Below are 57,671 nucleotides of genomic sequence, written 5' to 3'. Positions count from 1 at the left end.
ATGGGTTGAAGAAAATCACGCTGCGATACAAAGCTACAACGATTTTGTCGAACAACATGGATGCTTCGGCGACGAATTCAGGGAGTTTTGATGGCTCAGTTTGATGTATACCCCAACCCGAGCAAAACCAGCAAAGCACACTACCCTTACTTTGTCGATGTTCAAAGCAGCCTGCTTAGTGAACTTGCCACCCGCATCGTAATCCCTTTGGGCAAACGCTCCGCCTTCGGAGGCGAAACCATGCAGGGACTAATGCCGGAAATCAGCTTTGGAGACGAGGAGCTGCTACTGCTAACCCCGCAAATCTCCTCTGTTTCTGAAAAGTACCTCAAAAACCCGGTTGGTTCTCTATCGCACTTCAGAGACCAGATTGTTGGAGCTCTGGATATGGCTATCTCGGGAGTTTAATGCTCATGTTCAACGGAGCAGCATCCGGTGCATGGCCTGGTTAGCTATCGATCTTCATGCAAGCGACCTTCAACACACTCATTTTAGACCTCCCAAATTCAAGCACATGAATTTGTTGACCCGGATACTGTTCCTGATTCTGTGTTATCTCTCGATAAGTACCGTTATCGCCGGTCAACCCGGGACAACGATTGTCCAGGGTACCTGCTTGACGTGGGGAGTCATTACCAACGCTCAAAGCCGCTACGCGGTAAGCGTCGGCTGGCTTTGCTTGTTATGCAAACCTTTAAGAAACTCTGGAGCCAGATCTGCTCCATTTGGCCAAACAACAGTCTCAAGCTCTGGATCAACCGATACCTTTCTGAAAACAGTGATTTCCTTCAGAGGTTCAAATACAGGCCCATTTAGCACTCCATCCAGATCGATTTCACCAGACGTACCATCATCAAAAGCTACCCATATTTTGTAATCAGCTACGTATTTTGCAGATTTAATATGCAACATAATTTACTCCAGCGGTGCAATGTAATTAAGAGGTTCACCTGCTTGGGCTCGACGCCAATTTTCTTCCAATTCTGTTTTGTGTATACCTATCCATTCCTGAACAAAGGAAGTTGCTCGTTTGGGCAACTCCCCTTCCAATATGGTTCCATCAAATGCAAATAGTGCTTCGTAACCAGAATATTTTGCATGAAAATGCGGTGGATTATGATCATTAAAATACATTGCAATCAAAATCCCGTAAAAGCGACTAATAACTGGCATTTACCTATCCCTCGAAAAATATAGATCTATCATATTGCATCGGGGCTGACAGTCAAATCTGGCATAACAGTCCATTAATGGGGTCTTTGACCTCATAACATATATTATGAAGATATACCTTTTAAACGTGGCGTTGATTAATGGTTATTTTTAGTGCATTGATATTAAATGCTATTTATGAATTATCTCTTCGGTATCAACCCTAAAAAGGCAATCAATCCAAAAGGTAATCATCGAGCGAACCCTGTGAGTAAGGTGTGTCTGCGGCAGGCTTACACCTCCCCCATTCAACAGCTGAATGCCGGGAGGCGTGTGGTGTGGATTACCCCTTGGCGGTACGTTTGGTTTTTTCCGGATCATCAAACGGCAGGGTGTGGGCGATGGCGGCAGTGTTGAGCTGACCTTTCACCTCCAGTGGGGTGCCTTGTTCGGCGTAGCCGGGTTCCAGGCGGGCGATGGCCATGGATTTGCCGGTGAGGCGTGAGTACATGGCGCAGGTGATGACGCCGACCTGACGGCCATCGGCCCAGAGGGTGTCGCCCTCGCCTGCGGCTTCTTGGCTATCGACCAGCACACCGAAGATTTTGAAGCGTTCTTTGCCTTGCAGGCGGGCATGTTCATGGCCGCCACGGAACTCGGTCTTGGTGGGCGATACGGTGAAGTCCAGGCCCAGTTCCCAGAGGGTGTCGCCTGCCGGTTCGTTGTCGAAGGGGTATTTTTCTGAGTTGTCATAGGGGAAGAACAGCAGGTAGCTTTCCACTCGGAGCCAGTCGAGGGTGGTGAAGGCGCAGGGTACGATGCCCATGGCTGCGCCCTGCTCCAGGATGCTGTCCCAGATGAGCGGTGCATCGGCGGCTTTGCAGAAGATTTCATAGCCACGCTCGCCGGTGTAGCCGGTGCGGGAGATCATCACCGGGCAGCCGAAGAGTCGGGTTTGCAGGTGGTGAAAATAGGCCAGCTCGCGGATGCCGTCGACATGCTGTTCCAGAAAGTCTACCGCCAGTGGTCCTTGCAGTGACAGGTCGTGCAGGTCGTCGTCGAAGAGGATGGCGACCTGACGGCCCTGTGCTGAACGTACCAGCATTTCATAGCCGTTACCGGCACCGTGCACGACCATGAAGGCGTTGGGTCCGGTACGGTAAATGACGCAATCATCGACAAACTTGCCCGCTTCATTGAGGAAAGTGGCGTATACGGATTTGCCCGGATAGACCTTGGAGATGTCGCGGGAGGTGGCGTAGTCGAGCAGGGATTCGGCATGGGGGCCGACATAGTGGACTTTTTTCAGTCCGGACACGTCCATGAGTCCGGCACGGGTACGGATCGCTTCATGGGCATCGGCCAGGTCTGTTGCATAGGTCCAGGCGGTGCCCATGCCATTCCAGTCTTCCAGGTTTGAGCCCAGGGCCCGGTGACGTTCTGCCAGTGCGCTCTGGCGCCAAGAGTTTGCCATAGTCTATTCTCCTGTGGCTCCGTTCGGAGCCGGTTATGCGAGTGATAAGTCGGTGTGTGTCAGGCGCTGCAGGCGGCCATTTCAGGATCAAACTGGCGTAGCCATTCCACTACTAGCGGGCGGTATTGGCTCAATCCCTTGTAGTCCGCCAGTTCGTCCGGCAGGTCGCGCAGCACCCGGTGCAGGCGACAGGCCCATTGGGGCTGGGTGACCAGTTCTTCCAGGCTGATCAGATAGGTGCGGATGCTGAACATCAGGGCATTGCTGCGTGGCAGACGGGCCAGAAACTGCAATTCAACGCGCAGGTGGACCAACTTTGCGAGGTTTTCAGCGGTAACGCTGCTACGCTCATGGCCCCATTCATGGAAGGTTTCGGAGGAGGTATCCAGTCTGGGATTGATGGTCATGGTCCAGTTGAGCCGCCGTACCGGGTGGTCTACCTGTATGTTCATCAGGTATTTCAGTGCCCGGTCAAAGACGCCCATCTGGTGTGCCATGGGCACCGGTGCATGCCATTCGGTAAAGCTCATGCCTGCATCAAATTTCAGTGACCAGTCTGCCGGACCTGTGACCATCCCGGCATCCATCCACAGATTGTTTTCGCGTTGATCCAGCAGGGCAAAGTCCCCCTGAATCTGGCGGGTGATATATTCCAGCGGTTCATAGGGCAGGCTGCTGGCATCGCCAAAGGTAAAGGCCTGTTGCAGATCCAGAGCGCGGTTTATCCACAGCCACTGGTCACCGTCTCGCTGCAGCGAAAACCACTGCGGATAATCCTGAGAAAGGTGCGTCATCAGCATTTCCAGTGTGTCCCAGGCCGCCTGTTGCATGTGTGGCATCACCAGACAGCGATCCGGATCACGTGACAGCACCTGGGCGCGTTCGGCTACTTCGGAACGGTAGTGTTCGTCGATGTCGAACCAGTGTTCATAGACAGAGCCTGGCGCACCTGGTGTGGCCGGTTCGATATTCACGGAATACATGTACTGGTCTTCCGGAAAGGGAAATGGGAAGCGCTTGATCGCTTCAGGGCTGTTACGAAAGCTGAAGTCGTTGCGGTAGCTTTCTATCGGTTTGAGTGTCGTAGGCATGGGGTTCTCCTAAAGGTCCAGCACCAGGGTGCTGTTGCAGGCACCTCGGGATACACAGGGCATCAGTGCGCGGGATTGATCGGATGGCGGCAGGTAGTTGTCACGGTGTTCAACCTGGCCGGACAAATAGGGGGTGACACATTGACCACACACACCACCACGGCACAGGTTCGGCAGATCGATTTCAGAGGCTTCCAGTGCTTCCAGCAGGCTTTCATCGGCGCCGACTGCCAGGGTTTTGTCTTGCCTGGCCAGGTGTACCTGAAAGGGCTGTCCGGGTTCCGGTGCGGCAAAGGCTTCCCAGTGCAGGCGCGCTTCCGGCCACCCCAAGTCGGCGGCCGTTTGCTGTACCGCCTGTAATAAGCGTTCCGGTCCGCAGATATATACCTGTGCTCCCAGGGGTTGTCCGCTCAGGATCTGCTCAATACTCATGCGTTCGCCACGGCGACTGTCGTAGGTTGTGACCTGCCCGTTCGGGGCTGGCTGCAGTGCTTCGACATAGGCGTGGGTCAATCCACCGGTGTAGGCATAGTGCAGTTCGTGGGAGATGCCCTGGCGCAGCATCTCGGTGCGATAGGCCATAAAGGGTGTGATGCCGATGCCACCAGCGATCAGGATATGGTGCTGTGCTCTGGAGCTGGGCGCGAAGAGGTTCGCCGGTGGTGTGATCTGCAGATGATCCCCTTCCCTGACCCTTTCATGCAGATAGCGGGAGCCGCCACGGGAGCTTTCCTGCAGGCGTACCGCGATGCGGTAGCAGGACAGGTCGGCGGGATCACTGAGCAGCGAGTAGGCATTTTTCAAGGTGCGACTGGGGGTCGGCAGCTGCAGTTGGATATGGCTGCCGGGTGAAAAGCCTGGCAGCGCACGGTCTTGTGCGGTCAGGGTAAATTCCTTGATCACCGGGGTCAGCGATTCAATCCGGCTGACGGTGACCTGAATGGGTGACGGACTCATTTCAGCGCTCTCCATAGGGTTGGTCGGCATTCAGGCATACGCCCATATAGGCGCCGAGGCGTTTTGAAAAATGTTCACGGATGGTGAGCTGGACACCGCAATGCTGGCAGGTGACTTCATCATCCTGGGAGATGGGTTGCAGCTGACTACAGTGAACACAGTAGGCCTGGCGCCCGTCAGCGGCCTTGATCAATGACATTTCAGCATCCAGCAGTCCGGCGGCCTGGGCCTGATTACGACAGTTCCAGATAAAGGTTTCATCGCCACTGATACACAGGTGTGTGCCCGGGTGGCAGGCTTGCAGCAGGGTGTTCAACTGACTGACGTCTGCTGCGGCTTCTTCTGGCTGCCAGAGTCGGGTTTCATATGGCAGGCGCTGCAGTAACTGTCTGGCAACCTCGGTGTCACCGGACTGGAGTGCCAACAGGTAACGCGGAGCCTTGGGAATCTCGGCCAGCGTGGTATAGCGTGGGGTACTGGGGATTGCATGTGACATGGTGAATACTCCTGTGACGGTTTACGCCCGTACTCGGGTTTTTTCGGGGTCGTAAAAAATTGGGGCACAGACGTCTGCGAGGATGCGCTTTTGTTGTCCATCCAGCTTGCCAATTTCGAGTGAGAGTCCGGGGGTGGCATAGCGCACATCAATACGACACAGCGCGATACAGCGGCCCAGTAAGGGTGAGTGTGTGGCGCTGGTGATGACGCCGACCTGTGCCCTGCCCTGATAGACCGGGTCGCCGTGGTGTGCCGGTTCATTGCCCTGTAGCAGCAAGCCCACCAGTTTTTGCTGTGGATGATCACGACGTTCAAGCAGCGCCTCGCGACCAATGAAGTCGCCCTGCTTGCTCTTCAGTGGAACACAAAAGCCGATGCCTGCAGTGAAGGGGTCGGTTTGATCACAGAACTCATAACCGGCGAAAATCAGCCCGGCTTCAATGCGCAGTGTATCCAGCGCGTCGAGTCCCAGCGGGGTCAGTCCCATGGGCTCACCGAGTTCCCAGAGACGCTGCCAGAGTTGTGCGGCATCGTCCGGGTGGCACCAGATCTCATAGCCCAGCTCACCGGTATAGCCGGTACGGGAGACCATCAGCGGACAACCGTTGTAATCATCCAGGCGGCCCTGGGTAAAGCGGAACCAACTGAGGCTTTCCAGACTGGGCTGATTGGCCGGTGTCCAGATAAGCTGTTTGAGCAGTTCCCGGCTTAGCGGGCCCTGTACGGCCAGGTTATGGATCTGATCCGAGGCAGATTTAATCCACACTTTCATACCCAGGCGTTCAGCCTGCTCACGCAGCCAGATACCGGCGTAGTCTTCACCGCCAATCCAGCGGAAGTTGTCCTGGCCCAGGCGTAGCAGCGTGCCGTCATCCAGCATGCCACCATGTGGATAACAGAGCGCGCTGTAGACCACCTGACCTATGGCCAGTTTGCGGATGTCCCGGGTCAGGCAGTAGTCCAGCAGCGCTTCGGCATCCGGGCCGATGACCTCGAATTTACGCAATGCACTCAGGTCCATCACAGCGACCTTTTCACGGCACGCCAGGTATTCCTGAGTACGCCCGGCCTGATTAAATTGTGTCGGCAACCACCAACCTCGATAGTCGGTGAACTGTTGCGTCATCTGGGACAGCATTGGGTAAAAGCCGCTCTGGCGGGTGAGTACCGGCTCGGCATCGGCAGTGATTCGTGTGGTCATGGCGTGACTGAAATGCTCCTTGGCTGAGTAGGTGCGGATATGAATATCAGTAGGCTGCCAGCCATTGGCTGGATCGATATCATCCGGACAGGCGGTGCTGACACAGACCAGATCCTGAAGGGCGCGCAACAGCACATAATCCCCGGGCCGGGACCAGGGTTCATCGACCTGAAGCTGCTGGTGTGCATCAATACTGGTGTTGAAAAAGAAATTGATTGCGGGCCAGCCGGGACGTGCGGCGACACCATAGGGCTGCAAGGCCCGGCTGATATTGTCGCTGCAGTTGTCATGACCAAAATAGCCCTGGCTTTCGTAGTAACGCGCGGTGCAGGCCAGTGCAAAGGTGTCATGCCGTCCAACGGTGTCCTGCACCACCTCCAACATCGGTTGCATCTGCTGATCATAAAACTTGCTGAACAGGCCGGGGCCCGGGTAGGCCAGACTGCTGAGAGTGCGTGTGACTGTCGGATCGAGTTCGACACATTGCCCCTGAGCCAGCGCCTGGTGGCTGAACGCGACAAAGTCGGAACATTGACGCCCGGCGACATCGGCCACCTGAATATAGTCACCGGCTTTAACCACATAGGCTCTGGCGGTGCCCGGATGCAGGGTGAACTCATCGATCACCTCTGCCAGCGGTACGGGCAGGCGGGTGGATGGATCTGCCGGTTGGGCAGGCGTATGCCATACGCAGAGTTCGCTGGCGCGCTGTTGCTGATGCACCGATGTTTTACCACCGGGTGCCGCCAGTAACACCGTGACGGGTTGATGGCAGATCAGGCTACGGCTGTGGCCTGCCGGCGTGCTGTCCGACCACAGCCGGGCGGCGTCGGGAAAGTCGACCGGGTAGTGTCGCTGCTGTGCTATAAACGTCCCTTGTGGATCGCTTTCCAGCGCCAGTGCCGCCAGCGCAGGGTTTCCGTCACTGTCCAGGGCCATGAGCTCAGCGGGCTGACAGCCTTCGGTGTCGATCACCTGCAACTGATCCCCTGCCCCCAGTTGCAGTGTCAGAATCGCGCCCGGAGCAACCCGGTAGCGCTGGCGCGTCGGGTTACGCGCATAGAGTGCCGGTTCGGCGGGTGACGAGACTCTGGGCGTCATGGGTGCTATCTCTGTCGGCATCCTGGTCATGAGAAAATTCCTGAAACCACGTGGTTAAATCACACAGCTGACTTGAGCCGGGGTGTTTCCTGAAGATAGGCTTCAAGAGAGTCATCCAGTGCATCAAGCCAGGGGGTGTGGTGCGGTGTCGCCAGAGTGCCTGTCATTAATGAGCGGTAACATTTGTTGCGGTAGCCCATAATGTCTTCGTACTTGTCATGCTTCCAGGCAAGAAAGGTTTCGTTGACCGCCTGAATGTCGAAGCTGGGGTAGTCCGTCGCGTCGATCAGGTGCTGGATATAGCTGCCCTGAAACTCGAACATCTCCTGAGCTGTCTGTAATTTTTCTTCGCGCTCACGCCAGGCCTGATTTTCTGCCTGCATTTCGGCTTTGCCGGGGAGGCTGATACGCCCCAGGATCACATCACGTGCATACCAGGCCTGGGCATCGAACATGTTGAAGGAGTACCACTGGTCCTGCATGCCCAGATAGAGGAATTTGGGGTTATCTTCCCAGAAAATACCTTTGTAGAGCTTGAGCGGCCATAGACGGTTCTCGGTGATCAGGCGCAGCGAGTCCGGCAGGAAGGGAAAGTGGTGCTGGTAGCCGGTACACAGAATAATGGCATCGATACGCTTATGACTGCCGTCGGCAAACCAGGCGGTATCACTGTCGACGCGTTGCAGCAGTGGCTTCTCTTCCCAGTTTTGCGGCCACTGATAGCCCATGGGCGCACTGCGATAGCAACTGGTAATGGAACGTGCACCGTATTTGTAGCACTGGGAGCCGATATCTTCAGCGGAGTAGCTGCTGCCTACAACGAGAATGTCCTTGTCCTTGAATTCCAGTGCATCGCGGAAGTCGTGTGCATGCAAAACCCGTCCACCGAAACGCTCAAACCCTTCAAAGTAGGGTGTGTTGGGTGTGGAAAAATGGCCGCAGGCGTTGACGACATAATCAAAGGTTTCGGTATAGACGCGGTTGTTGCTGTGATCCTGAACGGTCACGCTGAACAGCCCACTGGTTTCATCATAACTGACCTGGCGTACCGCGGTGTTGAAGCGAATATAGTCACGCACACCAGCTTTTTCGACCCGCCCCTTGATGTAATCCCACAGCACTTCACGGGGAGGATAGGAGCCGATCGGGCGGCCAAAGTGCTCATCAAAGGTGTAGTCTGCAAACTCCAGACACTCCTTGGGACCATTGGACCAGAGGTAACGGTACATGCTGCCATGCACAGGTTCACCATGTTCATCCACACCGGTACGCCAGGTGTAGTTCCACATCCCGCCCCAGTCGCTTTGCTTTTCAAAACAGACCAGTTCGGGAATCGCTGCACCCTTGGCAGCGGCTGACTGGAAGGCGCGCAGTTGAGCCAGCCCGCAGGGTCCAGCTCCGATAATGGCAACACGTGTATTCATGTGTCGATCTCCTCTGTTCGAGTCTCTATCGGTCAATTCAGTGATGACCCGATGCTAGCGCAGCGCTCTGCAGCTGAAACTCTCCTGTTGTGGATACCCCATTGGGGATATACCGCGCCTGACGAGGCCTGTGGCACTATCAAGCAGCAGTCGACGCCTGAGTTGCATTGAAATGGTGCGGCGGATTGAGGCGTTCAGCGGGCCTTATCATTTTTACCTTAAGGAAATATATATTCTTAAAGGTTTTATTTTTTGCGCAGGTTTGCATCCTGTTTTGCGGATAAAGGCACAAAAATTGCTGGGTTGATGTATTGATCGACTAACAGAGTGAGGTGCGGATGCCACTTCAAATGCTTGCAAAAAGCGGTATGCAACTGTGGCGCTGGGTGGGTTGGAGCCGTACAGCCGAGAAACCGGCGCAACACCAGTGGCTTGTTGAACTGCCTTTGGTTCTGTTGCGGCAACCTGATCTGGATGAGGCGTTGCGTGACTGGTTACAACGTCTGGAGTTGCAGCTGTTATCCAGTGGGGCAACCCTGATTCTGCATACCCCGACAGGGTTGCATAAGGTTGGACGCGAAGGGTTGTGCAGTCGCCATCAAAGTTGTCCCTGGGTGGCTGCAGCAGAGCGTTGCCCGGCAGTCGGACAGTTGAACACCTGTATTCAGTGTTTACGGGTTGGCAGGCACCGGGTGGTGTGTGGTGTTCAGGATGGGCATGGCAGCGTGGGTATTTTAATGCTGGAGTTTCCCCGCCCTCCTCGTCCACACCAGCAGCGCCAGTTGCGTGAGGTGGCGCAGGTGTTGAGCGAAACACTGGCACTGGTGCTGAATGAACGCCAGCAACGGCGTCGGGATCTGGCCGCCGAGCGTGCGGTACTGTCGCGGGAACTGCACGATTCCGTTGCCCAGGAACTCAGCTATCTACAGATCCGTGTCAGTCGTATGGCGGCCGTACTGGATAACCCGCAGCGACCGGGAGAGGCTGCATTGATGTTGCAGGACCTCAAGTGCAATGTTCAGCGGGCCAATCGTCGGGTCCGTGAATTGATCTCCTGGTCACGGTTGACCATGGATGGCCGCAGTCTGAACGAAGCGATCCGGGTATCGGTCGATGAGTTTTCACGGCGCAGCAGTTGTGTGTTTGAACTGGATAACCGGGTTCCTGAGCAGTGTATGGGGGCGGAAACAGAGCTACAGGTTTTGCATATTATCCGTGAAGCTCTGGCGAATGTGGTGCGCCACTCCCATGCACAGCATGTACTGGTTCGTTTGTGCTGCCTGCCGGATCACCGGGTGGAAGTGTGTATTGAGGATGATGGTGTCGGCTTGCCCCAGACTGAGGCGGTCAGTGGACATTACGGTTTGCAGGTGATGCAGGAGCGTGCGCGCAGTATTGCCGCCGAACTGAGCATTACCACACGTACCCCGCAGGGAACCCGGGTACGTTTGATCTGGAGTGAGCACTGAATGGCATTGCGGTTATTGTTGGTCGATGATCATGCGCTGTTGCGTCAGGGGCTGGCGGAGTTACTGGGGGCTGTGCCGGAGTTTGACGTACTCGGAACAGCCGCATCCGTTGAGCAGGGCTTGCAGCTGGTGCAGGACAATCCTCCCGACATAGTGCTGCTGGACTGGCACCTGCCGGGCATAGACGGTAGTGCCGGGTTGATGCGCTGCAAGGAGAAACTGCCGGACAGTCTGGTGATTATCCTGACGGCTTCCGAGGATCAGGCCGATTTACGTCAGGCGTTGGCCGCCGGAGCCGATGGCTATGTCTTGAAACACGCGGAACCGGAGCAGTTGGTTGCCCAACTGCGCGGCTGCCATAAAGGCAGCATCACCCTCGATCCGCGCATGCTTGAAAGTATGGATAAGCCGGTAACACCTGAGCCTGCTGTGGTGTTACCTGTTGAACTGACAGAGCGGGAGCAGCAAACCCTGTTGCTGATTGCGGATGGTCTAAGTAACAAGTTGATTGCCCGTGAGTTGGGCATCAGTGATGGCACGGTGAAGATACATGTCAAACACCTGTTGACCAAATTGAATCTGCACTCCCGCCTTGAACTGGCGGCCTGGGCACACCGGGGTGGTTTTTTACAGGCGATGCAAGCATCGCTCAGGAGGTCGGAATGAAGGCGCTGTGGCCGTCACAGAATCGATTCAGCAGCTGGTGCCTGGCATTCTGGCAGGGTATCCGTCAGTCTCCGCATCCTGAATTTGAGAGCTTGCCGTTGGCGCTGGCCCGACTGGATCCACAGGGCGCGATTCAACAATTGAATCAGGGCTGGGAAGAGCTGACTGGTTATCCGGCGCATGCCTGCCTGCATCGTGCACAGGCCAACTATTTACACCCCGAGGACCAGCCGCTGTGGAGGCAAACGCTGATGCGTCTGAGTAAAGCCTCGCTGGGTGCCTGGGAGCAGTTACAATTGCGCTTTCTGACCCCCAGTGGAGAGCGGCGCTGGGTAGAAGTGCGTCTGCGTCGGGACAGCCGGGGATTTATTGTCAGCCTTGTGGATGCCACCCAGCAAGTACAGGCTCAGCAAGCGCTGGCTGCCAGTCATCGCAGCCTCAGCAACCTGCTGGATGGTTTGCCGGCCATGGTGTATCGCTGCCGTAACAACCGCCATTGGACCATGGAGTATGTCAGCGCTGGCTGCCATGCCCTGACCGGATACCAGCCTGAGCAACTGACCAATAGCTGCGAGGTGACCTTTAACAGCCTGATTCATCCGGAGGATCGCGAGCGCGTCTGGTCCGAGGTGCAGCAAGGGCTTCAGGATCAGGCTGTGGTGATCTGTCTGAGTTACCGCTTGATCACGGCGTCGGGACAGGTCTGTCAGGTGCATGAGCGAGGCAGCGGGATATATTCTGATCATGGCGATGTGCTGGGGATAGAGGGCGTTATCCTGGCCGCATCACCGGGTACCGATTTACTGATTTCCTGAAGGTCGCATCAGCGCCTCGGGTTCGGACCCGAGGCAGGTTTTTTGCACCTGAAATAAATTTTTAAGAAATTATTATTCCCAATAGGAAATATTTTTGTTTAACTGAATGGATAGGCTTGCACATCTATCCCGAATCCAGAGAGGACTCAACATGCAACACGATACGCATCACTTTATCCTGAAAGTCAGCTGCCCGGCAACCTCCGGAATCGTTGCGGCTGTGTCATCTTACTTGTCTGAAAACAGCTGTTACATCAGTGAGATGTCACAGTTCGATGATGAGTTCAGTGGTCGCTTTTTCATGCGCGCAGTGTTCCGCTTCAACGAGGGCCACAAGGGTGATATCCGCACTATCGAGGCAGGTTTCGACAGTGTTGCCAGTCGTTTTGACATGACCTGGGAACTGCACAGCAGTGATCGCCCGATGCGTGTGTTGCTGATGGTCAGCAAGTTTGATCATTGTCTGGCAGACCTGCTGTATCGCCATCACAAGGGTGAAATGGACATGCAGATTACTGCGATTGTGTCCAACCACCTGGACCTGCGGCCCATGGCGGAACGTGAAGGCATACGTTTTATCTACCTGCCAGTGACCAAGGAAAACAAACGCCAGCAGGAGCAGGAGCTGATGCGTATTGTTGAAGAAACAGGTACTGAACTGGTGGTTCTGGCGCGTTATATGCAGATTCTCTCTGATGAACTGTGTCAGCAACTGGCGGGTCGTGCGATCAATATTCATCACTCCTTCCTGCCCGGCTTCAAAGGCGCGAAACCCTATCATCAGGCTTTTGACCGCGGTGTGAAGCTGATCGGTGCCACAGCACACTATGTGACTTCCGATCTGGATGAGGGGCCGATCATCGAACAGGAGGTTCAGCGCGTCGATCATGGCTATAAACCGGGAGATTTAGTGAATATAGGTCGTGATACCGAAACAGTTGCCCTGTCAAAAGCGGTAAAATACCACCTTCAGCATCGCGTATTTTTGAATCAGGACAAAACGGTGATCTTCCGATGAATACTCAGGCAGTACAGCCAGACCGGCTGGCGAAGCGTATCGATGGTAAACAGGTCTCATCCCAGGTGTTGGCCGAAGTGTCTGAGGCTGTCCAGCAGCTGCAGCAACAGGGTATTCAGCCCGGCCTGGCCGTCGTGCTGGTAGGAGAAGACCCGGCCAGTCAGGTGTATGTGCGCAACAAGGTACTCAGAGCCGCTGAGGTGGGTATTCGCTCGATTGAGCATCGCTTGCCTGCTGATACCGATGAATCCAGCCTGCTGGCCCTGATCGAGACACTGAATCAGGACCCTCAGGTGAACGGCATACTGGTACAGCTGCCCCTCCCTGCCGCCATTGATGAAAACCGGGTGCTGGAAGCCATAGATCCGCTGAAGGATGTTGATGGCTTTCACAGCCAGAATGTTGGTGGACTGAGCCAGGGGCGTGAGGTACTGACACCCTGTACTCCGGCGGGCTGTATGCGCCTGCTGCGGCAGACCTGCGGTGAGCTGAGTGGTTTGCATGCCGTGGTTGTGGGGCGTTCCAATATCGTCGGTAAGCCGATGGCTGCCCTGCTGTTGCAAGCCGACTGCAGTGTGACGCTGGTACATTCCCGTTCCCGTGATATTGAACGCCTGTGCCGGGATGCCGATATTCTGGTCGCGGCGGTTGGTCGTCCCCAGATGATCAAGCGTGACTGGATTAAACCCGGAGCCGTGGTGATTGATGTCGGGATTAACCGCATCCAGGCTGACACGGGGACCCGTCTGGTGGGTGATGTCGATTATGATGACGTCTATGACCAGGCCGCAGCAATCACGCCGGTACCGGGTGGTGTGGGTCCGATGACCATTGCCATGTTGATGCAAAATACTCTGACAGCGGCGCGGATGCAGTTGGGGTGAGGTGCTAGATGCTTTACTTCCCGATACAAAAACTCGAAAAAATCCTGCCCAGCAAGTCATCAGGGGTAAATTCTCCTGTGATCTCTCCCAGGCTTTGCTGGGCCATGCGCAGGTCTTCTGCAAGCAGCTCGCCGGCACTGAAGCCATCCAGCTGCGCCAGGCCAGCATCCAGCTGCTGGTGGCAGCGTTGCAGTGCATCCAGGTGACGACGACGGGCCATAAAACCACCTTCGGTGGTGTTACTGAAACCGATACAGGCCTTGAGGTGTTCGCGTAGCAGTTCAACCCCCTGCCCGTGCTTTGCAGACAGCGATATAAGTGAGTACTCACCCTGCTGTTGCAGTGTGGGTTTTTCTGCTTGCAGGTCGATCTTGTTACGGATGACGGTGATTTTGCTGGCGTCAGCCAGTTGTGCGACAAACTCTGGCCAGATCTGTTCGGGGCTCTGAGCGCTGGTTTCGCTGCTGTCCACCACCATCAGGATACGGTCAGCCTTATGTATCTCCTGCCAGGCCCGGTCGATACCAATACGCTCGACCTGATCCGGGGCATCACGCAACCCTGCGGTATCGATGATATGCAGCGGCATGCCGTCCAGGTGTATATGCTCTCTGAGTACATCGCGTGTGGTACCGGCAATATCGGTCACAATAGCGGTTTCCCGTCCGGCCAATGCATTCAGCAGGCTGGATTTGCCTGCATTGGGTTTTCCGGCGATGACGACCTGCATGCCCTCTCGCATCAGGCTGCCCTGGTGTGCTTCCTGCTGAACCGCTTCCAGATCGGTGATGATCTGCAGCAGATCGTCGCGTACTTTGCCATCGGCGAGAAAATCGATCTCTTCTTCGGGGAAATCGATAGCCGCTTCAACATAGATACGTAGCTGTATCAGCCGTTCCAGCAGCGCCTGGATGCGTGCTGAGAAGGCACCCTGAAGCGAGCGCAGAGCGCAGCGTGCAGCCTGCTCGGAAGTGCTGTTGATCAGATCGGCAATGGCTTCAGCCTGGGCCAGATCGAGTTTGTCATTCAGGAATGCGCGCTCGGAGAACTCACCGGGGCGTGCGGGTCGTGCCCCCAGTGTGATGACGCGCTGCAGAATGAAGTCCATAACCACAGGTCCGCCATGTGCCTGGAGTTCGAGGACATCCTCTCCGGTAAAGGAATGTGGGCCCGGAAAGAACAGAGCTATCCCCTGATCGATAACCTGTCCTTCAGCTGCATGAAAATCGCCATAGTGCGCATAGCGTGGCTTGGGGGTATGTCCGATCACCTGTTCGGCAATGTGTAGCGCTTGCGGGCCGGAAACGCGAATAATGCCTACCCCGCCACGACCCGGGGCCGTTGCCTGGGCTGCAATGGTGTCGTGTGCTGAGTTGGACATGGATCGCTCCTTGGCGTTGTGATTCGGTTTCAGGAACAAAAAAGACTCCATCAGGAGCCTTTTTTCGGGTTACCAGCTGTTCAGCTGGCTTCTTTTTTCTTGTCCTCATTCTCGATCTGGCGAGTGATATACCACTGCTGTGCGATCGACAGAATGTTGTTGACCAACCAGTAGAGTACCAGACCGGCCGGGAACCAGAGGAAGAAGAACGTGAAAATAATGGGCAACATTTTCATGATCTTCGCCTGCATGGGATCGGGCGGAGTCGGGTTAAGCTTCTGCTGCAGGAACATGGTCACACCCATCAGGATCGGCAGGACAAAGTAAGGGTCCATGACCGACAGGTCCTGAATGTACAGGAAGAAAGGTGCGTGACGCAGCTCGACGGACTCCATCAATACCCAGTACAGGGCGATGAACACCGGCATCTGTGCCAGAATAGGCAGACAGCCACCCAGAGGATTGATCTTCTCTTTTTTGTAGAGCTTCATCATCTCCTGGGACATCTTCTGACGGTCATCACCGTAGAGTTCCTTCATGCGCATCATTTCGGGGCCGAACTTGCGCATTTTCGCCATCGAGCGGAAGGCTTTGGCATTCAGCTGGAACAGTGCTGCTTTCACAACAATGGTGATGCCGATAATCGCCAGACCCCAGTTGCCCACAAAGCTCTGAATAAAGGTCAGCAGCCAGTAAAGCGGATAGGCAATCCACCAGAGCCAGCCGTAATCGACGGTCAGCTTCAGGTTAGGTGCAGTGGCTTCGAGTTGCTCCTGATCCTTGGGACCGACGAACAGGTGAGCACTTACTTCTGTGCTGCTGCCGGGTACGACTTCAACAGCGGGCGACAGGAAGCCGGCAATGTACTCATTGTTTACGCGACGTGTCTGGAAGTTGTGTGTCTGATTCGGATCAGGCACCCAGGCTGAGACAAAGTAATGCTGACTGAAGGCTGCCCAACCACCAAGGCTGGTTTGAGCGAAGTTGCCACGGTCCATATCGCGGAACGTGACCTTCTGGTACTTGTTGTCTTCAGTCGAGAAAATGGCACCGAGATAAGACGCCATACCAACCGATGTTGAGCTGGTGGGGTCTTCACTGCGATCACGCTTCAGCTGGCCGAACAGAGTGGCACGGAAAGGTGCATCGCTCTGGTTGTCGATCAGATAGTCGACGCCAATACGGTAGCTGCCACGCTCAAAGGTATAGCGCTTGATAATGTCGACGCCGGCGTCGGTGGTGTAGTGCAGGTCAACCACCAGGTTTGCCTGATCATCCAACGAGAACTCACTGGCATCGGCCCGGAAAACCGGACGGCCATCGGCGCTTGCATCGGGACCATCGCGACCGACCAGTCCGCTCTGCGCGACATAGGTGCGCATGGCGTTCTGCTCCAGCAGTACAAACGGATCGTCTGAACCCAGACGGGCCTTGTGCTGTGGCAGTGCTGCGTAAATGATGTCACCACCGCGTGTATCGATCACCAGGTCCAGTACATCGGTACGTACACGTACCTGAGCTGCACTGGTCTGAGCTGTTTCGATAACCGCAGGCGCTGAAGGATCGACAGCTGCCGGAATATCGTCACTGCTGACTGAACCGGTGGGAAGATCGGAAGCGCCATTAGCCGGGCTGCCATTGATCACATCAGGAGCAAAGGCAACCTGAGGTGCGGCCGTCGGCTGATTATAATCCTGGTTCCACTGGAGAAATACCAAATAGGTAACCAGCGCCAGGGCGGAAAGTAATATGACTCGCTGTACATCCATCGCGATAAACCATCAATTGTCTTTTTGGGCGTTAGAAGCTTTTCGTTCCAGCCGTGACCAACTGCGCTCAATCAAGGCATGCATCTGCCGGTTATCGAGCGTGTCCAGGCCTTTGCGTGCGAGAATGATGATATCAACATTCGGCAGCTGATGCTGACGCAAACGAAAAGATTCGCGAATGATACGTCGAATATGACTACGTTTGACAGCCCGACGGACGTTTTTTTTGGAAATAACAAAACCCAGCCGGGGGTGACCAAGTTCGTTTTGACGGGCAAGTATCAACAGAGAGGGGTCAGAGACCTTGAGAGTGGCTCTGTCGAATACCCTTTTGAAGTCCCCAGGCGTTAACAGTCGTAACGCCCGGGGGTATCCGAATTCGGCCATTCAGTCGGTAGCCGCGAGACTGATTAAACAGTCAGGCTTTTGCGACCTTTGGCGCGACGACGGTTCAGTACCTGACGGCCGTTTTTGGTCGCCATGCGAGCACGAAAACCGTGAGTACGTGCGCGTTTCAGTACGCTTGGTTGAAATGTTCTTTTCATTGCCCAGTCCTGCTTACGTTATGTAGTGCCTGCGCGGCGCGCTGGAATAAAATCCACGCAGCCACGATGTGTGTAAAAAATCAGACGCGAAATTATAGGGGCTGGCGGTTTTGCATGCAAATGATTTCTGGTTTTTTTCCGATCAATTCAAGGGGTGGATCGCTGACAGGGTTGTGGATAACTCTTTTTGAAAAGGATAGAATGTTGTTATCGTCTTTCTTTATACCTAACGCATTATCCGGATCGGGGCCTTTGCATGTCAGAAGCGTTATGGGAGCGGTGTTTATCCGGTCTCAGGGAGGAGTTCCCATCGCAACAGTTCAATACCTGGATACGTCCGTTGCGCCTGGCGGACTGTTCCGGTGAGCTGTTGGTTCTGACAGCGCCGAACCGCTTTGTAAAAGACTGGGTAACGGACAAGTACCTGGCACATATTCGTCAGACCTTTATTAATGTCAGTGGCAATTTAAGTGCAGACGTCAGCATCGATATAGCTGGCAAGCCTATGGCAGCGAATGGCAGTGGTGGTTTTTTAACTGCGCGTAACTCGGCGATGCCTGTTCGCAGTAGCCCACCACCTGCACCCGAGCCCGAGCCGCCTGCCGCTGCTCCGGTTACTGAGCCGGTGCGGCAGATCCTGTTTAATCAGCCGGAAACAGCTGCTGTTGGTGATACCGATTCTGCTGCTGCGTTGATGACCTCCTTTAATGAAAACCGGATGGCGGACGTGGCGCCGACACAGGCGGCTTTACCCTTGCAAGAGGTGCAGCCTGAGCTGGTGATTGAAGAGCCGCGTCGACGCAAGTCGCGTAAAGTTGATGTTGAAGGCGGTGTTAAACACCAGTCCAATCTTAACCCGGCATTCACCTTTCAGGCATTTGTACAGGGTAAATCAAACCAGCTGGCACTCGCTGCGGCACAGCAGGTAGCTGATAATCCGGGTGGTGGCTATAACCCCTTGTTTATTTATGGCGGCGTCGGTTTGGGTAAAACCCACTTGATGCATGCCGTCGGTTGCGAAATGTTGCGCCGTAACCCTAATGCCCGCATCGTTTACCTGCACTCGGAACGCTTTGTTGCCGACATGGTAAAGGCGTTGCAGCTCAATGCGATCAATGATTTTAAGCGCTATTATCGTTCTGTGGATGCGCTGTTGATCGATGATATTCAGTTCTTTGCCGGTAAAGAGCGTTCGCAGGAAGAGTTTTTCCACACCTTTAACGCACTGTTAGAGGGTGGTCAGCAACTGATTTTGACCAGTGATCGTTATCCGAAGGAAATTTCCGGTGTGGAGGAGCGTCTCAAGTCCCGCTTCGGTTGGGGACTGACGGTGCCGATTGAGCCTCCTGAGCTGGAAACACGTGTGGCGATCTTGATGAAAAAAGCAGAAGAAGCGCGTATTCGGTTACCGGATGATTCCGCCTTTTTTCTTGCACAAAAGATTCGTTCTAATGTGCGTGAGTTAGAAGGAGCGCTGAAGCGAGTGATAGCGAATGCTCACTTCACCGGCAGTGAGATCAATACGCCCTTTATCAAGGAGTCGTTGAAGGATCTGCTGGCCCTGCAGGACAAGCAGGTGAGTATCGATAATATTCAGCGTGTTGTTGCAGATTACTATAAAATCAAGATCAATGACTTGCTTTCCAAGCGCCGTAGCCGCTCCGTGGCGCGACCACGCCAGGTGGCTATGTCCTTGTCGAAAGAGTTGACCAATCACAGTTTGCCGGAAATCGGCAGTGCGTTTGGTGGTCGAGACCATACTACGGTTCTTCATGCATGTCGTAAAATTAAAGAGCTTCGTGAAAGCAATAACGACATCAGTGAAGATTATAAAAACCTGCTGCGTCATCTGACGGCGTAGTGTTCAGATCCTGACCAAGGAATGAAGCCATGAGATTTGTGATTTCCAGAGAAGCACTAATCAGACCCCTGCAACTGGTCGCAGGTGTTGTTGAACGCCGTCAGACCATGCCGGTACTGTCCAATATCCTGTTGGTTGCTGAGGACGGTATGCTGTCGTTGACAGGTACGGACCTAGAAGTCGAGCTGGTTGCCCGTATTCCGCTGCAGGAGTTGCCAGAACCGGGTTCTGTCACAGTGCCAGCGCGCAAGCTCATGGATATCTGCAAGTCGCTGTCGGATGATGCACTGGTTGAAATCAGTGTGTCGGATGACAAGGCGCGCATTAAGGCAGGACGCAGTCGTTTCTCCTTGGCGACGCTGCCTGCCGCAGACTTTCCCAATGTGGAAGACAGTCCTGAGGCGCTGACTATTTCGTTGCCTCAGTCTTCACTGCGTCAGTTGATCGAGAAAACCGGCTTCTCCATGGCCCAGCAGGATGTGCGTTACTATCTTAACGGTATGCTGCTGGAGGTTCGTGATGCACACTTGCGTGCCGTCTCGACTGACGGTCACCGCTTGGCCACCTGCATGACCGCTGTTGAGGCGGATGCAGGGCTGGATCATCAGATTATTGTCCCGCGCAAGGGGATTCTGGAGCTGGCACGTCTGCTTCAGGGTGGCGATGCTCCGGTGACACTGGTCATCGGTTCCAGTCATATTCGTGCCGTCGTGGGTGATTTTACCTTCACCTCGAAGCTGGTAGATGGCAAGTTTCCGGATTACAACCGTGTTATTCCGCGCAATGGCGACAAGGTGCTGCTGGGTGATCGCCAGGAACTGCGTCAGGTCTTTACCCGTATTGCGATTCTGTCGAACGAGAAGTATCGCGGTGTGCGCCTGAACCTGTCCAATGGCATGTTGCAGGTAACGGCTAATAACCCGGAGCAGGAAGAAGCTGAAGAGACGCTGGCAGTCGATTACGAGGGCCAGGATCTTGAAATTGGTTTTAACGTAAATTACCTGCTGGATGTGCTGTCGATTCTGAACTCTGATGTGGTGCGCCTGATTCTGTCGGATGCCAACTCCAGTGCCTTGGTGCAGGGCTACGACGAGAACGATGCACTCTATGTTGTTATGCCAATGCGCATGTGACCTGTTACGTCAGGAGGGGCGTTTTTCGCCCTTCCTGGCGGACACCCTGCCCTGATTCATGTCGATCTCTCATTTAAAGATTAGCGGTATTCGCAACCTGCAGGCTGTGGAGTTCCCCCCTGCTTCACGGATCAATATCATCTCGGGCCAAAATGGCAGTGGTAAAACCAGCGTGCTGGAGGCTATTCATTTCCTGTCGTCCACCCGCTCCTTCCGTACCAGTGAACTGCGTCATGTCTTAACCCAGGGCCAGGAGGCTGCACTGGTTTTCTCTCGCGTGCTGGCGCCTGGTTCAACACAGCCATTGCCCCTAGGTGTTGAACGGCGTTTGAACGGTGATGTCCGGGTACGTTTCGATGGTCGCTCACTGGATGCTGCCGAGCTGGCGAGCCTGTTGCCGGTCCAGGTGCTTTACAGTGGTACCTTTGAGTTGCTGGATGGTTCTCCCAGTATTCGACGGCAATTTGTCGACTGGGGTGGTTTTCATGCCGATACACAGTTTATTCAGTTATGGCGCGGTTTTCGACGTGCGCTGAAACAACGGAATTCTTTGCTGAAATATGGTAAAATCGACCGGTTCCAGATGCAGGTCTGGGATCGCGAGTTTGTTGCCTATGGTACGCAGCTGACTGCGCACCGCCGTGCCTATATTGACGCACTGGTGCCGCAGTTTGAACGTATTCTCAAGGTGCTGCTGGGTGATGTGTCGATTGAGCTGAAGTTTTATCCCGGCTGGGACAGCAAGCGCTCTCTCGAGGAGGTGCTGCTGGATCAGTTTGAGCGTGAAGCGGCTCAGGGATTTACCTTAACGGGCCCTCAGCGTGCTGATTTGCGCTTTCGCTGGGATGGTGTCAATGCTGCCGAGCGTTTGTCGCGTGGACAGAAAAAACTCGTCGTGAGCGCGCTCAGGCTGGCTCAAGGGCAGTTGTATCGTTTGCAGTCTCAGCGGCCCTGTATTTATTTAATTGATGACCTGCCATCGGAACTTGATGAACCGCATGTACGTCTCTTCTGCCAGTTTCTTGAGCAGAGTCACGATCAATGCTTCATCACCTGTGTCGATCCAGACACCTTAACTGAATTCTGGTCGCCGGATACGGATCTGGCGCTCTTTCATCTGGATGCCGGTCATTTGACCTGCCGGCAACGCTAGGAGAGTACAATGAGTGGTGAAAACCATAATTACGATTCATCGAGTATCAAGGTTCTGAAAGGACTCGATGCTGTCAGAAAGCGTCCAGGCATGTACATAGGCGATACCGATGACGGTAGCGGTCTGCACCATATGGTGTTTGAGCTGGTGGACAATGGCATAGATGAGGCGCTGGCCGGTTACTGTACCGAAGTTGGCGTGATCATTCACCCGGATGAAAGTGTCACCGTTTCGGATAATGGCCGTGGTATCCCGACCGATATTCACGAAGAAGAAGGCGTATCTGCTGCCGAAGTTATCATGACCGTGCTGCATGCCGGTGGTAAGTTTGATGACAATACCTACAAGGTTTCCGGTGGTCTGCACGGTGTGGGTGTGTCTGTTGTAAATGCCCTCTCCAGTGAACTGACCCTGACCATTCGCCGCGACGGCAAGGTACATGAGCAGATCTATCACCACGGTGTGCCCCAGGCGCCACTCAAGGTGGTTGGTGAAACCTCAACCACCGGCACCATTGTACGCTTCAAGCCCTCTGAAGATACCTTCAGTAACATTCATTTCCAGTTTGATCTGCTGGCTAAACGTCTGCGTGAACTGTCGTTCCTGAACTCGGGTGTCCGTATTCGCCTGAAAGATGAGCGCGCAGGTCGTGAAGAGATTTTTGAATACGAAGGCGGTCTGGCATCCTTCGTCTCCTATCTGAATCAGAGTAAAACCACGGTTAACAGCATCTTTCATTTTAATGCCATGCATGAGAATGGCGTAGGTGTTGAAGTGGCGATGCAATGGAACGACAGCTTCCAGGAGAGCATTCACTGCTTCGCCAATAACATTCCTCAGCGTGATGGTGGTACTCATCTGTCAGGCTTCCGTGCCTCACTGACGCGCTGTCTGAATACCTATATCGATGCTGAGCAGCTGAACAAGAACGGCAAGGTTGCCACGACAGGTGATGACTGCCGTGAAGGTTTGAATGCCATTATTTCGGTTAAAGTACCTGATCCCAAGTTCTCGTCACAAACCAAAGACAAGCTGGTTTCCTCTGAAGTGAAAACCGCGGTTGAGCAGTTGATGGCTCAGCAGTTCAATGACTATCTGCTGGAAAATCCCCAGGATGCCAAGTCGATTGTTTCAAAAATGATCGATGCAGCACGTGCCCGTGAAGCGGCCCGCAAAGCGCGCGAAATGACCCGCCGTAAAGGCGCACTGGACATTGCCGGATTGCCGGGCAAGTTGGCAGATTGTCAGGAAAAAGATCCTGCACTTTCTGAAATTTACCTTGTGGAGGGTGACTCTGCGGGCGGTTCTGCCAAGCAGGGTCGTGACCGTCGTACACAAGCCATCCTGCCGCTAAAGGGTAAAATCCTGAACGTCGAAAAAGCCCGTTTTGACAAAATGCTGACCTCTGCTGAAGTCGGTACGCTGATTACGGCTCTGGGCTGCGGTATTGGTCGTGATGAATTTAATGCCGACAAGCTGCGTTACCACTCTATCATCATCATGACGGATGCTGACGTCGACGGTTCGCACATTCGTACCCTGTTGCTGACATTCTTCTATCGCCAGATGCCTGAGCTGATTGAACGAGGTCATGTCTACATCGCTCAACCGCCGCTGTATAAAGTGCGTAAGGGCAAGCAGGAACAATACCTGAAGGATGAAGCCGCGCTGGAGCAGTATCTGTTGCAGGGCGCGCTGGACGGCACTCAGCTGTTCCCTTCTGCAGACGCGCCCGCAATTTCCGGTGAAGCACTGGAAAAGCTGATTGGGCGTTACCGTCATGTGGAGTCCTTGATTGATCGTATCAGTCGCGTATATCCACGTTCAGTGCTGGCTCAGTTGATGTATCTGCCTCGTCTGGATGTTGAACAGCTCTATGATCGTGCAGCTGTTGAAGGCTGGGTTGAGCAACTGTCTAAGTATCTGTCTGAGTATGTCAGCTCTACATCAGCCTGGTATGGTTGCTCAGTGGTTGAAGATCGTGAGCACAGTCAGTTCGTACCCGAGGTGGTGTTCACTCAGCACGGTATCGATGTGAAATACCGCTTTGATCAGGAATTCTTCCGCTCACGCGACTATCAGTCCATCGCTCAGTTGGGTGAAGAGATGCAGTCGCTGCTGGAAGAAACGGCCTACCTGCAGCGTGGTGAGCGCGTCTATCCATTGCGTAACCTGGGTGATGGTATTCAATGGCTGCTGGATATCTCCCGCCGTGGCAATAACGTACAGCGCTATAAGGGTCTGGGAGAGATGAATCCAGATCAGCTATGGGAAACCACCATGGACCCTGATGCACGTCGTATGTTGCAGGTCACCATTGATGACGCAATCGGTGCAGACCAGCTCTTCTCTACCCTGATGGGCGATGATGTTGAGCCACGTCGTGCCTTTATTGAAGCGAATGCACTGAACGTGTCTAACCTGGACGTGTAAGCTGCTTAACGTGTCGGATCTCATCTAGCGTGATCTGACGTCTCATTTACGTGATCTCCCCTCTCATATGATTGAGGCGGGAGATCCTTGAGCACCTCAATGCTGTTTATATCAATATCATAAAAATTTAATAGATAGAGCAGCTATATAGCTGCTCTATCTATTTTGGCTGTAGCAACCTATAAATGAATTAAGGTCAGAGTATCACCAGGGGTCGAGTAATAGGTTCTATTGTATTCAAGTGGCTCGACATAGCAGAGTTTTAAGTCTTCGTTTTCCAGTGCTGCTGAAGCTGCTGCGATTGTTGAGACTTTAGTGTTCATAGGTGCTAACGTGATATTAAAATTATTAAACTTATTTGCTTCAGCGAGAATGGAGTTTTTCGCTGAAATAGGGTCTGAACAAGAAAATTCGAATTTTGAAACATTTTTAATCGTAGTATTCACTGTTTCAATAAAGGATTGTATTTGATTTCTATACCAATTGTTTTTTTCGAAAAAATCTTGGCTGTATGCGTCGGTACCAATACCAAGGGATATAGAACTAGGCTCATACTGTATAATAAGCTCTTTTGCACGCTCTATTTCAAAACCTACTAATATTATTAAATGTGAACCTTGGGAAGGTCTGATTACACCAGGAAACCCTAGGATTGACCTTATATCCTTTACCCCTCTACTGAGCCACCAATCTCTCTCTTCATTACTAGTCATATATGAACTAGCTCCCGCATAGGCGAATCGAACCTTTGATTCAAGCTTATAAAGCTTTATCATGGATGTGAAAAAAGCTACGGTTTCGTGAGTAAAGGTTGTGATATCAATAAGCGTTAAATTATCCTGTTTTTTAATTAATGGTACGATCTCCTGAACAAATTTTATCCAAGTGTGCTTCGGCGATAGTTTTTCTATATCTAATGCTTGATATATATCACCATGAATAGATTTGATGGCAGTTATACCCTCTTTCCAAGCGGGGTTCTCAATGCTTTTTTGAAGGATCACAATTAAGTCTAAACTCTTTGGTGATAGATTTTTTGTAATTTGAAACCAGCGCCTCTCAAAGCTACTAGAGCAAATTACTAGCGATACCTCAGGTATAGACTTGTTAATTTCTGAAAGTTTCGTTTTCATATATGCACCTAAAATAGCTTTTCTTGGGAAAAATTGGGCTCTTCTAAGGTCGCATCAATACCTTGCTGATTTAGCTTGTTTATAATTGTCTTAGGCTTTGATAAGGAGGTTTCTAAGAAGCTACATGTTACAAATTTATAAGCTGAAAAACCGATTGGGTCTAGTTTAAATATAGGTGCTAGCCTTCTGGTTAAAACATAAAGCCTTGTTCTACCAATACCTTCCTTTGTACCTATAAATGTTTCATATAGAAAACCTTCCTGGACACCCATATCAAGAATAGATTTTAATTCTTTCGATAAATTTTCAGGATCCGAAAGAGCAAATGAAAATACCCTTCGTTCTGATTTGTCAGACTTCATTGCAGAATAAAAAAGACTGCCTATGGATGTTATGAGATTTCGAAGCTTTTGGATGCTATTCCTTCTAGCATCATTTTCTTCTTCTTCAGCATTATCCATATCATGTATTATTTTATCCATTTGAGTGAAGAGTAGCTTATCAGCTTCTTCTCGGATAACCTTATTCTGGTTAGAAGGACTTATCTCCAAAAATAGTTCATTTTTTGCGTCTCGCTCTTGTAACGCAAACATCTTGGAGGCAGGCTCTAGAAAGTGGCGAATAACCCCTGAAGATATATGAACTAGTTGCTGAAATCCGGCATATTTATATGTTGATCCACTTTTCCTACTTCCACCCAGGCTAACTATATAGTCTGGTCTAGCATATCGATATGCATCATCAGCCTTTCGGAATCCTTTAGTTTCAAGTTCGCCTGTTAAATACTTTTCTGCAATTTCATCAATTGCTAACTGCTGCTTTTTATCAACTGGAAAGTACTTTTCGGGGTCAATTTTGTCTAAGTATCCAAATTTCTTTTTGTAAAATGATTGAAGACGCTTAGCTGTAATTTCTCTGACCCAATCTGGATATTTTTCCTTTTTTGATCCAGTATAAACATTTGAATAATAAATCTCTTTATAATCATGAGGGGTTTCTATTCTTCGCCCGCTTGTTGTAGAAAGCGTTTTATAATTCATCTGTGTGGCAAGTTTAAATGAAACAACATCTGTTGTTCTATAAGAAACCCATGTATTAAGTACTTTTGTTTGAGCAATATTTAAATTGTCGACATCATCAATCAGTATGTAGATAGGGCCATTTGGCATAAATGGTAACGCTTTGATTTTTTCTATTACAGGGATGAAAAAATCATAATAGCCTAGCAATGGGCCGCTATATTCCAAGTGTTGCCCTAAACCTGCCAAAAGTTTTCTTAGATAACGGACATGATAGATGAAAAGGTCATCAACTTTCTTGATTATGAAATCTAACAAATTATATTCATTTTCAATATCATCCAAGTTACTTTTGAAGTTATCTTCATATCCTGAATTGAGGAGTAAGTCCAAAAAATCCTTTTTAAAAAAGTTCTTTATGGCGCCATCAGAAGAGCTCTTCGATAACTGACAGTGATTCTTAATGGCTGATAATAACTTGGAAATTAAGAAGCACACTAATACATGCTCAGATATTATCGATTTAGCTGTCGGATTATCTATAACACTATAGTCAATTAAATCTATATCTGTTTTCTTGATAGAAACATATACACCAAAGAAGTTAAGATCAGATACTGGTTTTGATTGAAGTAAAGATTGGCAATCAGGTGCTAGCCTCCTAAACATCATGCTTTTTCCACTACCCCTATGGCCATGCAGAAATACATGTCCCGATACTTCAAGGCTGTACGATTCTTCCAGCGGTACAAAAAGATCGATTATTTCTTCCGCAGACATTAACTCAGGAGTTTCAACAGAGAATGGGTTGTCAATTGTGCTCACTCTATGCTCTCCCCCTCAGTACAAATATCACATAGCCGCTTGTAACTCATGAAGCTAGTTGTATTCTCGTCGAACATTAAATCCTCTTTAAGAGGATAACCCTCTTCCTTAAGAGTAAAGTTAATTCTACCTAATGATTTGTGCCTAAAGGACTCTTCGTCTATATCATTTTCTAAGATTTCAATTTCAACATGAATTTCTTTTACTTTAGCCGACTCAGGAATAAACTTATTGCAATAGCGGCGCTCTAACTCAGCCTTTTTTAACCTATCAAGAGTTATATCTGGTAAATTCACATTGATGAGCTTTTTTTGATCGCTATTGGGGACGGAACCATATATTTGATATGTTTTTGATAAGTCACCAATATGAAATTGGAAATTTAGGTATAGTATATTGTTTTTAACTGAATTTCCCATAATTGCTTTGGCATACTTGTGGAAGACTAAATTATGAACTGGAATATTAAGTGCGTCAGACTTTTCGACTCTACGTCTGTTTTCACATATTTCGTCAGCAAATCTTGTTATAGCTGCAATTTTTTTACTATCTATATCATAGATATGGCCATTAGATTCATTCTGGCGCAGTTTTCCAATTTTATCTTTATCTCCATCAGGCGTTTTTCCACCATGGGCGCCTGCAATAGATGCGATCATCGTCGCCTCTAATTTTTCTTCGTTTAAATAAGGGATGGAGAATCTTCTTATCACCTGTAAAATATTTTGCTCATGCATTTCTCTTCCATATATGTTACCTACATCATGAAGCCTAATACTTAGTAAGAGTATATATACTTCATAAGGTGTAAGTATCCAGTTATGAGATTTTACGTTTTCCTTTACTTCATTTATATCTACTGATTTTTTAAGACCAACTAATATTCCTGCATATAATACAACTTCGTCAAAGTGCTTATCGCTATGGTCTGTATATAAACCAGATTCACTGGAGAGTGCGGCTAACCCAGCATTTATATTGGGATATACTTGATTTCTAAGTTGCTTTAATATCTCAATGTATTTTTCAAAATAATTTTCTGACGAAGGGAAGCTAGTCGCATCTGGGCTGATCGACTGCAATAAACATTCTAGAGGGAGTAGTTGTGATTCAGTCATAATTGCTCTATTAATCCTTTAAATACCGCCTCTGCAAGCAAAGGTGGAACAGCATTCCCGACTTGTTGTTGCTGAAAGCCAATTGAGCCCTTGAATGTGAAATCGTCAGGGAACGACTGTATTCGAGCAGCTTCTCTTACGGAAAGGCCCCTATCTTGTGTAGGATGGATTAGCATATTTTTTCTGTAATTTCCAATTACGACAGAGGGTCGATCAAGCTCTAAGCGTCGATAGATACCTGTATGACAACGGGATCTATCTTTATAGTTTTCCATAAGCTCTTCAGGTATCGATTTCCAGTTACTCCCTTGAGGAATATGTTTATAACGATTTATAATTAGCCGATTATTTTTAGTAACAAGATGATTATTGCATCCTTTTAAGCCTTTTCTCATTCTATGAGCATAGTCGCTAGGTGGATCAGTTTCATAATCTTTGTAACAAACAGATGCTCCAGTACTCAATATAGGTAGATCACCTATAGCATCCTGTACGGTAACGGGTTTATCAGTCGTTGATTGAGGAAATTCAAATTTAGATCCATGAAGTGATCCAATAATAAAAAGTCGAGCTCTGTTCTGGGGGATGCCGAAATCGGTAGCATGGAGAAGGCCGAATGAAGCTTCATATCCAAGCTTCTTAAATTCTTGGAGAATTATCTCGACGAACATGCCTCGTTCTGTCTCAAGTAGTCCTTTCACATTTTCAAAAACGACCCAGTCAGGATGATAATCTTTTACCACTCGAAAAAACTCTCTAAAAAGCCAGTTTTTTTCGTTCGTAGCAGATCTCGTTTTCTGGTTAGACGTTGAGAATCCTTGGCAGGGAGGGCCTCCAAAGACAACTACAGGTTGTCCTCTCCTTGAAATGTTAACCTTCTTGAATTTACGGATGTCATCTCCAAACATCCCGTGTTTGGGTTGATGATTATGTAAATACGTAGTCGCTGCATGCGGGTCAGCTTCCACAGCGATTTGCACATCAATTCCAGCAAGCCTAGCTCCGAGCGACATTCCTCCGGCTCCGGAGAACAAATCTATCCCAATCATCCTAAAACCCGTTATCTAACGACCCTGCTCGTAGCACACCCTACTAGGTGGTTAATATTCAGAGACAAATATGTCTTGCAACTGTAAATATTGTACTAATAATTGCTATGCAGCGCATACAATTATGGACTTAAATTTTTTGTACTAAAAGTACAAGTTGTTTCAAGCGATTGCATCTCTGCTTGTTTCGTATGAGCTTGCTTCCATGTGCGGTCTAGTTTCTGTGAAGACTAGCTTCATAGTCAATGGGCTCGTGTTGCTGAGCGCCTTTCGTTGCTGCATATGTGCCTAGTTGGTACGCACTGAAGTCTCTATGTAGTTTCTCTATTTTGCGAGTTAGGTGGGAATTATTCACCTGTTGTTTCCTTGATTCGTTTCCTTTCTGCTAAATACTCAGCAGTTTCAATAGCCGTTAGTCTTCGGAAGAGTTCCGTGAACGAAGCAAGTGCGAAAAGGACCAAAAGAGCGGTAAGTACTAGAAAAATGTTTTGGCCCTTTATGAGCTCGTTGATATATTTCGCATCGGCTTCGCTTGTGAACGATTTGCAAATATTAGCTATTGTTTCTGTCTTCAGTTGAGTTTCTGTTGCGGCTACCTTAATGCTGAAAGCTTCGTTCGAACAGTTTTGTGCGGCTAGAACCCAGTCATTATTCCCATCTCGGAATATGTTGTAGTAGGTAAAATTGGAAGCTGTGTCATGCGCTAGCCAAATCCACTGGGTTTCATCTTTAAATTTCACTAGAGCAGCATTTTTTATTCCAAGATCTAATGGCGCTAGTGACATTATCGCCAGCGCAATTCCCAGCAATATGAAGCCAATAACTTGGCCTATGGTTGCTCTTTGTATTTGCAGCTTCTCGGTGTCGAAGGAGTTTCCTAGGCGGGCGAATTTTTTATGATCTAGATCATATTCGTTGAACCATTTGATGAGTTTTTGCGCGTCACTTAACGATTTTGCTTTGAAGTTAAAAACTGCATTAAAGCGCTCGAGTTCTTTATTTTGTTGCCAAAACTCTCCAAGAGTCTTGTCTTGGTAGTCTGATCGTCCCGCAAGCAATGCGTACAGCCTGCTTACAAAACCATATGATGTCCCTGTTCTGTAGTGGAAAAAGGATCGTAAGCCTAGAAATGCTATTAGGATAATGATCATGTTTAATAACGGAATGGGTAGGCTAGAGATATTGTTGACCATTGCGGAGACTGATATGTCCATTGCGTTAATTTCCTATGTACTAGTTAAGCTTGATTCATATAGGCTAACGTATTTTGTGTATATCGTGTACTGATCTGAGTTAATGGACTATGTAAGTTTCCAAGATTAATAATAGGGCGTCTTTCATTAGATGAATCTGAATGTTTCACGTGGAACATTCAGAGGCTGTTAGTCTGCTCCAGTGCGGGTGGTAAGCAGTTTGGACGCTCTAAAATATGCCGACCTACCCTCTTTTCTGGTTCGGTTATAAGTTACTTATGCTTCGTATTTTTTAAGAGGATCGGTATAGGTGCTTGTCTATCTTTAGGCAGTGTTACTCTGTTTAAAGGTTAAAAGAAGGGAGGGGCTAGAGGTTTTGATAGGGCTTTGCACCCCTCCCCTCCGACAGCTTTGTACCGCTGAGTATCGATGTTTCACGTGAAACATTCAGACATAACAAACCCCGCAAATGCGGGGTTTGTTAAAGCGTGGCTTAATACGTTTCTTGGTGCTTAGAGAAGCGAAATGTCTGCAGTACCCAGGAAGAGCTCGCGTAGATGTGCCAGCAGAGAGAGACGATTATGTCGCACAGATTCATCATCTGCCATGACCATGACTTCATCAAAAAAGCGGTTAACCTGTGGGTTGAGTGATGCCAGTAGCATCATCGCTTCAGTGTATTTGCCTTGGGCAAAGAGAGGTTTGGCCTGGTGGCTGAGCAGTTCAACCGCTGTTGCCAGCTCTTGTTCTGCCTCTTCAGACAGCAGGGCTTTATCAACTACACCAGCGCTTTGGTTGTAGCTCTGTTTGGCCAGGATGTTGGCAACACGCTTGTTGGCTGCGGCCAGATCGCTGGCTTCAGCCAGTGTGCTGAATTGACTGACCGCTTTGACACGCTTGTCGAAATCTAGCGGGCGTGTCGGACGCAGTGCATGTACAGCAAGATAGACTGAAACATTAACGCCCTGCTCGTCATACCAGGCGCGGAAACGCTCCAGTATGAAGTCGATAACCCGTTTGACGACATCGGTACTGCCGGGTAGCTCAGGATAGTTTGAAGCTGCCAGAGAGACTAGCTGCTCCAGATCCAGATCCAGTTGATGCTCAATCAGGATGCGCAACACCCCGAGTGATTGGCGGCGCAGCGCAAAGGGATCTTTAGAGCCTGTTGGTGGCTGGTTGATGGCGAACAAACCGGTGATGGTGTCGATGCGATCCGCCAGCGCCAATGCCATGCCTGTTTTGGTAACAGGAAGCTGATCGCCTGCAAAGCGTGGCATATATTGCTCATTCAGTGCCAGAGCAACCTCTTCCGGCTCGCCATCATGCAATGCATAGTGATAGCCCATAAGCCCCTGAAGCTCGGTGAACTCAAAGACCATATTAGTCATCAGATCGCATTTAGACAGCTCTGCGGCACGTTCAGCATAGTCAGGATTGCCATCGATCAGGCGGGCGATACTGGCAGCCAGCTTCTGTACCCGCTCGGTTTTCTGGTGCAGAGTGCCCAGGTCGTGTTGGAAAACGATGCTCTTGAGTTTCTCAATGCGTGCAGCCAGAGGGGTCTGGCGGTCCTGTTCGAAAAAGAACGCCGCATCGGCCAGGCGCGGTCTGATCACCTTCTCGTTACCTGAAATGATCTGTGCCGGATCAGTTGAAGCAATATTGGAGACGGTAATGAAGTGTGGCAGCAGCTTGCCGTGGCCATCGACAAGGTGGAAGTATTTCTGATTGGCCTTCATCGATGAGATCAGGGCTTCAGAGGGAACGGCCAGGAAGCGCTCTTCAAAGCGCCCAGTCAGGGTGACAGGCCATTCATTCAGCGCAGTCACCTCATCCAGCAGGTCTTCATCAATCACGACTTGGGCGTTGAGTTTCTGTGCTTCTGCCATCACCTGCTGGCGGATGGTTTCACGACGCTTGCTGACATCAACCAGTACGTGACCTGGATTTTCCAGCTTGGTGACATAATCCTGTGGCGACAGAATCTCAATGTCGTGGGGGTAATGGAAACGGTGCCCGCGCGTTTTGCGGCCAGCAGTAAGACCAAGCAGTGTGCATGGAATAACAGTTTCACCCAGTAGCATCATCAGCCAGTGAACCGGACGAACAAATTCGGTGCGGCGACTGCCCCAGCGCATGCGCTTGGGAATTGGCAGCTGGTTAAGTGATTCATTTACGATATCTGGCAGCAGTTCACTGGCAGGCTTGCCGGTCTCAATGCCACGATAGACATAGTACTGCCCTTTCCCGACTTCAGTGGTCTGTAGAGCGTCCACACTGACACCGCATGAGCGGGCAAAGCCTTCAACGGCTTGTGCGGGTGCCTGGGTTGCGGGGCCGCGCTTTTCAAATTCACGGTCTGGCTGTGAAAGCTGCAGTTGTTCAACATAGACAGCCAGGCGTCGCGGAGAAGCATGGAAGCGTGCTGATTGGTAGTTGAGGCCCGCCTGTTGCAATCCCTGCTCGATACCAGCCTGGAAGGCGCTGGCGAGAGTGTTCAATGATGTCGGTGGCAGTTCTTCAGTGCCAAGTTCGACCAGAAAATCCTGTGTACTCATGCGTTTTTCTCCTCGCAGGCCGCTAATACTTCCTGGCGTATTCCTTCTGGTGCCAGCGGGAAACCCAGCGCCTTGCGTTTATCGAAATAGGCGTGGGCGACCAGGCGTGCCAGGGTTCTGACTCTGAGAATGTAGCGCTGCCGCTCGGTTACCGATATGGCATGACGCGAGTCCAGCAGGTTAAAGGTGTGAGAGGCTTTCAGCACCATTTCATAAGCTGGCAAGGGCAGTTCAGCCTCAAGCAGTTTGTGGCATTCCCGCTCGTAGTGATCGAAGTTGCTGAACAGGGTCGGGACATCAGCGTGCTCAAAATTGTAGGTCGACATCTCCACTTCATTCTGATGGAACACGTCGCCATAGGTCACAACACTGCCATCAGGTTGTTTGGCCCAGATCAGGTCGTAGACGCTATCCACCTCTTGCAGATACATGGCAATACGTTCAAGACCGTAGGTCAGCTCGCCTGTGACCGGGTAGCATTCAAGTCCGCCTGCCTGTTGGAAATAGGTGAACTGCGTCACTTCCATGCCGTTTAGCCAGATTTCCCAGCCCAGACCCCAGGCACCCAGTGTGGGTGATTCCCAGTTGTCTTCGACAAAGCGTATATCGTGCACCAGCGGGTCGATCCCTATGTGCTTTAATGAACCCAGAAATAGCTCCTGAAGGTTGTCAGGAGAGGGTTTGAGAACGACCTGGAACTGGTAGTAATGCTGCAGGCGGTTAGGGTTCTCGCCATAGCGTCCATCTGTCGGTCTGCGGCTGGGCTGCACATAGGCAGAGCGCCAGGACTCGGGGCCGATGGAGCGCAGGAACGTAGCCGGATGAAAGGTGCCGGCACCGACTTCCAGATCGAGCGGTTGGACAATGACGCAGCCCAGATCTCCCCAGTATTGCTGCAGGGCGAGGATCAGGCCCTGAAATGTGCTAACGTCTGTAGTAGCCTTGTCAGTCACGTGAATCACCTTAACAGTTGAATGATCAAAACAAACCCATAATTATACATGAACAGGTCCTTCAGGGCGTCTATCTGACGGATAATCTTGTGTTTCGATGGGGTATAATGCAATGAATCAGAACAGGTTGGAGCGACAGTGAAAAGCATAAAAGGTGTATTGGCCCTGCTGGCCTTGGGTTTGATGGCATTGCTGCCATTGCGTTGGGCTCAGGCGCTGGGAAAGCGTATCGGTCGACGGATGTACCGTCAGGGGGATGCAAACCGTATGTGTCGCTATACCCGGGCGAATTTGCAAGCTTGCCTGCCGGAGTTAAGCCAAGCTGAGCGTGAGCAGTTGGTGGCTGAAAGTCTGGAGCAAACCGGGCAGTCCATTGCGGAGATGGGTATGTCCTGGCTCTGGCCGGTGCGTTGGTCACTGAACACCATTCGTGCGGTGCATCACGAGTCGCTGATTACAGAGGGCATTGCTGCCGGTAAAGGGGTGATTCTGATTGCGCCGCATCTGGGTAACTGGGAGGTGTTGAACCTCTATTTGTCGAACCGCTATCCTTTCACTGCAATGTATAAACCCCCACGTCAGAAGCAGCTGGATAACCTGATTCGGCGTATGCGGGCCCGGTTGGGTACCGATATGGCTCCGGCTAATGTACAGGGTGTGCGCAAGGTGATGAAGGCGCTAAAGCGCAGTGAAATGGTTGGCATCTTGCCTGATCAGGAGCCGGAAGCAGATAGCGGTATTTACGCAGACTTCTTTGGCATCCCTGCCCTGACGATGAAACTCCTGCCACAACTGGCTGCACAAACGGGTGCCAGAGTGATTTGTGGCTATGCTCGCCGCTTGCCGGATGCCGCCGGATTTGAGATTTTCTTCAGTGAAGCGGATGCAGAGATCACGTCTCGTGATCTGCAGCTGGCCAGTACAGCCATGAACCGCTCTGTCGAACGTTGTGTCCGTGAGCTGCCTGCGCAGTACCAGTGGGAATATAAGCGCTTTAACAGCCGCCCAGAGGGCGAGAAAAGCATCTACTGATCAACGACGCCAGAACACCGGGGTAAAGAGTACCAGCAGGGTGAACACTTCCAGGCGGCCGAGCAGCATGGCAAAGCAGAGTAGCCATTTGGCTGTTGAGTTGATGCTGCTGTAATTGGCTGCAACATCTCCGAGGCCTGGGCCAAGATTGGTGATGGTGGCACCAATGGCAGACCAGGCGGTGACCTGATCCAGGCCGGTTCCCATCAGGGCAATCATCAGAATCACGAAGACCAGCAGGTAGACAGAGAAGAACCCCCAGACTGCTTGCAGAACTCTGTCCGGGATGGTTCGGCCACCGACCTTGACCGGGAAAATGGCATTGGGGTGTACGAGACGCTTCAGCTCACGATGCCCCTGTTTCAGGATCAACAGAATGCGAATGACCTTCATCCCTCCCCCCGTTGAGCCTACGCAACCGCCGATAAAGGCTGTTACAAACAGCATAAAGGGAAGCATCACTGGCCAATGCGCAAAATCACCTGTGCTATAGCCTGCCGTTGTGGCAATTGCGACGGTCATGAAGGCCGCCTGACGCAGTGATTCAGGCGGTTCATAGACCTGATGAATCAGTAATACGCTCAGTGTGATGATGAAGGTTACCGCAAGCACCCCGATAAAGAATTTTACTTCTGAGTCCTGGAAGTAATGTTTGACGGTGCGGGCACGCCAGGCGAAAAAATGCAGAGCGAAGTTCATCCCGCTGACAACCATGAATAGAATCATGACCAGCTCAATCACTGGATTGTCGTAATAACCGATGCTGGCATCATGGGTAGAAAAACCACCGAGTGCGACAGTCGAGAAGGCATGACCTATGGCATCAAACGGTGCCATACCGGCATACCAGAGTGCAAGGCCGCAGAGGATGGTCAGTAATGCATAAATAATCCACAGGGCTTTGGCGGTTTCAGTGATACGCGGTGTCAGTTTGGTATCTTTCACCGGTCCTGGTATTTCAGCGCGATACAGCTGCATGCCCCCGATACCCAGCATCGGCAGGATGGCGACAGCCAGTACGATGATCCCCATGCCACCCAGCCACTGGAGTTGCTGGCGGTAGTACAGAATGGAGCGTGGCAGGTCATCCAGGCCGGTAATGACGGTGGCACCGGTAGTGGATAATCCGGAGATGGATTCAAAAACCGAGTCCACAAGGCTCATGTCGGGTTCGGTGGATAGGTAGAGTGGAATCGCCCCGAAAACACCCAGTACCGACCAGAAGAGTACTGTAATCAGGAATCCATCACGAATACGCAGCTCACCCCGTACCCGGTAGAATGGAACCCAGATCAGAAAACCACACAGCAGCAAAATAAAAAAAGCAGAAATGAAGGCTGTATGAGCACCATCAGCATAGTAAAAGGACACTGCGATGGGAGGCAGCTGTGCCAGACTGAACAGCATCAGCAGGATACCCAAAACACGCAGTGTCAGCTGATAATGCATGGCTCTGCCTCAGAAGAAGGTTAAGCCGACCTGGAACAGCCGTTCCACATCGGGTATTTTGCGCTTGTCGATCAGGAACAGGATAACGTGGTCGTTGTTCTCTACCACGATGTCATCATGGGCGATCAGTACCTTATCATTACGAATAATGGCACCGATCGTCGTACCGGCGGGCAGGTTGATATCCTCAATCGCCCGTCCAACGACTTTGGAGGAGTTGCGATCACCATGGGCGATGGCTTCCATGGCTTCAGCAGCACCCCTGCGCAGGGAGTGTACTGCGACCACATCGCCCCGGCGTATGTGGGTGAGCAGTGAGCCAATCGTGGTCTGTTGTGGTGAAATGGCAATATCAATCACCCCTCCCTGTACCAGATCTACATAGGCGGGGTTGTTGATCAGTGTCATCACCGTACGCGCGCCCTGACGTTTGGCCAGCATGGATGCCATGATGTTGGCTTCGTCGTCGTTGGTCAGGGCACAGAAAACATCCGTATCCTCGATGTTTTCCTCAATCAACAGATCGCGATCGGAAGCACTGCCATGCAGCACGATGGTGTTGTTGAGACGCCGTGCCAGGGATTGGCAGCGTGGCAGTGAGCGCTCAATGATCTTGACCTGAAAGCTGTCTTCCAGGCTCTCGGCCAGTCGGGCACCAATGTTGCCGCCACCGGCGATCAAAATACGACGATAGGGCTTGTCCAGGCGTCTGAGCTCGCTCATGACCGAGCGGATGTCACGTTGCGCCGCAATAAAGAACACCTCATCATCTGCTTCGATGATGGTATTGCCTTGCGGGATGATCGGGCGGTCCTGACGGAAAATCGCTGCAACACGGGTGTCTACGTTGGGCATGTGTGCGCGCAGGTAAGATATTTCCCGCCCTACGAGAGGACCGCCATAGTAGGCGCGCACCGCAACCAGCTGCGCTTTGCCATCGGCGAAGTCGAGTACCTGAAGTGCGCCCGGGTGCTGGATCATTTTTTTGATGTGCAGGGTAACCGCTTCTTCCGGGCTGATCAGAACGTCCACCGGCATGGCTTTGGAGCCAAACAGTGAGCGGTCGTTGTACAGGTAGTCGTGTTCACGGATACGGGCGATTTTGGTCGGGATGTTGAAGATAGTGTGTGCCACCTGACAAGCGATCATGTTGACCTCATCGGAATTGGTCACGGCGATCAGCATGTCGGCATCCCGCGCACCAGCCTGTGCCAGCATGGAGGGGTTGGATGCCGGTCCATCCAGGGTGCGTATATCCAGACGATCCGCCAATTCTCTCAAGCGTGCGGCATCGGTATCGATGATCGTAATATCATTGGCTTCACTGGCAAGATTTTCTGCCAGTGTGCCACCTACCTGCCCTGCTCCGAGAATAATGATGTTCATGCTTCGCTTGATCCACTCGCGTCCGACTTCCACAGTTTGGCATAGAAAAAGCCATCATGACTGTGTAATTGTGGAAAAAATTGTTGGCCATAGGGGCGTTCAAGGCCCCAGTCAAGTGCCAGAGCCTGATGCTCAGCATCCGGGTGTTGCTTGCAAAAGCGTTCGATGATGCGCTCGTTTTCTTGCGGGAACACCGAACAGGTGGCATAGAGCAACGTGCCGCCCGGTTTCAGCAGCTGCCAGAGGTTGTCCAGTATGGCCAGTTGCAGGCTGGCCAGTTTGAGCAGATCTTCATTCTCACGCAACAGCTTGATATCCGGGTTACGGCGAATCACGCCGCTGCCACTACAGGGAGCATCAACCAGGATGCGATCATAGGCGATCCCGTCCCACCAGTCCTGTTGAGATGCATCGCCCTGCAGCAGGGTGCAATAAGGGTCCAGCTTGAGGCGCTGAAGGTTTTCCTGAATGCGCGGCATGCGTACCGGGTTCAGCTCCAGAGCCTGAATATCGGCCTGATCTGCGAGGTTTTCCAACAGATGGCAGAGTTTTCCACCTGGCGCTGCGCAGGCATCCAGAATGCGTTCACCGGGCTGAGCGGCCAGTAGTGAACCGCTGAGTTGTGCGGCTTCATCCTGAACGCTGCACAAACCTTCGCTGAAACCGGGAATATCGCGTACGTCCAGTGGCTGCTCCAGAATCACAGCCTGCTCAGACATCTGACCCGGCTGAGCCTCAATGCCGGCTTCCAGTAGCAGCTCCATAAAGTCATCACGTGTAAGTAAGCGCTTATTGACCCGCAAAGTCATGGGAGCACGTATATCGTTCTGCAGTAGCAGGTGTTGCCAGTGATCAGGCCAGTTATGCTGCAGCTTGGTACGCATCCATTCAGGGTGATTCCAGTGATAAGTATCATCTGCCTGAGACAGGGTTTGGTCGAGTTCTACGGATTCGCGCTGGTAGCGTCGCAGTACCGCATTGATCAGTCCTTGTGCCCAAGGCTTGTTCAGGCGCTTCGGCAGTTCGACGGATTCATGAATTACCGCATGTGCCGGAATGCGCAGTTCACGCAGCTGATAAAGTCCCAATAGCAGCACGGCATAGAGATCGTAATCGCGTGATTCAAAGGGCTTTTTCAACAGCTGCTGTGCCAGCGCGTCGAGGCGGAAGAATTCACGGGTACAGCCATATACCAGTTGCTGCAGTAAGGCGGTATCACGTGGGCTGACCTGCTGCAGAGCACCCGGTAACAAGGCGTTCAGTGAGCCCTGCTTTGACAGCAAGGACGCGATGAGTTGTACAGCAATCAGGCGGGCGTCTGACACAAATCCAACCTCAGACCGGGTGTGAAAGGATGTTGGCCATTGAGCAACGCGCTGACCGGCAGTGCGCGCTTGCCTGGCAGCTGCACCTGAGTGAGTCGCAGGATGCCGTCTCCGGTAGCAATGTCGAGCGCCTGCTTCTGGTGCAGCGCTACGAGGGTGCCGGGCGTTGCCTCTGTGCTCCCGGATACTGCTTCGGCAGTCCAGATGCGCAGGGGTTGTTCATTCAGGTAACAGAAAGCAACCGGCCAGGGATTCAAACCGCGTATTTGTCGTGCCAGATCTGCGGCTGGACGAGTCCAGTCCAGGCGGCCTTCCTCTTTCAGCAGCTTTGCCGCATAACAACTCAGGTTGTCATCCTGTACTTCCGGCGTCAGCTTGCCCTGCTCCAGTAATGGCAGGCTTTCCAGCAAGGCCTCTGCTCCGAGGGTCGCCAGTCGGTCATGCAGGCTTCCGGCGGTATCATCGGTATGAATGGCCAACGATTTCTTGTACAGCATATCGCCCGTGTCCAGGCCGAGCGCCATTTGCATGATAGTAATGCCGGTTTCGCTATCGCCGGCCAGCAGCGCACGGTGGATCGGTGCGGCACCACGCCAGCGCGGCAACAGTGATGCATGCACGTTAATGCAACCGAGACGTGGCAGGTCGAGCACTGACTGAGGTAACAGCAAGCCGTAGGCCGCGACAATCATCAGGTCAGGCTGCAACTCGGTCAGCGTCTGTAAGGCTTCGTCAGACTTGAAGTTCAGTGGCTGAAACACTTCCAGTCCGTGCTCCAGCGCCAGTTGTTTGACCGGGCTGGGTGTCAGCTTCTGACCGCGACCTGCCGGACGATCTGGCTGGGTGTAGACGCCTACCAGCTGACAGTCGTAGTGCAGCAGTGCGGCCAGACTGCTGGCTGCAAACTCGGGGGTGCCGGCAAAGACGATGCGTAGCGGTGAACTCATGCGCGGGCCTCCGAGCCAGAATCAGCGTTGCGGTTGTTGATCGAGCTTGTGCTGCTTTTCCAGTTTGCCACGGATGCGCTCGCGCTTGAGTCTGGAGAGGTAGTCCACGAACAGTTTGCCGTTCAGGTGATCCAGCTCATGCTGGATGCAGACAGCCAGCAGCCCGTCAGCTTCAAAGGTTTGCTGTTTGCCATCGCGATCCAGTGATTCAACCCGAATGCGACGTGGGCGTTCAACTGTTTCATAGAAACCGGGGACAGAAAGGCAGCCTTCCTGCATTTCGTCCTTTTCTTCTTCGATGACCGTGAAGCTGGGATTGATCAGAACCAGTGGCTCGTTGCTCTCTTCCGAGAGGTCGATAACTACAACCTGCAGATGAACATTCACCTGAGTGGCGGCCAAACCTATACCGTTGGCGGCATACATGGTTTCGAACATATCATCGACAAGCTGGCGGATTTCATCATCAACCTGCTCGACTGGGGCAGCAATTGTGCGTAAACGTGGATCGGGAAATTCAAGAATATTGAGCTTGGACATAGGTCTGCATCATTTAAAGGGCTAGAATGGGCCTGATAGGTGACGTTTCGGTCTAATATGCCTATTATACTGAATACTAAATTGAATGCATTGTTATGATGCCCGGATATGCGTTGAATTGCCCGAAAATTGAGCGCTGAGCCGGTATCTGATCAAAGGGAAGCGGATATGAAACAACTGCTTTGTGGTCTGCTCGTAGCAGGCTTGCTTTTTTCCGGTGCCAGCCAGGCACAAACCCGGCAAGATCCGATAGAGCTCAGACCGGACCATCCGACCGAGTATGTCGTGGTCAGAGGTGATACGCTCTGGGGTATTTCCGGGCACTTTCTCAACCGTCCCTGGCGCTGGCCAGAAATCTGGGGCGTCAATCCTCAGATTGAAAATCCGCATCTTATTTATCCGGGTGATGTTATTTATCTGACCTGGGTGGATGGGCAGCCTCGTCTGGGGTTGCGTCCCGGCGATGGGCGACTGAGCCCTCAGGTACGTGAAATGCCGCTAGAACAAGCGATTCCGGCCATTCCGCTGAGAGATATCAATAGCTTTATCAGCGATAATCTGGTGGTGCAGGACGATCTGCTGCAGGCTGCGCCTTATGTAGTCGCTGGCGAAAACCGGCGTCTGGTCAGTGGTGCCGGAGATCGTGTGTATGCGCGGGGTGAGCTGGTGCGTACAGATCGAAACCAGGCAGTTTACCGCCCGGCGCGTGAGTATGTTGATCCAGTGACCGGTGAATTCCTGGGCTACGAGCTGTATAAGGTTGCCGATGCGCGGATCAGCGGTGTGGCAGATGAAGTGATCTCCATGGATTTGCGCAGCTCCAATGAAGAGGTGCGGGCAACCTACCGTGTGTTGCCAACGGAAGAAACCCGTATTCAGTCCGTTTTTCATCCCAAGCCAGCACCTGAAGGTGTTGAGGGGTTGATCATCGGCTTGCTGAAGGGTGTCGCCAGTGCCGGGCAGTTTGATGCAGTGGTGCTGAACGTGGGGCAGCGTGAGCAAATTGAACCTGGGCATGTGTTTTCGATTTATCGGACCGGTGAAGTTGTCCGTGATCCGGTGGCGCGCGATCAGATTCAGCTGCCTTCCGAGCATGCCGGGATTCTGATGGTGTTCAAGTCTTTCGATAAGGTCAGTTATGGCCTGATCATGCGGGCCACTAATGTGGTTTCCGTAGGTGATGAAATCCGTAATCCACATTAAGGACTGATTATGTCGAGCGATCCAAGGGACTGGATCGCTGCCAGCCAGCTACCGGGTGTCGGCCCGGCAACCTTGGCACGGTTGGCAGTAGAAGGTTACTCCCCCACTGCTCTGCTGGAGCAGCAGTTACCTGCATCCATACGGCTTCGGGCCGATACCCGCCATGCATTGCGTAAACACTCCCTGCAACAGCTCAGAGATGATGCCAGTCGACTGATCGAGCATGCCGGAATGCTTGATATTCAGGTGCTGTCGATGGCGTGTGATGATTATCCGTCGCTGTTACGCCAGATCAGTGATCCGCCACCTGTTCTGTGGCTACGTGGTGATGCCCGGTTGCTGGATCAGCCTCAACTGGCGGTGGTTGGCAGTCGCAAGCCGTCAGTTCAAGGGTTCGCCTGTGCAACAGAGTTCGCAGCGTCGCTGGCGAAAAGTGGTTTTGTGATTACCAGTGGCTTGGCTCAGGGCGTGGACACGGCGGCACATCAGGGTGCCTTGCGCGCGGGTCGGAGCACACTTGCCGTTTTGGGGAGTAGTCCTGATCTGATTTATCCTCGTACAAATCAGACGCTGGCCGATCAGATGCTGGCGAATGGTGGGCTGCTGGTGTCGGAATTTCCGCCAGGGACGCGTCCACGTCCGGAGCACTTTCCGCGTCGTAATCGTATCATCAGTGGCTTGTCGGTGGGTACGCTGGTGATTGAAGCCGCGTTGCGCAGCGGTTCGCTGATCACCGCTCGTCTGGCCATGGATCAAGGGCGAGAGGTGTTTGCAATACCAGGATCGATTCATAATCCCTTGTCCAAAGGTTGCCATGCATTAATCCGTGAAGGTGCCTGGCTGGTCGAAAATCAGCAGCAGATATGTGAGCCTTTGGCGCCGATGCTGGGGTTTCTGGCGCAGCAGGTCGAACCTGAGTCCGCCGGACCTGAGTCATCACTGACTGCGGATCAACAGTCTGTCTTGCAGCATATTCGTCAGTCAGCCATGACGCTGGATCAGTTACATGCTGAAACCGGTATGAGTGTCAGTCGTTTACAGCAACTGCTGATAAACTTTGAACTTGACGGTAAAATAGCCAGTCATGGTGACCGGTATATGGCGCTATGCTGAATAGGCCTTGAAGCAGATTCACTTTTCCCGTCTGGCGAATAAGGGTATCCTGCCGGGCCAGATTTTTAACAGATAACACGACAGGATTCAGATCATGCAGCCAAAAGTTGGTGTCATCATGGGGTCGCGGTCAGACTGGCCGACGATGGAGCATGCAGTGCAGATGCTCGAAACATTGGGCGTACCTTATGAAACACGCGTGGTTTCAGCTCACAGAACTCCTGATTTGCTGTTCGAGTATGCCAAGTCTGCCGCAGACCGTGGACTGCAGGTCATTATTGCCGGTGCGGGTGGCGCTGCACACTTGCCGGGCATGGTTGCTTCTCAAACGGCTTTGCCGGTGCTTGGGGTGCCGGTTGAATCCAAGGCGCTGAGTGGTATGGATTCTCTGTTGTCGATTGTACAGATGCCAGGCGGTATACCTGTCGGTACGCTGGCGATCGGTAAGGCCGGTGCCACGAATGCCGGTATTATGGCTGCACAGATTGTCGCGCTGCAGGATGCTGCAGTGCGCTCTGCCCTGTTACGCTTCCGTGACGAGCAGACTCGCAATGTGCTGGATAATCCAGATCCCCGTGGTTGATAGATAGGTGTATAAGTCGATGCGTATAGGTGTGCTTGGCGCAGGTCAGTTAGGGCAAATGCTTGCGTTGTCCGGTTATCCGTTGGGAAACCGGTTTACCTTTTTTGATACAACGGGCAGTCCCAGTGCTGATATTGGCGAGACTCTCTGTGACCCTTCCGGGGCTACTTTGCAGGATTTTCTTGCTCAGGTTGATGTTGTCACCTATGAGTTTGAGCACCTCCCCTTGCCGTTGGTACAGCAGGTCGCCGCGCATAAGCCACTCTACCCCAGTGCTGAAGCCTTGCGCGTTTGTCAGAATCGAGAAGCTGAAAAATCGCTGTTTGATGCATTGAATATCCCGGTTGCTGATTACCGTCTGGTCGATTCCGCCGAGCAACTGGCGGATGCCTGTCGAGAATTGATGCAGCAGGGTGCGGCTGCCGTGGTGGCCAAGTCGATTACAGAAGGATACGACGGCAAGGGGCAGGCAGTGTTGCGTGACCCAGCGGAAGCGCAACAGGCCTGGCAGCAGATAGGTCATGCACGTCTGATTGTGGAATCCTTTGTCAATTTTGTCCGTGAAGTTTCGATTATTGCCGTGCGTGGACGCGAAGGTGACGTGGTGTTCTATCCGCTGGCTGAAAATCATCATGCCGAGGGGATTCTGCGTTACTCTCTGGCACCCTTGCCGGATGTGTCCGCTTCTGTGCAGCAACAGGCGGAAGGCTATATCCACCGCTTGCTGGACAGTCTGAACTATGTCGGCGTACTGACACTGGAGTTGTTTCAGCAGGCAGATGGTACGTTGCTGGCGAATGAGATGGCCCCGCGAGTCCATAATTCAGGGCACTGGACCCAGAATGGCGCCGTCACCAGTCAGTTTGAAAATCACCTGCGCGCTGTTCAGGGGCTGCCACTGGGGGCGACAGATGCCATCGCCCCAACCTGTATGGTGAACATCATTGGTACGCTGGGTGATGTGAAGGGGTTGCTGGAAATTGAAGGCGCTCACCTGCATCTGTATGGCAAAAGCGAACGTCCGGGCCGGAAACTGGGGCATCTGAATCTGGTTGCAGAGGATCTGCCGACACTGCTAGAGCGTGTCGAGCAGGCTTCCCGTTTGTTACCAGGCGCGCCTGCACCACAGTTCAGCTTTGTGCCTTCGTGAGGTGCTGCATGAACTCATGGCAGATACAGCAAGCGGTTCAGGTCATGTCGGCAGGCGGTGTTATCGCCTATCCAACCGAGGCAGTCTGGGGTCTCGGCTGTGATCCCTATAATGCCAAAGCTGTGCGGCGTCTGTTACAGCTGAAACGTCGCCCTGAACACAAGGGGCTGATTCTGATTGCCGCATCAGCTGAACAGGTTGCGCCTCTGCTGAAAGACTTATCAGAGGAGCAGTTAGCGCAGCTGGATCAGACCTGGCCGGGTCCCAATACCTGGCTTTTGCCTGATCCTCTAGGCCTGATTCCTGACTGGGTAAAGGGGCAGCATTCACAGGTTGCCGTACGTGTGACGGCGCATCCTCTGGTAAAAAGTCTCTGTGAACTCTGGGGTGGGCCGATTATCTCCACTTCGGCCAACCCTTCCAGCGCTGATCCAGCAAGATCTTCCTTGAGAGTGAGAACTTACTTCGGCTCAGGGCTTGATCAGATATTGATGGGAGAGCTTGGCGGACTGGATCGGCCAAGCACTATTCGATCTATCACTGATTTTTCTGTGATCAGAACGTAGTAACTACTTACAAGTATATTTATATCGGCGGGAGTCAGCTATGCAGCAGCCAGATACGGCACAGGTGAAACGTTACTTGCTCGAATTACAGGAGCGTATCTGTGAAGCCTTTACCGAACTGGATGGTCAGGCGTTTGTTGAGGATGCCTGGCAGCGTCCTGGTGGTGGCGGTGGCCGCAGTCGGGTGCTGGCAGATGGTCGGCTGATTGAAAAAGGTGGTGTGAACTTTTCACACGTATTCGGTGATGGCCTGCCGGCTTCTGCCACCGCGCATCGACCTGAACTGGCGGGTAGACGCTTTCAGGCCATGGGTGTTTCCCTGGTGATACATCCTCACAATCCCCATATACCCACATCTCATGCCAATGTGCGCTTCTTTATTGCGGAAAAAGAGGGCGAAGCACCCGTCTGGTGGTTTGGTGGCGGCTTTGACCTGACGCCCTACTATGGCTATGAAGAGGACTGCATACATTGGCACCAGGTTGCCCGATCTGCTTGCGAGCCGTTTGGTGAGGACTATTATCCGCGCTATAAACAGTGGTGTGATGAGTATTTTTACCTGAAACATCGCAATGAACCACGCGGCATTGGCGGCCTGTTTTTTGATGATCTGAATACCCCTGATTTTGATACCAGCTTTGCCTTTATGCGTTCTGTCGGTGATGCGTATATGCATGCCTACCGGCCTATTGTTGAGCGTCGTGCGGATATGCCCTGGACAGATCTGCAGCGTGAATTTCAGCTGCATCGGCGCGGGCGTTATGTTGAATTCAATCTGGTGTACGACCGGGGAACTCTGTTCGGGCTGCAGTCTGGTGGACGGACCGAGTCAATACTCATGTCCCTGCCGCCTGTGGTTCGCTGGAGTTATGATTGGGCACCGGAACCAGGTTCTGATGAAGCGCGGTTGTACAGTGAGTTTTTGAAGCCGCGAGACTGGTTAGGAGCCTGAAAATGACCGATCAGTATGCTGTCCTGGGAAACCCTGTCACTCACAGTCGTTCACCCTTTATTCACGCCTGCTTTGCACGTCAGCAACATCAGCGTATGGAGTATCGCGCAATTGAAGCTCCGCTGGATGGCTTTGAGTCCTGTGTAAGCCAGTTTTTGCAGGGTGATGGCAAGGGTGTCAATGTCACCGTACCCTTCAAGGAGCAGGCCTGGCGATTGGCTGCTTGCCGCACGCCGCGTGCCGAGTTGGCGGGTGCAGTCAATACCCTTTGGCGGGATGAAAGTGGCCAGCTGTGGGGTGATAATACCGATGGCATCGGCCTGGTAACCGATCTGACACAGAATGTACAGGTGAAGCTTGAGGGTGCGCGCATCCTGATGCTTGGTGCGGGTGGCGCGGTGCGTGGCGTCATTCAGCCTTTACTGGATGCCGGTTGCAGTCAGCTGTTCATCGCCAATCGTACAGCAGAAAAAGCGCAGCTGTTGGTTGAACAGTTTGCTCCCCTGCTGCCAGAAGGTGTGTTGCTGCAGGGCGGTGGCTATACCAGTGTGCCGTCGGATGGCGAATTTGATCTGATCATCAACGGAACCTCTGCCAGTTTGTCTGGAGATCTTCCTCCGGTGAATCCAGTGATAGTGGGTGCTCACACACTTTGCTATGACATGATGTATTCTGCACGTCCGACAGCCTTCTGTCAGTGGGCGATTACGCATCAGGCAGCGCGAGCCGTTGACGGTTTGGGTATGCTGGTTGAGCAGGCTGCGGAAGCCTTTTTGTGCTGGCGCGGTGTACGCCCGGACACGGCGCCGGTGATCAGCCTGCTGCGCCAGAGTCTGGCACAGCAATAACAAACGCTTCTTGCATCCCTGCATCGATAAACGTTATAACCCGCTTATACTTTCCTGCTCTTTGGATGGCCAATATGACAGATTCCACGCGACTGAGTGCAGACCAGCTTTACCGGGTATGTGATCCCAAGGACCTGCCCTTTCTCACCACTGAATCAATCGAACCCTTTAATGGCTTTTTTGGCCAGGAGCGTGCGATTGAAGCGATGGACTTCGGTATCAGCATGCAGCGCCATGGTTACAACCTGTTTGTGATGGGTAACCCGCATACCGGGCGTTTCTCGTTTGCCATGGAAAATCTGAAAAATTATGCCAAGAAAGAGCATAAACCGATGGACTGGTGTTATCTGAACAACCTGTCTGACGGGCGTTATCCTGTGGTGTTGCAGCTGCCGGCCGGTAAGGCGCAGCAGCTGAAAAAAGATATTGAGGGCCTGTTCGAAAGTTTGCTGACTGAGCTGCCTGCCGCGTTTGAAAGCCCCGGCTATCAGCGTATGAAGAGCCGTATCGAGCGGGATTTCACCAAGCGCTATGACCAGGCAGTGGATCTGGTAGAACGCAAGGCACGTGAAGTGAATATTGCCGTATACCGGGATGCCGGTACGATCGGATTCACGCCCTTGTCTGATGGACAGGCCATGGATGAAGCGGCTTTCTCGCAACTGCCGGAAGCCGAGCGTGAGGTGATCCAGAATAATATTTCTGATCTTGAAGACCAGCTCAACGAAGCGCTGACTGAATTGCCAAAATGGCGTCGTGAAGCCGCGGCGGAGATACGTCACCTGGATAGTGATACCACGCGTAAATCGATTCAGCCGCTGTTTGCCCAGCTCCGGGATCGCTATGTTCACCATGCCAATATCATTAAGTACCTGGGCTATGTCGAAAAGGATCTGATCAAGAATGTCGCCGAAATTGTCGGTGATGATCGCAGTATCGAAGTCAAAACCGATGCCATGCGCCAGCAGTTTCTGGAAGAAAATTATGGTATCAACCTGTTGGTTGATAACCATAAAACCAAAGGTGCACCGGTTGTGTATGAGGCGCATCCCAGTTACGAAAACCTATTTGGCCGAGTGGAATACAACAGTGAAATGGGGGCATTGGTCACCAACTACACACTGATTCGCCCTGGTGCACTGCATCGTGCCAATGGCGGTTATTTGCTGCTGGAGGCAGAGAAACTGCTGGAGCAGCCGTTTGTCTACAGTGCCCTGAAGCGGGCGTTGAAGTCGCATGAAATTCGCATCGAAAACCCGGTCAGTGAATACACCGGAGTCAGTACCATTACACTGAATCCACAGCCTGTGCCGCTCAAGGTCAAGGTGGTGTTGATTGGTGGTCGTGATATTTATTACCTGCTTCAGGAGCTGGATCATGACTTTGAAAAGATGTTTCGGGTTGTGGTCGACTTTGATGAAGATGTGAAACGTACACCTGCGAGTGTGCGTAACTATGCCCGCCTGATGAAAACACTGGCTGTCGAAGAGGGGCTGGCGCCACTGAAGCGCGAGGCTGTTGCCCGGCTGACGGAGCACAGCTCGCGTATGGCCGAAGATCAGGAGATGCTGTCCGCACATATCGGTGAATTGGTTGACCTGCTGTGCGAGGCGGACTTCCGTCGGCGTCAGAAAGGAGATGATCTGATAGGCACGCAGCATGTCGAGATGGCGCTGCAGGGCAAAGAGCGGCGTACCGGGCGACTGGCTGAAAAAATTCTGGAAAGCATGCTGAACCGTACGGTGTTGATCGATACCGAAGGCAGTGCGGTCGGGTGTGCCAATGGCCTGACGGTATTGCAAGTGGGGGATGTATCCTTTGGTACCCCGGCACGTATTACGGCTACCGTGAACCCGGGCAATAAAGGCATTGTGGATATAGAGCGCGAAGTGACTCTGGGGCAGCCAATTCACTCCAAAGGGGTATTGATCCTGTCGGGTTATCTGGGGCATCAGTATGCACATGATTTTCCCATGACCCTGTCAGCCAGCATTGCGATGGAGCAGTCCTATGGCTATATCGATGGTGACAGTGCGTCCCTGGCAGAGATCTGTACTCTGATCTCTGCGCTGACCGGTATCCCGATTCTGCAGCAGTTTGCCACCACCGGCTCGATCAACCAGTATGGTGAAGTTCAGGCCATTGGTGGCGTGAATGAGAAGATTGAGGGCTTTTTCCGGCTGTGCCAGACGCGCGGTCTGACGGGTGATCAGGGTGTGATCATCCCGCGTGCCAATGTGCGCAATCTGATGTTGAAAAAGGATGTTGTGGATGCCGTCAAGGCGGGTCAGTTTACCGTACATGCTGTCAGCCATGTTGATGAGTGTCTGGAACTGTTAATGGGGCGTAAAGCGGGTACGGTGAAAGCAGATGGCCACTTTACCCAGCGCAGTATCAATGCTCAGGTCGTCAAGCGTTTGCGCGAAATAGCCAAAGCCAAGCCCTGAGGTCACGGAAACAAACGCATGAATGTCATTAAGGGATTTTTGTGGCTGCTGGGCTTTTTGCTGCTGGGTGATCTGTTGGTGACCTGGCTACAGCTGCCCATCTCGGCCGGTGTGGTGGGTATGTTGCTGCTCACCGCATGGCTGATTCTGCGAGGACGTCTGCATACCGATATTGCAGCTGTCAGCCAGCCGCTGATTGCACTCTTGGCTATGTTGATTATGCCCGGCGTAGTGGGTGTTTTTTTCGTACTCGGCGATTATGCACATTTCTGGTTGGCGGCAGTACTGGCGTTAGTGGTGGGTACACTGCTGAGTGTTTTGACGACCCTGTGGCTGATGTCTCGGATGATGCCGCGTCAGCCACCACGGGAGTCAGATGATGACTGAGTTCTGGACGGAGCTGGTGTTGTTGCGTGATCATCTGACAGCAACACCTATCGCATCGATTGCGATAACCCTGAGTGCCTTCTTTGCCGGTAATGTCTTGTTTCAGAAAATGGGGCGCCCCAGCTGGTGCCCAGGTATCCTGCTGGCGGCTTTACTGGTGGTGCTATTGCTGGTGGTACTCGGTATTGACTACACCCGCTATCAGGCGGGAGCCAGTTGGCTGGTATTGCTGCTGGGCCCTGCAACCGTGGCGCTGGGTGTGCCGCTGTTCCAGCAGATACATCATATACGGGCGCTCTGGAAACCCATACTGTTAACCTTGCCGCCCGCCGCAACGCTGGCGGCACTCTATGCCATGATGCTGGCCTGGCTGGCCGGGGCGACACCTGAACTTCTGGCGTCTTTTGCGCCCAAATCAGTGACGGCTCCGATTGCCATCGGGATTACAGAGCAACTGGGCGGTTCCGTACCGATTCTGATGGGCGGACTACTGGTCACTGGCGTCATGGCTACGCTCTGGGTCAATCTGTTAAGCCGCTGGCTAAAGATTGACGACCACCGTGTGCTGGGCTTCGCGTTGGGCATCAATGGTCATGCCATAGGTACAGTGCGTGCTTTCGAAATCAGCCCCACAGCCGGTGCCTTTGCTTCACTGGGCATGGGGCTGACCGGCGTGTTTACAGCGCTGTTCCTGCCATTGATGTGGATGCTGTTGGGCTTGTAAGTGCTTACTCGCTCCACGCTTCTTGCAGGTGAAGGTCCTTCAACTTCCGATAGTTATTGGCACTGTAGCTAAAAAACGCCAGCTCTTTCTCGGTCAGTGGCCGCACCTGTTTTGCAGGACGACCAACATACAGGTAGCCGCTTTCCAGCCGCTTTCCGGGCGGTACCAGGCTACCTGCACCGATAATGACTTCATCTTCCACCACTGCACCGTCCATAACCATGCTGCCCATGCCGACCAGTACCCGGTTACCTATCCGGCAGCCATGCAAGGTGACCTGATGGCCGACGGTGACTTCGTCTCCAATTTCCAGAGGGAAGCCATCCGGGTTGTAAGGGCCTGCATGGGTAATATGCAGGACTGAACCATCCTGTATGCTGGTACAGCGACCTATGCGTATCCAGTTCATATCGCCACGAATGACGGTGAGAGGCCAGATCGAAGAGTCCTCTCCAATTTCAACGTCACCCAGTACCACTGCACTGGGGTCAACAAATACTTGGTCACCGAGTTTGGGCCGTTTGCCCTGAAATGTACGTATATGCATGGAATACCTGATTGATCAGTTGAAAAGTGGTCGGCTTTTCCCCATTGTATATCACAAGTCCATCGTGGATCACTGTTGTGCATTTCCCGCTGGCTGAGTTCATCTTCAAGAGGCACGCTATGAATAACCCGTTACTTGCTCCGAGCCAGCTTCCACCCTTCAGTCAGATCCAGGTGGAACATATTGAACCCGCTGTGGATGCGTTGCTGGCGCAGAACCGCCGTCTGATTGCTGAACTGACTGAGCAGAAAGGTGCGCATAACTGGCAGTCATTGGTGCAGGTGCTTGAAGATGCGGGCGACCGTCTGAGCTATGCCTGGTCGATTACAACACATCTGAATTCGGTGATGAACTCAGACGCTTTGCGTCAGGTTTATAACAGCTGTCAGCAGAAGCTGTCTGCCTACTGGACCGAGATGGGACAGCACAAAGGGCTGTTTGAGGCCTATGAGCGTCTGGCCAGCAGTGATACCTATGCACAACTGGAGCCGGCTCAGCAGAAGGTGCTGGAGCATGCCCTGCGTGATTTCCGCTTGTCCGGTATTGCCCTGCCTGCTGAACAACAGCAGCGCTACGCCGAGATTCAGCAGCGCCTGTCAGCCCTGACCAGCAAGTTTTCCGAAAATGTACTGGATGCCACTCAGGGCTGGTATTACCACACCGAGACGGTGGAAGACCTGAAAGGCTTGCCGGAGGATGCGATCGAGGCCGCGGCTACGGCGGCACAACAGCGTGAGCTGTCGGGATGGGTGATTACACTGGATTTCCCGGCTTACTATGCCGTGATGACCTATGCGGATCAGGCCGCATTGCGCGAGAAGCTCTATCGTGCCTATTCCACCCGGGCGTCAGACCAGGGCCCCAATGCGGGCCGCTGGGATAATGGACCGGTGATGGATGAAATTCTGGCATTGCGACATGAGCTGGCTCAGCTACTGGGTTTTTCACATTATGCAGATTATTCGCTGGCGACGAAAATGGCTGATACCGGACAGCAGGTGATTGGCTTTTTGCAGGATCTTGCCGAAAAAAGTCGGCCAGTGGCCCTCCAGGATCTTGCCGAATTGACCGCCTTTGCGACAGAGCAGGATGGCCTTGAACAGCTGATGCCCTGGGATATCAGCTATTATGCCGAGAAACTGAAACAGTCTCGCTACCAGGTTTCGCAGCAGCAGTTGCGTCCCTACTTTCCCTTGCCGAAAGTATTGAATGGCCTGTTTGCGATTGTCGAACGGCTGTTTGGTGTTCAGGTTGAAGAGCAGGCCAGTGTCGATGCCTGGCATGCTGATGTGCGCCTGTTCCGTCTGTCCCGTGATGGAGATACGCTGGCTTACTGTTATCTCGATCCCTTTGCCAGAAGTAACAAACGTGGTGGTGCCTGGATGGCGGACTGTCGTGATCGTCGACGCCTGGCCAATGGTGAGCTGCAGTTGCCTGTGGCCTATCTGGTGTGCAACTTTACGCCACCGCTGGGTGACAAGCCTGCCCTGCTGACACATGATGAGGTGACCACCCTGTTCCATGAATTTGGTCACGGTTTGCATCATATGCTTAGCCGTGTCGATTACCCGGAGGTCAGCGGCATCAATGGTGTGGCCTGGGACGCAGTGGAGCTGCCCAGTCAGTTTATGGAAAACTGGTGCTGGGAGCCTGAAGGTCTGGCGCTGATGTCCGGGCATTATGAAACTGGTGAGCCACTGCCTCAGGCGCTGCTCGATAATATGCTCGCTGCCAAACACTTCCAGGCTGGCATGATGATGGTGCGGCAGTTGGAATTTTCACTGTTCGATTTCCAGCTGCATCAGCAGTATCAGCCAGGCCAGACGAATGTGCAGCAGGTGCTGGATCGTGTGCGTGATCAGGTAGCGGTCATCCGTCCGCCTGAAGAAAATCGTTTTCAGCACAGTTTCAGTCATATTTTTGCTGGTGGCTATGCGGCTGGTTATTACAGCTACAAATGGGCTGAGGTCTTGTCCGCAGATGCGTTTTCCCGGTTTGAGGAAGAAGGTATTTTCAGTGCTGAAGCCGGAGCAGATTTCCGCCGTCATATTCTGGAAAAAGGCGGTTCGGAAGAACCCATGAATCTGTTTGTCGCCTTCCGTGGACGTGAACCCAGTGTCGAGGCTCTGTTGCGCCATAACGGCATTGTCAGGGCAGCATGAGGTGTCTATGAGTCCCGTGAAACGTTTTATCGCCGGAGCCGTCTGTCCGCGTTGTGGCAAGATGGATTCAGTGCGGATGCACCGTGACGAAGAACGTGAATACCGCGAGTGCATCGCTTGTGGGTTCACCGATTCGTTGCGTCTGGATGGTCGTCCGGAACCCAAAGAGCTGGATACTCGGGTACACAAAGAGCAACCGGAAGACCGCTTGTCGGCACGTGCAGATAAGCCTGCAGAGGTTAAAGCCGAGCCCATACGTCTGCTTGATCCGGGTAAGCCATCCTGAGGTTTGAGGTGCGCAAGCGCTTCAGTTTGGCGGTAAGCCCCAGCGGTTATGTCGTACCAGTTGCCAATAGACATAGCCGCCGGTGATGCCTCGTGCCAGAAACAGACTGCAGAAAGCCAGCCACAGGCCATGATTGCCGAGTGGCTGGCTGAGCCACCAGAGAGGCAGGAACATCAGCAGTACCGAAATGATCATGGTATTTTGCATGGCTTTTACCTGCGTGGTACCAATGAAAACGCCATCCAGCAAAAAACTCCACACAGCCAGTAACGGCAGTGCGATCAGCCAGGGTAAATAGCGAGATGCTGTTTCTCGTACCTCCGGCAAACCTGTGAGTGCATGGATCAGCAGATCACCCGCCAGCCAGAAGAACAGCGTCATCAGGCCTGCGGATATCAGTGACCAGAGGGTTGCCGACAGGATCAGCGTATAGAATTCGCGGCGTTTCTGTCTGCCCAGTGCGCGCCCTGCCAGTGCTTCGGTGGCGTGGGCATAGCCATCCAGCGCATTGGAAATCAATACCAGAAAATTCAGCAGTACCGCGTTGGCGGCGACAATATCAGTGCCCATTCTGGCGCCCTGGGCGGTAAAGAAAGCGAAGCAAAACAGCAGCAGCAGTGTGCGGACAAACAGGTAACGATTCACGTGAAACAATGCCACATAGTCCGCCAGGCGCAGCAGTGCAGGCCACTGAAACTGGCCTGCTGTGCGCTGCAGTAGCCCCCGGCACAGCCAAAGCCCCAGTAACAGGCTAGTGTATTCGGCAATGACGGTGCCCAGTGCAACGCCCTCTGCACGCATGCCCAGGCCAAATACCAGCAGCAGGTTCAGCAGAATATTGAGCAGATTGGTGATCGTCAGCAACAGCAGCGGAATGCGGGTATTCTGGTTGCCTACAAACCACCCCAGCAGAACAAAGTTACACAGCACTGCCGGAGCGCCCCAGGCGCGGATCTGAGCATAGCGTCGTGCCTCCTCTATCACATCAGGAGCCGCCCCTGCCAGTTGCAGGGCCAGTTCAATCAATGGCTGGCGCAGCAGCCAGATGAGCAGACCGAGGGTGGTTGCGATGAGCAGGGACTGCATCAGGTAACGGCGAATGGCGTCACCGTCTTCTCGCCCGAACGACTGCGCGACTAGGCCGGTAGTGCCCATGCGCAGAAAACCAAAGGTCCAGTAGACTACTGTAAACAGCATGCCACCGACCGCGATAGCCGCCAGGTAGCGCGGGTCTGGCAGGTGCCCCATCACTGCCGTATCCACCAGTCCCAGCAGGGGTACGGTGATATTCGACAGCATCATCGGCCAGGCCAGTTGCCATACCTGTTTGTGTGTGGCCCGGTTGGGGCGATAAATCCTCAGCCAGTGCATGGCTACTGGCCTTTGCGAAACGGCAGGCTGTAGAGTGCCAGAAAAATCAACAGGGCCGTCACAACCACCGAGGGACCTGCAGGGGTATCAAAGGTCCAAGAGCCCCAGATGCCGCCTGAAACAGCCAGCATTCCCAGTGCAGAGGCAATAACCGCCATTTGCTCAGGCGTTGACGACAGACGGCGAGCGGCGGCGGCAGGAATGATCAGCAGAGATGTAATCAGCAGAATACCCACCAGCTTCATGGCGACGGCAATGACCAGTGCGATCATCAGCATTAGTGCCAGGCGTGTGGCGGTGACATTGACGCCTTCGACCCGAGCCAGCTCTTCATTAATCGTAATCGCCAGCAGCGGGTGCCAGAGACGCCAGAGCGTCAGCAGTACCAGTACTCCACCACCAAATACCCAGAGCAGGTCATTGGGAGCGATGGCCAGCAGGTCGCCGAACAGATATTCCATCAGGTCAATACGAATATGATCCAGTAACGACACGGCCACCAGGCCAATCGACAGGGTACTGTGCGCCATAATCCCCAGCAATGTATCGGTCGCTACCAAATGCTGTTTTTGCATGGCCACCAGCAAAATCGCCAGCAGGACACAGCAGGCCATGACGGCAAGATTGAGGTTGATGCCGAACAAAAAGCCCAGAGCGACCCCCATTAGCGCAGAGTGAGCCAGCGTATCGCCGAAATAGGCCATGCGTCGCCAGACGACAAAAGCACCCAGTGGACCGGTAATGGCTGCGACACCTAGTCCACCCAGTAAGGCGGTGATAATAAACTCAGGCATCTTTGGCGGACTCGTGCTGTGCGTGAACATCCTGTAGCAGCTCACAGGAGCTGTCCAGCCGGTCATGGCGATGATCATGATGGTGGTTGTACAGCGCAAAGGCCTGCGCCTGACTGCGGCCAAACAGCTCGATAAAGGTCGGATCATTACTGACCCGCTCAGGATGTCCGGAACAGCACACGTGTCGATTCAGGCAGATGACATGGTCGGTAGAAGACATCACCAGATGCAGGTCGTGAGAAATCATCAGGATGCCACATTTACGCTGCTCACGGATGGCGCTGATCAGTTGATACAGCTCTGTCTGCCCGTTTACATCCACGCCCTGTACCGGTTCATCGAGTACCAGCAGTTGAGGGTCTCGCAGCAGTGCACGTGCCAGCAGTACCCGCTGGGTTTCGCCTCCGGACAGGTCATGAAAGGAATTTTTCAGCAGATGACCGGCTCCGACCTGATCCAGCGTCTGGGTCAGGCGATGACTGTCCGGCTTCAGACCGATATGCAGAAAGCGTTTGACGGTCAGCGGCATGGTGCGATCGATATGCAGTTTTTGTGGCATATAACCAACCCGCAGCCCGGGTGCTTTCCAGAGCTTGCCGCTGCTGGGCTTGATCAATCCCAGAACCACTCTCACCAGTGTGGTTTTACCGGCACCGTTCGGGCCGATCAGGGTGGTGATGCAATCGTCATGTAATGCTAGGGATACCTGACTGAGTACATCCTCACGGGCAAAACGGACAGATACCTGGTCAAGACGAATCAGATCCGGGTGATGCTCAGGCATGCGACTGGGCCTTCTGTTGTTGGCATTCCGGGCAAACACCAAGCACTTCAATGGTTTCCCGGGTAATGGAAAAGTTTAGTTCTTCCGCATGTCGCTGCAGTGTGGTTTGCAGAGGTGATGCTTCAATTTCCAGGGCCTGGTGACATTCCTCACAGATAAAAAAGCAACCTGAATGCGAGGTGCCGGGATGATTACAACCCATATAGGCATTTAACGATGCAAGTCGGTGAACCAGTCCCTGCTCCTGCAAGAACTCCAGTGCGCGGTATACCGTAGGCGGTGCCGAGTTGAAACCCGCTTTGGCCAATGCAGGGAGTAAGTCGTATGCACCCAGTGGTTTGTGACTCTGCCAGATCAGGCGCAGCACCAGCTCTCTCACTGGTGTCAGACGAAGTTGCTTGTCACGGCATAGCTGTTTGGCAGCAGTCAGTGCTTCGTCGATACAGTGCTGATGGTCTGAAGAGCAGACAAACGCTTGATGAGATTCCGGCATGGCAGATGCGTTCCAAGAGGATTTGTTATATTATAACTCAAATTTTCTAGTAACAGGATTAGTGACTATCATGCCAAAATTAAACCGCTTAGTCCGCAGTTTGCCTCTGGCAGCACTGCTATTTTTTTCTGTACAGCTTCACGCTCAGCAAGTGGTTACAACGCTTAAGCCCCTGCAGCTGATTGCGTTGGCCGTCATGGAGGGTGTTGCTGACCCGGTACAACTGCTTCCTGACAGTGCTTCTCCACACACCTTTGCGTTGCGTCCTTCAGATATGCAGCTGCTGACCGATGCAGATCTGATTTTCTGGGTGGGACCCGATATGGAGCAATTCCTGGTGCGCCCATTGCAGCGTACTGAGGCTACTATCGTTCAGTTATATCACTCAGATGAAGATGACCACGCGAGAGAAGCCAGCCATGCTCACGGACATGATGATAAGGATCACGGTCACTCTCATGGACATGGACATTCCCACGGTCATGGTCACTCGCATGGCCATTCGCATGGTCACGACGACCATCACGACCATGATCATGACGCTCACATCTGGCTGGACCCTGAGAATGCTGCAGATATCGCTGTTCAGATGACGGCGGCTCTGGTCAGGTTGATGCCTGAACATAGCGATCAGTTGCAGCAGAATCTGGCGCAGTTTAAAGCGGCACTGCATGATCTGGATAGCGCGATACAGGCCCAGTTGGCG

At 52.5% G+C, this 57,671-nt stretch carries 54 protein-coding genes (2 of these 54 only partly in view); 25 read left to right on the top strand and 29 right to left on the bottom strand.

Annotated elements, in window-relative coordinates:
- Together ADINL_RS00535 and ADINL_RS00530 are read left to right on the top strand one after the other, a co-directional pair.
- Positions 1-91 carry the 3' end of a type II toxin-antitoxin system CcdA family antitoxin gene (locus ADINL_RS00535; RefSeq protein WP_036542428.1) on the top strand. The gene continues 155 nt to the left of window position 1, outside the view, so only the last 91 of its 246 coding nucleotides appear in the window; its start codon lies beyond the left edge, outside the window; it ends in the stop codon at positions 89-91.
- The gene (locus ADINL_RS00530) at positions 91-408 is read left to right on the top strand and encodes a CcdB family protein (RefSeq protein ID WP_036542425.1); all 318 of its coding nucleotides are present in this window, start codon (positions 91-93) and stop codon (positions 406-408) included. Before ADINL_RS00535 ends, ADINL_RS00530 begins: the two co-directional genes overlap by 1 nt.
- 243 nt (positions 409-651) lie before the next feature.
- On the opposite strand, the gene ADINL_RS00525 is transcribed toward ADINL_RS00530, so the two are convergent.
- From ADINL_RS00525 to ADINL_RS00490, 8 genes are all read right to left on the bottom strand, one after another.
- Entirely contained in the window at positions 652-912 is a 261-nt protein-coding gene (locus tag ADINL_RS00525; RefSeq protein WP_036542422.1) for a DUF2442 domain-containing protein, read from the bottom strand.
- Positions 913-915: 3 nt separating this feature from the next.
- The gene (locus tag ADINL_RS00520; RefSeq protein ID WP_036542419.1) at positions 916-1,173 is read right to left on the bottom strand and encodes a DUF4160 domain-containing protein; all 258 of its coding nucleotides are present in this window, start codon (positions 1,171-1,173) and stop codon (positions 916-918) included.
- Positions 1,174-1,495: 322 nt separating this feature from the next.
- Positions 1,496-2,626: an aminomethyl transferase family protein gene (locus tag ADINL_RS00515; RefSeq protein ID WP_036542416.1), complete on the bottom strand. Its 1,131-nt coding sequence runs from the start codon at positions 2,624-2,626 to the stop codon at positions 1,496-1,498.
- 59 nt (positions 2,627-2,685) lie between these two features.
- Complete coding sequence (locus ADINL_RS00510; protein WP_036542412.1) at positions 2,686-3,717, bottom strand: heme-dependent oxidative N-demethylase family protein; 1,032 nt, start codon at positions 3,715-3,717, stop codon at positions 2,686-2,688.
- A gap of 9 nt (positions 3,718-3,726) precedes the next feature.
- Entirely contained in the window at positions 3,727-4,674 is a 948-nt protein-coding gene (locus ADINL_RS00505) for a PDR/VanB family oxidoreductase (RefSeq protein WP_036542410.1), read from the bottom strand.
- Position 4,675: 1 nt separating this feature from the next.
- On the bottom strand, positions 4,676-5,170 hold the full coding sequence (locus ADINL_RS00500; protein WP_036542407.1) for a dimethylamine monooxygenase subunit DmmA family protein: 495 nt from the start codon (positions 5,168-5,170) through the stop codon (positions 4,676-4,678).
- Between the two features lie 21 nt (positions 5,171-5,191).
- On the bottom strand, positions 5,192-7,504 hold the full coding sequence (locus ADINL_RS00495; RefSeq protein WP_193364950.1) for a trimethylamine N-oxide demethylase: 2,313 nt from the start codon (positions 7,502-7,504) through the stop codon (positions 5,192-5,194).
- Positions 7,505-7,533: 29 nt separating this feature from the next.
- Complete coding sequence (locus ADINL_RS00490) at positions 7,534-8,898, bottom strand: flavin-containing monooxygenase (protein WP_036542404.1); 1,365 nt, start codon at positions 8,896-8,898, stop codon at positions 7,534-7,536.
- A gap of 350 nt (positions 8,899-9,248) precedes the next feature.
- Here ADINL_RS00490 and ADINL_RS00485 point away from each other — a divergent pair, with 350 nt between their 5' ends.
- The 5 genes from ADINL_RS00485 (at position 9,249) to folD (ending at position 13,750) form a co-directional block, all read left to right on the top strand.
- On the top strand, positions 9,249-10,367 hold the full coding sequence (locus ADINL_RS00485; protein ID WP_051632429.1) for an ATP-binding protein: 1,119 nt from the start codon (positions 9,249-9,251) through the stop codon (positions 10,365-10,367).
- On the top strand, positions 10,368-11,033 hold the full coding sequence (locus tag ADINL_RS00480; RefSeq protein WP_036542401.1) for a response regulator: 666 nt from the start codon (positions 10,368-10,370) through the stop codon (positions 11,031-11,033).
- Positions 11,030-11,848, top strand: coding sequence for a PAS domain-containing protein (locus tag ADINL_RS00475; RefSeq protein ID WP_051632428.1), 819 nt, complete (start codon positions 11,030-11,032; stop codon positions 11,846-11,848). Before ADINL_RS00480 ends, ADINL_RS00475 begins: the two co-directional genes overlap by 4 nt.
- Positions 11,849-11,999: 151 nt before the next feature.
- Complete coding sequence (gene purU / locus ADINL_RS00470; RefSeq protein ID WP_036542399.1) at positions 12,000-12,866, top strand: formyltetrahydrofolate deformylase; 867 nt, start codon at positions 12,000-12,002, stop codon at positions 12,864-12,866.
- Positions 12,863-13,750, top strand: a complete 888-nt coding sequence (gene folD / locus ADINL_RS00465) for a bifunctional methylenetetrahydrofolate dehydrogenase/methenyltetrahydrofolate cyclohydrolase FolD (RefSeq protein ID WP_036542397.1) — start codon at positions 12,863-12,865, stop codon at positions 13,748-13,750. Before purU ends, folD begins: the two co-directional genes overlap by 4 nt.
- A gap of 13 nt (positions 13,751-13,763) precedes the next feature.
- Here folD and mnmE read toward each other — a convergent pair whose 3' ends face one another.
- The 4 genes from mnmE to rpmH form a co-directional block, all read right to left on the bottom strand.
- Positions 13,764-15,131: a tRNA uridine-5-carboxymethylaminomethyl(34) synthesis GTPase MnmE gene (mnmE, locus tag ADINL_RS00460; protein WP_036542393.1), complete on the bottom strand. Its 1,368-nt coding sequence runs from the start codon at positions 15,129-15,131 to the stop codon at positions 13,764-13,766.
- A gap of 80 nt (positions 15,132-15,211) precedes the next feature.
- Positions 15,212-16,900: a membrane protein insertase YidC gene (gene yidC / locus ADINL_RS00455; protein ID WP_036542391.1), complete on the bottom strand. Its 1,689-nt coding sequence runs from the start codon at positions 16,898-16,900 to the stop codon at positions 15,212-15,214.
- 12 nt (positions 16,901-16,912) lie between these two features.
- A complete protein-coding gene (rnpA, locus tag ADINL_RS00450) occupies positions 16,913-17,287 on the bottom strand; it encodes a ribonuclease P protein component (protein WP_036542387.1) in 375 nt (124 codons plus the stop codon).
- 23 nt (positions 17,288-17,310) lie between these two features.
- Positions 17,311-17,445: a 50S ribosomal protein L34 gene (gene rpmH / locus ADINL_RS00445; protein WP_036512751.1), complete on the bottom strand. Its 135-nt coding sequence runs from the start codon at positions 17,443-17,445 to the stop codon at positions 17,311-17,313.
- Positions 17,446-17,701: 256 nt separating this feature from the next.
- On the opposite strand from rpmH, the gene dnaA reads away from it, so the two are divergent.
- Genes dnaA through gyrB form a run of 4 tightly spaced genes read left to right on the top strand, consistent with a single transcriptional unit; the run spans position 17,702 to position 24,025 of the window.
- On the top strand, positions 17,702-19,306 hold the full coding sequence (gene dnaA / locus ADINL_RS00440) for a chromosomal replication initiator protein DnaA (protein ID WP_036542384.1): 1,605 nt from the start codon (positions 17,702-17,704) through the stop codon (positions 19,304-19,306).
- Between the two features lie 29 nt (positions 19,307-19,335).
- Positions 19,336-20,439 carry a DNA polymerase III subunit beta gene (gene dnaN / locus ADINL_RS00435; RefSeq protein WP_036542381.1) on the top strand — a complete coding sequence of 368 codons (1,104 nt, stop codon included), beginning with the start codon at positions 19,336-19,338 and terminating at the stop codon, positions 20,437-20,439.
- 58 nt (positions 20,440-20,497) lie between these two features.
- Positions 20,498-21,592: a DNA replication/repair protein RecF gene (gene recF / locus ADINL_RS00430; protein ID WP_036542378.1), complete on the top strand. Its 1,095-nt coding sequence runs from the start codon at positions 20,498-20,500 to the stop codon at positions 21,590-21,592.
- A gap of 9 nt (positions 21,593-21,601) precedes the next feature.
- A complete protein-coding gene (gene gyrB / locus ADINL_RS00425; protein WP_036542373.1) occupies positions 21,602-24,025 on the top strand; it encodes a DNA topoisomerase (ATP-hydrolyzing) subunit B in 2,424 nt (807 codons plus the stop codon).
- 179 nt (positions 24,026-24,204) lie between these two features.
- Here gyrB and ADINL_RS00420 read toward each other — a convergent pair whose 3' ends face one another.
- The 7 genes from ADINL_RS00420 to glyQ form a co-directional block, all read right to left on the bottom strand.
- Positions 24,205-25,158, bottom strand: a complete 954-nt coding sequence (locus ADINL_RS00420; protein WP_036542372.1) for a hypothetical protein — start codon at positions 25,156-25,158, stop codon at positions 24,205-24,207.
- Positions 25,159-25,166: 8 nt separating this feature from the next.
- Positions 25,167-27,002 carry an ORC-CDC6 family AAA ATPase gene (locus ADINL_RS00415; protein WP_051632427.1) on the bottom strand — a complete coding sequence of 612 codons (1,836 nt, stop codon included), beginning with the start codon at positions 27,000-27,002 and terminating at the stop codon, positions 25,167-25,169.
- Positions 26,999-28,120 carry an HD domain-containing protein gene (locus ADINL_RS00410; RefSeq protein WP_036542369.1) on the bottom strand — a complete coding sequence of 374 codons (1,122 nt, stop codon included), beginning with the start codon at positions 28,118-28,120 and terminating at the stop codon, positions 26,999-27,001. Before ADINL_RS00410 ends, ADINL_RS00415 begins: the two co-directional genes overlap by 4 nt.
- Positions 28,117-29,169 (bottom strand): DNA cytosine methyltransferase, encoded by a 1,053-nt coding sequence (locus ADINL_RS00405; RefSeq protein ID WP_036542367.1) that lies wholly within the window; start codon positions 29,167-29,169, stop codon positions 28,117-28,119. The genes ADINL_RS00410 and ADINL_RS00405 overlap by 4 nt, the downstream gene beginning before the upstream one ends.
- A gap of 347 nt (positions 29,170-29,516) precedes the next feature.
- Entirely contained in the window at positions 29,517-30,383 is an 867-nt protein-coding gene (locus ADINL_RS00400) for a DUF6216 family protein (RefSeq protein WP_036542363.1), read from the bottom strand.
- 491 nt (positions 30,384-30,874) lie between these two features.
- The gene (gene glyS / locus ADINL_RS00395) at positions 30,875-32,923 is read right to left on the bottom strand and encodes a glycine--tRNA ligase subunit beta (protein WP_036542360.1); all 2,049 of its coding nucleotides are present in this window, start codon (positions 32,921-32,923) and stop codon (positions 30,875-30,877) included.
- Positions 32,920-33,876 carry a glycine--tRNA ligase subunit alpha gene (gene glyQ, locus ADINL_RS00390; protein ID WP_051632426.1) on the bottom strand — a complete coding sequence of 319 codons (957 nt, stop codon included), beginning with the start codon at positions 33,874-33,876 and terminating at the stop codon, positions 32,920-32,922. The genes glyS and glyQ overlap by 4 nt, the downstream gene beginning before the upstream one ends.
- Positions 33,877-34,014: 138 nt before the next feature.
- Between glyQ and ADINL_RS00385 the strand changes: the two genes are divergently transcribed.
- A complete protein-coding gene (locus ADINL_RS00385; RefSeq protein ID WP_036542358.1) occupies positions 34,015-34,908 on the top strand; it encodes a lysophospholipid acyltransferase family protein in 894 nt (297 codons plus the stop codon).
- Here the strand turns inward: ADINL_RS00385 and ADINL_RS00380 are convergent, their stop codons facing one another.
- The 5 genes from ADINL_RS00380 to def are packed head-to-tail and all read right to left on the bottom strand — an operon-like array spanning position 34,909 to position 40,555.
- Positions 34,909-36,357 (bottom strand): TrkH family potassium uptake protein, encoded by a 1,449-nt coding sequence (locus tag ADINL_RS00380; protein ID WP_036542357.1) that lies wholly within the window; start codon positions 36,355-36,357, stop codon positions 34,909-34,911.
- A gap of 9 nt (positions 36,358-36,366) precedes the next feature.
- On the bottom strand, positions 36,367-37,743 hold the full coding sequence (gene trkA / locus ADINL_RS00375) for a Trk system potassium transporter TrkA (RefSeq protein ID WP_036542356.1): 1,377 nt from the start codon (positions 37,741-37,743) through the stop codon (positions 36,367-36,369).
- Complete coding sequence (gene rsmB / locus ADINL_RS00370) at positions 37,740-39,068, bottom strand: 16S rRNA (cytosine(967)-C(5))-methyltransferase RsmB (RefSeq protein ID WP_036542355.1); 1,329 nt, start codon at positions 39,066-39,068, stop codon at positions 37,740-37,742. Before rsmB ends, trkA begins: the two co-directional genes overlap by 4 nt.
- Positions 39,050-40,015 carry a methionyl-tRNA formyltransferase gene (fmt, locus tag ADINL_RS00365; protein ID WP_036542352.1) on the bottom strand — a complete coding sequence of 322 codons (966 nt, stop codon included), beginning with the start codon at positions 40,013-40,015 and terminating at the stop codon, positions 39,050-39,052. Before fmt ends, rsmB begins: the two co-directional genes overlap by 19 nt.
- A 21-nt stretch (positions 40,016-40,036) precedes the next feature.
- A complete protein-coding gene (gene def / locus ADINL_RS00360) occupies positions 40,037-40,555 on the bottom strand; it encodes a peptide deformylase (RefSeq protein WP_036542349.1) in 519 nt (172 codons plus the stop codon).
- Between the two features lie 168 nt (positions 40,556-40,723).
- On the opposite strand from def, the gene ADINL_RS00355 reads away from it, so the two are divergent.
- The 10 genes from ADINL_RS00355 (at position 40,724) to ADINL_RS00310 (ending at position 50,528) form a co-directional block, all read left to right on the top strand.
- Entirely contained in the window at positions 40,724-41,758 is a 1,035-nt protein-coding gene (locus ADINL_RS00355; RefSeq protein WP_036542346.1) for a LysM peptidoglycan-binding domain-containing protein, read from the top strand.
- A 9-nt stretch (positions 41,759-41,767) separates the two neighbouring features.
- The gene (dprA, locus tag ADINL_RS00350) at positions 41,768-42,871 is read left to right on the top strand and encodes a DNA-processing protein DprA (protein WP_036542343.1); all 1,104 of its coding nucleotides are present in this window, start codon (positions 41,768-41,770) and stop codon (positions 42,869-42,871) included.
- Between the two features lie 94 nt (positions 42,872-42,965).
- A complete protein-coding gene (gene purE / locus ADINL_RS00345) occupies positions 42,966-43,454 on the top strand; it encodes a 5-(carboxyamino)imidazole ribonucleotide mutase (protein WP_036542340.1) in 489 nt (162 codons plus the stop codon).
- Positions 43,455-43,473: 19 nt separating this feature from the next.
- Positions 43,474-44,604: a 5-(carboxyamino)imidazole ribonucleotide synthase gene (locus tag ADINL_RS00340; protein WP_036542339.1), complete on the top strand. Its 1,131-nt coding sequence runs from the start codon at positions 43,474-43,476 to the stop codon at positions 44,602-44,604.
- A gap of 8 nt (positions 44,605-44,612) precedes the next feature.
- Entirely contained in the window at positions 44,613-45,170 is a 558-nt protein-coding gene (gene tsaC / locus ADINL_RS00335) for an L-threonylcarbamoyladenylate synthase type 1 TsaC (protein WP_036542338.1), read from the top strand.
- A gap of 40 nt (positions 45,171-45,210) precedes the next feature.
- Complete coding sequence (gene hemF / locus ADINL_RS00330) at positions 45,211-46,122, top strand: oxygen-dependent coproporphyrinogen oxidase (protein WP_036542337.1); 912 nt, start codon at positions 45,211-45,213, stop codon at positions 46,120-46,122.
- A gap of 2 nt (positions 46,123-46,124) precedes the next feature.
- The gene (gene aroE / locus ADINL_RS00325) at positions 46,125-46,970 is read left to right on the top strand and encodes a shikimate dehydrogenase (RefSeq protein WP_036542336.1); all 846 of its coding nucleotides are present in this window, start codon (positions 46,125-46,127) and stop codon (positions 46,968-46,970) included.
- Positions 46,971-47,044: 74 nt separating this feature from the next.
- On the top strand, positions 47,045-49,417 hold the full coding sequence (locus ADINL_RS00320; protein WP_036542335.1) for a Lon protease family protein: 2,373 nt from the start codon (positions 47,045-47,047) through the stop codon (positions 49,415-49,417).
- Between the two features lie 18 nt (positions 49,418-49,435).
- The gene (locus ADINL_RS00315; protein WP_036542334.1) at positions 49,436-49,804 is read left to right on the top strand and encodes a CidA/LrgA family protein; all 369 of its coding nucleotides are present in this window, start codon (positions 49,436-49,438) and stop codon (positions 49,802-49,804) included.
- Positions 49,797-50,528 carry an LrgB family protein gene (locus ADINL_RS00310; RefSeq protein WP_036542333.1) on the top strand — a complete coding sequence of 244 codons (732 nt, stop codon included), beginning with the start codon at positions 49,797-49,799 and terminating at the stop codon, positions 50,526-50,528. Before ADINL_RS00315 ends, ADINL_RS00310 begins: the two co-directional genes overlap by 8 nt.
- Positions 50,529-50,532: 4 nt before the next feature.
- Here the strand turns inward: ADINL_RS00310 and ADINL_RS00305 are convergent, their stop codons facing one another.
- Complete coding sequence (locus ADINL_RS00305; protein WP_036542332.1) at positions 50,533-51,075, bottom strand: gamma carbonic anhydrase family protein; 543 nt, start codon at positions 51,073-51,075, stop codon at positions 50,533-50,535.
- A 119-nt stretch (positions 51,076-51,194) separates the two neighbouring features.
- On the opposite strand from ADINL_RS00305, the gene prlC reads away from it, so the two are divergent.
- Both prlC and ADINL_RS00295 read left to right on the top strand, forming a co-directional pair.
- Positions 51,195-53,237: an oligopeptidase A gene (gene prlC / locus ADINL_RS00300; protein ID WP_051632425.1), complete on the top strand. Its 2,043-nt coding sequence runs from the start codon at positions 51,195-51,197 to the stop codon at positions 53,235-53,237.
- Between the two features lie 7 nt (positions 53,238-53,244).
- Positions 53,245-53,523 carry a YheV family putative zinc ribbon protein gene (locus ADINL_RS00295; protein WP_036542331.1) on the top strand — a complete coding sequence of 93 codons (279 nt, stop codon included), beginning with the start codon at positions 53,245-53,247 and terminating at the stop codon, positions 53,521-53,523.
- Between the two features lie 21 nt (positions 53,524-53,544).
- Here the strand turns inward: ADINL_RS00295 and ADINL_RS00290 are convergent, their stop codons facing one another.
- The 4 genes from ADINL_RS00290 to ADINL_RS00275 are packed head-to-tail and all read right to left on the bottom strand — an operon-like array spanning position 53,545 to position 56,965.
- On the bottom strand, positions 53,545-54,894 hold the full coding sequence (locus ADINL_RS00290) for an MATE family efflux transporter (RefSeq protein WP_036542329.1): 1,350 nt from the start codon (positions 54,892-54,894) through the stop codon (positions 53,545-53,547).
- A 2-nt stretch (positions 54,895-54,896) separates the two neighbouring features.
- Entirely contained in the window at positions 54,897-55,688 is a 792-nt protein-coding gene (gene znuB, locus ADINL_RS00285; RefSeq protein WP_036542327.1) for a zinc ABC transporter permease subunit ZnuB, read from the bottom strand.
- Complete coding sequence (gene znuC / locus ADINL_RS00280) at positions 55,681-56,472, bottom strand: zinc ABC transporter ATP-binding protein ZnuC (protein WP_036542324.1); 792 nt, start codon at positions 56,470-56,472, stop codon at positions 55,681-55,683. The genes znuB and znuC overlap by 8 nt, the downstream gene beginning before the upstream one ends.
- Positions 56,465-56,965 (bottom strand): Fur family transcriptional regulator, encoded by a 501-nt coding sequence (locus ADINL_RS00275; RefSeq protein ID WP_036542322.1) that lies wholly within the window; start codon positions 56,963-56,965, stop codon positions 56,465-56,467. The genes znuC and ADINL_RS00275 overlap by 8 nt, the downstream gene beginning before the upstream one ends.
- A gap of 70 nt (positions 56,966-57,035) precedes the next feature.
- On the opposite strand from ADINL_RS00275, the gene znuA reads away from it, so the two are divergent.
- A protein-coding gene (gene znuA / locus ADINL_RS00270; RefSeq protein WP_036542320.1) for a zinc ABC transporter substrate-binding protein ZnuA crosses the window boundary here: on the top strand, positions 57,036-57,671 show its 5' portion. 342 nt of this gene lie beyond the right edge of the window; 636 of the gene's 978 nt are visible here — the first part of the coding sequence; the start codon lies at positions 57,036-57,038; its stop codon lies beyond the right edge, outside the window.

The organism is Nitrincola lacisaponensis (assembly GCF_000691225.1).
In the GTDB taxonomy this organism is placed as follows: Bacteria; Pseudomonadota; Gammaproteobacteria; order Pseudomonadales; family Balneatricaceae; genus Nitrincola; species Nitrincola lacisaponensis.
The sequence above is the reverse complement of the archived record's forward strand: the minus strand, read 5'-3'. Positions and strand labels throughout refer to the sequence as shown.

Excerpts from the sequence above, each read along its gene's own strand:
- ADINL_RS00530 (WP_036542425.1), top strand. The coding sequence starts at position 91 with ATGGCTCAGTTTGATGTATACCCCAACCCGAGCAAAACCAGCAAAGCA.
- ADINL_RS00525 (WP_036542422.1), bottom strand. The coding sequence starts at position 912 with ATGTTGCATATTAAATCTGCAAAATACGTAGCTGATTACAAAATATGG.
- ADINL_RS00520 (WP_036542419.1), bottom strand. The coding sequence starts at position 1,173 with ATGCCAGTTATTAGTCGCTTTTACGGGATTTTGATTGCAATGTATTTT.
- ADINL_RS00515 (WP_036542416.1), bottom strand. The coding sequence starts at position 2,626 with ATGGCAAACTCTTGGCGCCAGAGCGCACTGGCAGAACGTCACCGGGCC.
- ADINL_RS00510 (WP_036542412.1), bottom strand. The coding sequence starts at position 3,717 with ATGCCTACGACACTCAAACCGATAGAAAGCTACCGCAACGACTTCAGC.
- ADINL_RS00505 (WP_036542410.1), bottom strand. The coding sequence starts at position 4,674 with ATGAGTCCGTCACCCATTCAGGTCACCGTCAGCCGGATTGAATCGCTG.
- ADINL_RS00500 (WP_036542407.1), bottom strand. The coding sequence starts at position 5,170 with ATGTCACATGCAATCCCCAGTACCCCACGCTATACCACGCTGGCCGAG.
- ADINL_RS00495 (WP_193364950.1), bottom strand. The coding sequence starts at position 7,504 with ATGACCAGGATGCCGACAGAGATAGCACCCATGACGCCCAGAGTCTCG.
- ADINL_RS00490 (WP_036542404.1), bottom strand. The coding sequence starts at position 8,898 with ATGAATACACGTGTTGCCATTATCGGAGCTGGACCCTGCGGGCTGGCT.
- ADINL_RS00485 (WP_051632429.1), top strand. The coding sequence starts at position 9,249 with ATGCTTGCAAAAAGCGGTATGCAACTGTGGCGCTGGGTGGGTTGGAGC.
- ADINL_RS00480 (WP_036542401.1), top strand. The coding sequence starts at position 10,368 with ATGGCATTGCGGTTATTGTTGGTCGATGATCATGCGCTGTTGCGTCAG.
- ADINL_RS00475 (WP_051632428.1), top strand. The coding sequence starts at position 11,030 with ATGAAGGCGCTGTGGCCGTCACAGAATCGATTCAGCAGCTGGTGCCTG.
- purU (WP_036542399.1), top strand. The coding sequence starts at position 12,000 with ATGCAACACGATACGCATCACTTTATCCTGAAAGTCAGCTGCCCGGCA.
- folD (WP_036542397.1), top strand. The coding sequence starts at position 12,863 with ATGAATACTCAGGCAGTACAGCCAGACCGGCTGGCGAAGCGTATCGAT.
- mnmE (WP_036542393.1), bottom strand. The coding sequence starts at position 15,131 with ATGTCCAACTCAGCACACGACACCATTGCAGCCCAGGCAACGGCCCCG.
- yidC (WP_036542391.1), bottom strand. The coding sequence starts at position 16,900 with ATGGATGTACAGCGAGTCATATTACTTTCCGCCCTGGCGCTGGTTACC.
- rnpA (WP_036542387.1), bottom strand. The coding sequence starts at position 17,287 with ATGGCCGAATTCGGATACCCCCGGGCGTTACGACTGTTAACGCCTGGG.
- rpmH (WP_036512751.1), bottom strand. The coding sequence starts at position 17,445 with ATGAAAAGAACATTTCAACCAAGCGTACTGAAACGCGCACGTACTCAC.
- dnaA (WP_036542384.1), top strand. The coding sequence starts at position 17,702 with ATGTCAGAAGCGTTATGGGAGCGGTGTTTATCCGGTCTCAGGGAGGAG.
- dnaN (WP_036542381.1), top strand. The coding sequence starts at position 19,336 with ATGAGATTTGTGATTTCCAGAGAAGCACTAATCAGACCCCTGCAACTG.
- recF (WP_036542378.1), top strand. The coding sequence starts at position 20,498 with ATGTCGATCTCTCATTTAAAGATTAGCGGTATTCGCAACCTGCAGGCT.
- gyrB (WP_036542373.1), top strand. The coding sequence starts at position 21,602 with ATGAGTGGTGAAAACCATAATTACGATTCATCGAGTATCAAGGTTCTG.
- ADINL_RS00420 (WP_036542372.1), bottom strand. The coding sequence starts at position 25,158 with ATGAAAACGAAACTTTCAGAAATTAACAAGTCTATACCTGAGGTATCG.
- ADINL_RS00410 (WP_036542369.1), bottom strand. The coding sequence starts at position 28,120 with ATGACTGAATCACAACTACTCCCTCTAGAATGTTTATTGCAGTCGATC.
- ADINL_RS00405 (WP_036542367.1), bottom strand. The coding sequence starts at position 29,169 with ATGATTGGGATAGATTTGTTCTCCGGAGCCGGAGGAATGTCGCTCGGA.
- ADINL_RS00400 (WP_036542363.1), bottom strand. The coding sequence starts at position 30,383 with ATGGACATATCAGTCTCCGCAATGGTCAACAATATCTCTAGCCTACCC.
- glyS (WP_036542360.1), bottom strand. The coding sequence starts at position 32,923 with ATGAGTACACAGGATTTTCTGGTCGAACTTGGCACTGAAGAACTGCCA.
- ADINL_RS00380 (WP_036542357.1), bottom strand. The coding sequence starts at position 36,357 with ATGCATTATCAGCTGACACTGCGTGTTTTGGGTATCCTGCTGATGCTG.
- trkA (WP_036542356.1), bottom strand. The coding sequence starts at position 37,743 with ATGAACATCATTATTCTCGGAGCAGGGCAGGTAGGTGGCACACTGGCA.
- fmt (WP_036542352.1), bottom strand. The coding sequence starts at position 40,015 with ATGAGTTCACCGCTACGCATCGTCTTTGCCGGCACCCCCGAGTTTGCA.
- def (WP_036542349.1), bottom strand. The coding sequence starts at position 40,555 with ATGTCCAAGCTCAATATTCTTGAATTTCCCGATCCACGTTTACGCACA.
- ADINL_RS00355 (WP_036542346.1), top strand. The coding sequence starts at position 40,724 with ATGAAACAACTGCTTTGTGGTCTGCTCGTAGCAGGCTTGCTTTTTTCC.
- dprA (WP_036542343.1), top strand. The coding sequence starts at position 41,768 with ATGTCGAGCGATCCAAGGGACTGGATCGCTGCCAGCCAGCTACCGGGT.
- purE (WP_036542340.1), top strand. The coding sequence starts at position 42,966 with ATGCAGCCAAAAGTTGGTGTCATCATGGGGTCGCGGTCAGACTGGCCG.
- ADINL_RS00340 (WP_036542339.1), top strand. The coding sequence starts at position 43,474 with ATGCGTATAGGTGTGCTTGGCGCAGGTCAGTTAGGGCAAATGCTTGCG.
- tsaC (WP_036542338.1), top strand. The coding sequence starts at position 44,613 with ATGAACTCATGGCAGATACAGCAAGCGGTTCAGGTCATGTCGGCAGGC.
- hemF (WP_036542337.1), top strand. The coding sequence starts at position 45,211 with ATGCAGCAGCCAGATACGGCACAGGTGAAACGTTACTTGCTCGAATTA.
- aroE (WP_036542336.1), top strand. The coding sequence starts at position 46,125 with ATGACCGATCAGTATGCTGTCCTGGGAAACCCTGTCACTCACAGTCGT.
- ADINL_RS00320 (WP_036542335.1), top strand. The coding sequence starts at position 47,045 with ATGACAGATTCCACGCGACTGAGTGCAGACCAGCTTTACCGGGTATGT.
- ADINL_RS00315 (WP_036542334.1), top strand. The coding sequence starts at position 49,436 with ATGAATGTCATTAAGGGATTTTTGTGGCTGCTGGGCTTTTTGCTGCTG.
- ADINL_RS00310 (WP_036542333.1), top strand. The coding sequence starts at position 49,797 with ATGACTGAGTTCTGGACGGAGCTGGTGTTGTTGCGTGATCATCTGACA.
- ADINL_RS00305 (WP_036542332.1), bottom strand. The coding sequence starts at position 51,075 with ATGCATATACGTACATTTCAGGGCAAACGGCCCAAACTCGGTGACCAA.
- prlC (WP_051632425.1), top strand. The coding sequence starts at position 51,195 with ATGAATAACCCGTTACTTGCTCCGAGCCAGCTTCCACCCTTCAGTCAG.
- ADINL_RS00295 (WP_036542331.1), top strand. The coding sequence starts at position 53,245 with ATGAGTCCCGTGAAACGTTTTATCGCCGGAGCCGTCTGTCCGCGTTGT.
- ADINL_RS00290 (WP_036542329.1), bottom strand. The coding sequence starts at position 54,894 with ATGCACTGGCTGAGGATTTATCGCCCCAACCGGGCCACACACAAACAG.
- znuB (WP_036542327.1), bottom strand. The coding sequence starts at position 55,688 with ATGCCTGAGTTTATTATCACCGCCTTACTGGGTGGACTAGGTGTCGCA.
- znuC (WP_036542324.1), bottom strand. The coding sequence starts at position 56,472 with ATGCCTGAGCATCACCCGGATCTGATTCGTCTTGACCAGGTATCTGTC.
- ADINL_RS00275 (WP_036542322.1), bottom strand. The coding sequence starts at position 56,965 with ATGCCGGAATCTCATCAAGCGTTTGTCTGCTCTTCAGACCATCAGCAC.